The organism is Streptomyces sp. NPDC039430 (assembly GCF_055639435.1).
The window spans coordinates 1-57671 of record NZ_JBVKAK010000012.1; the positions used below are offsets into that span (position 1 = coordinate 1).

The window sequence follows — 57671 nt, forward strand, 5'->3', positions numbered from 1 at the left end:
TCGGTACGCAGCGGGTTGATCTCCGAGACGGCGCCGACGAACGTGGTCTTGCCCACGCCGAAGCCGCCCGCCACCACGATCTTCGCGCTGGTGGTCGACCGGGCCGCTCCGCCGCTAGAGCTTGCGAAGTCCACTGAGCACCCTTTCGAGCAGTGTCACATCCGGCGTGCCGCCGGCCTCTCCGTTACCCGGCTGGTGGATCGCGACCATGCCCGCTTCCGCCAGGTCGGCCACGAGAATGCGCGCGACGCCCAGCGGCATCGTCAGCAGCGCCGACACCTCGGCCACCGACTTGACCTCGCGGCACAGGTGGCAGATCCGCTGGTGCTCGGGGAGCAGGGTGGCGAGATGCGCCGGGTCTGCTGTCGTACTCACCAGCGCCTCGATGGCGAGCTGGTACCGCGGCCTGGTCCGGCCGCCGGTCATGGCGTACGGACGTACCAGCGGCTGATCGCCTTCAGGACCGTACGACGCGTCGACCGAGGCGCCGTACGGATCGTGAGAGGCGGGTGGCGGGGTCATGAATCCTCCGGGCGTGACAGCAGGGTGTCTGCGTGCCGTCTGACTTGGCCGGTGGGGGGCCGGTTGGGCGGCCTGACGGTGATGGGGCTTGGGACGGTCCTCGGGAGCCTCAGTGCAACAGACTTCCCTGGAGCTCGGCGCGCAGGTCCGGGGTGAGGACCGTACCGGCGCGATCGACCAGGAGGGCCATTTCGTACCCCACCAGGCCGATGTCGCACTCGGGATGCGCGAGCACGGCCAGGGAGGAACCGTCGGAGACGGACATGAGGAAGAGGAAGCCGCGCTCCATCTCCACCACGGTCTGGTTGACCGGGCCGCCTTCGAAGATCCGGGAAGCCCCCGCGGTGAGCGAGGTCAGACCGGACGCCACGGCCGCGAGCTGATCGGCGCGGTCGCGGGGGAAGCCCTCGGACATGGCCAGCAGAAGTCCGTCGGCGGAGACCACGACCGTGTGGGACACCCCAGGGGTGTTGTCCACGAAGTTGGTGATCAACCAGTTCAGATTCTGCGCAGCCTGACTCATCGGACTCAACTAACGCTCCTGCTGGTGAGAGGTGCCGAGGTTGAAGCCGCTGTTCGTCGGGCCGGTGTTGCCCGCCTGACGACCCTGCTGGATACCCCGACGGAGATTGGTCAGCCGGCCGCGTACGTCTGCCGGCGCACGCGAGACCTGCGGACCGGCCTGGTTGTTCTGTTCCTGCGCGGTCCCCGGCACCAGGTTGGCGCGCGGGACCCGGCGGGGCAGACCGGAGGTGGTGATGCCGCCGGCCTGGGGCTTTTTGACCCTCTCGGCCTGGCGCACCAGCTCGTCGTTGGGCGACGTACGCCAGGAGGAGGTGATGCCGGCGCCGTTGGCCCCGGATCCGTTCGCCCCCGGGGCGCCGAAACCGGAACCGTTCGTACCGGACGTCTGGAAACCGGAGCCGTTGGTGCCCTGGCCGCCCGGCCCCGAACCGTTGGCGGGCTCGCGCCGCGGCATCGGTTCACGCTGCTGCGCGGGCGGTACGGGAGACTGCGCGGCCGGACCCCGGTCCTGCGGCTGCTGGCCGCCGCCCTGCTGCGAACCGTGGAACCAGTTGGTCTCCAGGTTGTCGTACAGCGGGGTACGGCCGTCTCCGGGACCGGCCGGGGGCAGCGCCTCCGGCTGGTGCTGCGGCGGCAGGCTCGGCGGGCGGTAGCCGCCCTCGGAACCGGGTGCCGGAGCGGGCGCCGGAGGCCGCGGGGCGTTGAAGCCCTGCTGCGGAGCGCTGTAATCCGACGACGGGTACTCCGCCGGGCGGAAGCCGGACTGCGCGTTCTGGCCCTGCGGGACGCCGTACTCCCCGGAGCCGTAGCCCGCCGGGGCCGGCGCGTCGAAGTCGGGACGGGGGAACGCGGCCGTGGACGCCGCGTCCTGCGGGCCACCGCGCTGCGCCGGATTCTGGTCGGGCCGGGGCCCGTTGAAGTCCGGGCGCTGGAACTCCGCCGTGGCACCGGGGCCCTGCTGCTCGGCCGTGGGCCGGGCGAACTGGCCCGTGGACTCGTGCTCCTCGTGACCGCGCGGCGTGTCCAGCGAGGGACGCGGCGGGACGGCCTGCTGCTCGCTGCCCCAACCCGTCGTCTGCGGGCGCGGGGACGGGGGCTGCGGGGTGCCGCCGGGCAGTTCGGCGCGCGGTCCGCCGGGCGGCGGGAGCTGCCGGCCGCGGTCGGGGGCGCCACCCTGCTGGCCCTGGTGGAAGGCGTTCTGGGCGTGGCCGCTGAAGCCGTTCTGACCGCCCTGGCCGGCCCGGACGCCCTGGTCCTGCCCGCTGTGGGGTCCGCTCTGCGCGCCGGGACGGTCCGTACGGCCCTGGCCCTGGCCGTTCTGTCCCTGACCGCCCTGGCCGGGACCGTTCTGGCCCGGACCGTTCTGGCCCGGACCGTTCTGGGGCGGCGCGCCGAAGGCGTTCTGGCTGAAGACACTGGGCTGGCCGGAACCGGACCCCTGACGCTGCGGATCCCGCGACCCGCCGCCCTGGGGGCCGTCGCCGCGGGACGGCAGCGCGGCGCGCGGGCCCGTACCGGCGCCCACCTGGCCGCGCGGCGCACCCGCGCCGAGCAGACCGCCGCCGGTTCCGGCACCGAGGCCGGGACGGCTGCCGCCGGCCGCGCCGGGAGCACCGGTCAGCTGGCCGCCCGCACCGGCGGGAGCCTGGCCCGCGCCGGTGTGGGCACCGGGACCGGCGCCCGCGCCCGGCCGGCCCACCGGGCCCTTCTTGCCGCCGTGGGCGACATCGACCGGCAGCATGACCAGCGCGGTCGTACCGCCCGAGTCGGAGGGGCGCAGCTGGATCCGGATGCCGTGACGCAGCGAGAGCCGGCCGACCACGAACAGACCCATGCGGCGCGAGACCGAGACGTCCACGGTGGGCGGCGAGGCGAGCCGCTCGTTGATCGCCGCGAGGTCCTCGGGCGAGAGGCCGATACCGGTGTCGTGGATCTCGACGAGCACCCGTCCGTCGGGCAGCGCGTGACCGGTGACCCGGACCTTCGTCTGCGGCGAGGAGAACGACGTGGCGTTCTCCAGCAGCTCGGCGAGGAGGTGGACGAGGTCGTTGACGACCCGGCCCGCGACCTCGGTCGTGGGAACGGAGGCCAGTTCGATGCGCTCGTACTGCTCCACCTCGGAGGCGGCGGCACGGAGCACGTCGACCAGCGGGACGGGGCGCGTCCAGCGGCGGCCCGGCTCCTCGCCCGCGAGGACGAGGAGGTTCTCGCCGTTACGGCGCATACGGGTCGCGAGGTGGTCGAGCTTGAAGAGCGAGGAGAGCTGGTCCGGGTCGGCCTCGCGGGACTCCAGCTCGGAGATGAGGGACAGCTGGCGCTGGATGAGGCCCTGGCTGCGGCGCGAGAGGTTGGTGAACATCGCGTTGACGTTGCCTCGCAGGAGGGCCTGCTCGGCGGCGAGCCTGACCGCCTCGCGGTGCACGTCGTCGAAGGCCGCGGCGACCTTTCCGATCTCGTCCTTGGAGTGCACACCGACCGACTCGACGGAGGTGTCGACATCCTGCGGGTCCGAGTCGGAGAGCTGCTTGACCAGCTCGGGCAGCCGTTCCTGGGCGACCCGTGTCGCGGTGTCCTGGAGCCGGCGCAGCGAGCGGATCATGGAGCGGGCCACCACGAAGGCGCCGACCAGCGAGACCCCGAGGACGAGCAGGATGACGGCGGCGTTGATGAGCGCGTCCTGCTGCGAACTGGTGCGCAGCTCGCGGGCCTTGCCCTCCATCTCGCCCAGCAGCGTGGCCTCGATGGTCTTCATCGCGTCGATCCGCGTAGAAGCCTGGTCGGTCCAGTCCAGATACGAGCGGTTGGGCTGCGTCTGGAGCCCGTCGGTGGTGCCGAGGACGCGGTCCGCGTACTTCTCGGACGCCTGGATCTCCGGGTTGCCCTGGCCGTTGAGCGGAGCCATCAGCTCTTCGGCGTCGCCGCCCATCGACTCGTAGAGCCGGCTGAAGGAGGTGAGGGCGTTCTTCTCCTTGGTCGCCGCGGCCAGACCGTAGAGGCGGTCGTTCTCGGTGAGCTTGCCCTTGGTCTTCGGGTCGGCGGGCAGCGCGGCGGCGATGATCGCCCGCTGGATCGACGCGTACTCCTTGGCGGACGAGAACGCGGCCAGCGCGCGGGTCCGCTTGATCATGTCCGGGTTGCTGGTCGCCTGCGCCATGTCCTGGGAGAGGCTCAGCAGCGAGTCGATCAGTCCGCTGTACGCGTCGACCGTCAGCGAGTGCGCGTCGGACGAGTACGCGTCCTTGCGGATCTCGTTGATCTTGTTGACCTGGGTGGCGATCTGGTTGACGTTGGAGCGGATGCTCTCCAGCGCCTGGTCGCCGTCGGTGTTGCCGATGTCGACCGTGGCGTCGAGGAAGGCCCTCTTCGCGCGGTCGGTCGACGTACGGCGGTCCTGGACCTTGAAGTCCTTGGCGTTGACGCCGTTGTTGAGCGGACCTGCCGACTCGTCACGCTCCAGCTGGAGCGCGGCGGCCAGGCTGGTCGCCTCCTTGGTCATCTTGGTGAGCAGCTGCATGTGCTCCAGCTGCTGCATGTCGTTCAACGACTCGTTGATCCGGAGTCCACCCAGGGTGGTCGCCGCGACCACGGGGAGGGTGAGCAGCGCCACCAGGCGCGTGCTGATGCGCCAGTTGCGCAGCGCTATTCGTGACCCCGCGTCAGCCGGCGCCGCGGCCTTGGGCGCTGACTGGGGCGTGGCCTGGGCTCCCGCGCCGCCCGGAGCCGTCCCGGGGCGTCCCGCACGTCCGCCGGCCTCGCCGGACGATGCCGGGCCCGGGTTCTGGGTGTGCTGGGGCGAGGAGCCGCGGTCGGTTCCGCCACGGGACTCCTGCTCCGCCGCAGCGCTGCTATCCCTCTTGAAACGTCCCTGCACTAGCGTCGCAACCTCTGGACCAGGCGTCCCCCCGCGAACGGCGGGACGGTGTCGGCGTCGTGGGGTGCTGAGCGCTCCCCATGGCGGTCGTGAGTGACCGGCGCTTGCTCCCCTTCCCCACCGCCACTCGGCGCTGCGTCGCGCCCTTGCGCGCCGGTGCTTGAAACCCGCGGCGGTGGGGGGAATTCCAGCACAGTGCAGGATCTCCAACAAGGGCAGACGGGTGCCCTGTGACCTGAATGACACGGTGTGAGCGCCGCGTCACAAGCCGTAGAAAGGGTTCGCGGAGGAAAGGGACTTTTATTGACGAGCCACCTACGGGTGGGGGGTGTCCCAGTCCTGATGATCAGGAGCGGAATGTAACGTTCAGTAACGCATTGTCCGTTTCCTTGATCGATGAACCCTGCCCGTAATGCGGGAAATGCCGGGTGAGTCGTGAGCAAACTCACACGATGATCGCCGGTGGATGCCCGCCCCGGCGGGGAATTGGCTGTTTAGCCTGACGCTTTACAGGGATGGCATATCCGACAAGCGGCGCCCCGGCGCCCGTACACCGACAGGGTCTGACAGCAGAGATGAAGACGACGATGATCTTCCGCACGACCGCCAACCCCCGGCGCACCACGCTGGCGCATCTGAAGGACGCCGAGGAACTGGTCCCCGTGGAGCACCCGGAGCACGCCGTCGAGCTGCCGAACCGGACCGCCAACCCCCGCCGTACGACTCTCATGGACGCGCCCGTCGCCCAGTAGGTTCCCGCCGGGCCCGAATCCGGCTGATCCGCCTCCCCCCTCCTCTCGTCTAGCCTGGAGTGTCAGTCTCCAGACCAGCCAGCAAGAGTGAGGGGCGACAGCATCCCGTGCGCATCGCCAGATTCTCCATCGACGGCAATGTCGCCTTCGGCGCGGTCGAGGGCGACGGCAGCGGTGACCCCGCCGGCCTCGTCCTCGACATCATCAAGGGCATTCCGTACGCCGACTTCGAGCTCTCCGGCACCAAGGTCCCGCTGAGCAAGGTCCGGCTCCTGCCGCCCGTGATCGGCAACAAGATCCTGGGCATCGGCCGCAACTACGCCGATCACGCGGCCGAACTCGGCAACGCCGTACCGGAAGTCCCCGTCGTCTTCCTCAAGCCGACCACCGCGCTGATCGGCACCGGCGACGCCATCGAGTACCCCTCCTTCTCCACGGAGGTGCACTACGAGGCCGAACTCGCCGTCGTCATCGGCCGGATGTGCCGCGAGGTCCCGCGCGAGCGCGTGAAGGACGTCATCTTCGGCTACACCTGCGCCAACGACGTCACGGCGCGCGACGCCCAGCGCAGCGAGAACCAGTGGTCCCGCGCCAAGGGCTTCGACACCTCGTGCCCGCTCGGCCCCTGGGTGGAGACCGATCTCGACCCCTCCGACCTCACCCTCCAGTGCACGGTCAACGGCGAGCAGCGGCAGCTGGGCCGGACGAGCGAGATGATCCGCTCCATCGAGGACGTGATCGTCCACATCACCGAGGCCATGACGCTGCTCCCGGGCGACGTCATCCTCACGGGCACCCCCGCCGGGGTGGGCCCCCTCAGCGTCGGCGACGAGGTCGCCGTCACCATCGAAGGCATCGGCACTCTCACCAACAAGGTGATCAAGCGTGGCTAACGGACCCGTCCGTGTACGTTTCTGTCCCTCGCCGACCGGCAACCCCCATGTGGGACTGGTCCGCACCGCCCTGTTCAACTGGGCGTTCGCCCGTCACAGCGGCGGCACCATGGTCTTCCGCATCGAGGACACCGACGCGGCGCGCGACTCCGAGGAGTCGTACGAGCAGCTGCTCGACTCGATGCGCTGGCTGGGGCTCGACTGGGACGAGGGCCCCGAGATCGGCGGTCCGCACGCGCCGTACCGCCAGTCGCAGCGGATGGACCTCTACCGCGACACCGCCGAGAAGCTGCTCGCCGCGGGCCACGCGTACCACTGCTACTGCACCACCGAGGAACTGGACGCGCGCCGCGAGGCGGCCCGCGCGGCCGGCCGGCCCTCGGGGTACGACGGCCACTGCCGCGATCTGACCGCGGAGCGCAGGGCGGCGTACGAGGCGGAGGGCCGCACCTCCATCGTCCGCTTCCGGATGCCCGACGAGCCGGTCACCTTCACGGACCTGGTCCGCGGTGAGCTGACCTTCACCCCGGAGAACGTCCCGGACTACGGGATCGTGCGCGCCAACGGCGCCCCGCTCTACACGCTCGTCAACCCGGTCGACGACGCGCTGATGGAGATCACCCACGTCCTGCGCGGCGAGGACCTGCTCTCCTCCACCCCGCGCCAGGTCGCGCTCTACAAGGCGCTGATCGAGCTGGGCATCGCCAAGGAGATCCCGGCGTTCGGACACCTCCCGTACGTCATGGGCGAGGGCAACAAGAAGCTCTCCAAGCGCGACCCGCAGGCGTCCCTCAACCTCTACCGCGAGCGCGGCTTCCTGCCCGAGGGGCTGCTCAACTACCTCTCGCTGCTGGGCTGGTCGCTCGCCGCGGACCGCGACATCTTCTCGATGGAGGAGATGGTCGCCGCGTTCGACATCGCGGACGTCAACGCCAATCCGGCCCGCTTCGACCTGAAGAAGGCCGAGGCGATCAACGCCGACCACATCCGGCTGCTGGATGTGAAGACGTTCATCGAGGCGTGCGGACCCTGGCTGAAGGCCCCGCACGCGCCCTGGGCGCCGGAGTCCTTCGACGCCACGGCCTTCGAGGCGCTGGCGCCACTGGCCCAGACCCGGGTCACGGTCCTCTCGGACATCACCGCCAATGTCGACTTCCTCTTCCTCGACGCGCCGGTGGAGGACGAGGCGTCCTGGGCGAAGGCGATGAAGCCGGGCGCGGACGCCCTGCTGGCCACGGCCCGTACGAAGATCGCCGAGGCGGAGTGGAACGCCGAGGCGCTCAAGAACGCGGTACTCGCCGCGGGCGAGGAGCACGGCCTCAAACTGGGCAAGGCACAGGCCCCGGTCCGCGTCGCGGTCACGGGCCGCACGGTGGGTCTGCCGCTCTTCGAGTCCCTGGAGATCCTGGGCCGCGAGCGCACGCTGTCCCGCGTCGACGCGGCACTGGCGAAGCTGACCTCCTGAGACGGAGGCCGGGACGGGGGACCGGGGATCGCCCCCGATCCCCGGTCCGGTCGGGCGCCGGGAGGTACCGTCGATGGCATGCCGATCCGTGCCGTCCTCTGGGACATCGACGACACCCTCTTCGACTACACCAGCGCGGACCGCGCCGGCATGCAGGATCATCTCGCCGCCGAGGGCCTGGTCGACCGGTTTCCCACCGTCGACCGGGCCCTCGGGCGCTGGCGGGAGATCACCGATCTGAACTGGGACCGGTTCGCCGCGGGGGAGACGGACTTCCAGGGGCAGCGGCGCGACCGCGTACGGATGTTCCTCGGGACCGAGCTGAGCGACGCGGAGGCGGACGCCTGGTTCCAGCGGTACATCGTTCACTACGAGTCCGCCTGGTCGTTGTTTCCCGACAGCCTCGCCGTGCTGGACGTGCTGGCCGCCGACTACCGGCAGGCCGTCCTGTCGAACTCCAGCATCCACAACCAGGACCGCAAGCTGCGGGTCCTCGGGGTACGCGAGCACTTCGAGGCCGTGGTGTGCGCGGCCGAGCTGGGTGTCGCCAAGCCCCACGCCGCCGCCTTCCACGCCGCCTGCGACGCGCTGGCGCTGGACCCCGGGGAGGTGGCGTACGTGGGCAACGAGCCGGACATCGACGCCCGCGGGGCGGTGGCCGCGGGGCTCGCCGGCGTCTGGCTGGACCGGGGCGGGATCGGCGGGCGCCCCGAGCTGGTGCGGATCACCGATCTCGGCCAGCTTCCCGGTCTGCTGCGCGGCGATACCCGTTTTGGAGCGCTGTCCGCGATCGGGTAATGTTCTTCCTGCGCCGCCCAAGAAGACCGAAAGGTCCGCCCGGGAAGCGCAAGCCAGACAAACCCCCGTCCGGGGGTTCAGTTTTGGTGGGCTATGGTGTAATTGGCAGCACGACGGTTTCTGGTTCCGTTAGTCTAGGTTCGAGTCCTGGTAGCCCAGCGCAGATGTTTCTGCAACGCCCCCGTTGTGTAGCGGCCTAGCACGCTGCCCTCTCACGGCAGTAGCGCCGGTTCGAATCCGGTCGGGGGTACAGATCCTTCTCTCCGACGGCTTCGGGTCGCACCCGGACACGTCGATGCAGGATCGCTAGGGCCCCCGTTGTGTAGCGGCCTAGCACGCCGCCCTCTCAAGGCGGTAGCGCCGGTTCGAATCCGGTCGGGGGTACTGGTCTAAACCACCTATGGGCTATGGTGTAATTGGCAACACGACGGTTTCTGGTTCCGTTGTTCTAGGTTCGAGTCCTGGTAGCCCAGCTGGACTTCGGTCCATGCCCCCGTTGTGTAGCGGCCTAGCACGCTGCCCTCTCACGGCAGTAGCGCCGGTTCGAATCCGGTCGGGGGTACAACGAGCAGTACGAGAAGGCCCTTCCGTTCGCGGGAGGGCCTTTGCGCTGTCCACGCTTACCGCCACCGCGCCGTCAACCGCCGCCGCTCAGCGCCCTGTTGGGCTTCACCGCCCCGCCTGCACGGGATGCGCCGGAGTCCGGCCTCGGCCCGGCCGCTGCGGCGCTGGAGCGGCCTGCCGGTGGAGGAACGTACATAACGGAGAGTGCGACGGGCGCGTACGGAAAGGACAGGCCAAGGACGGGGTCCCGGGAGCGAGGGCGGGGGATCAGCCGCTGCGGCGCAGGGCCTCGCTCAGCCGGCCCGCCGCGTCGATCACGGCCTGGGCGTGCATCCGGCCCGGGTGCCGGGTGAGCCGCTCGATCGGTCCGGATACCGAGACCGCCGCGACCACGCGGTTGGACGGCCCCCGTACCGGCGCGGAGACCGAGGCCACGCCCGGCTCGCGCTCGCCGATCGACTGGGCCCAGCCCCTGCGCCGTACGCCCGAGAGCGCCGTCGCCGTGAACCTGGCTCCCTGGAGACCGCGGTGCAGCCGCTCGGGCTCCTCCCAGGCCATCAGGATCTGGGCCGAGGAGCCCGCTTTCATCGTGAGCGTGGAGCCGACCGGGACCGTGTCCCGCAGTCCGGAGAGCCGCTCGGCCGCCGCCACGCATATCCGCATGTCACCCTGGCGTCGGTAGAGCTGCGCGCTCTCGCCGGTCATGTCCCGCAGATGTGTGAGTACGGGTCCGGCCGTGGCCAGCAGGCGGTCCTCGCCGGCCGCGGCGGCCAGCTCGGCCAGCCGCGGGCCGAGAATGAACCGGCCCTGCATGTCCCTCGCCACCAGCCGGTGATGTTCCAGTGCCACGGCCAGTCTGTGTGCCGTGGGCCGTGCGAGCCCGGTCGCCGCGACCAGTCCGGCGAGGGTGGCCGGACCGGACTCCAGGGCGCTCAATACCAGAGCAGCCTTGTCGAGAACGCCGACGCCGCTAGAGTTGTCCATGAAACGATACTCGCGTCTCACTCTGTGAAACGCAAGTTCAATTTCCCAAGGAACTTGCGAACCTGTATGGACGGGCCCGCGGACCGACGGGTCTCCAGTCGACGTCCGGTGCGTGGGGAACGGACGTGGGCCCACATATCTCTAGGAGCGCCGGCTGTGAGAGCCGGTCGGAGGGAAAGCGATGGGTAGGACACTCGCGGAGAAGGTCTGGGACGATCATGTCGTCCGGCGCGCAGAGGGCGAGCCCGACCTCCTCTTCATCGATCTGCACCTGCTGCACGAGGTGACCAGCCCCCAGGCGTTCGACGGTCTCCGGATGAGCGACCGCAAGGTCCGGCGGCTCGACCTCACCATCGCGACCGAGGACCACAACACCCCCACCCTCGACATCGACAAGCCGATCGCGGACCCCGTCTCCCGTGTCCAGTTGGAGACGCTGCGCAAGAACTGCGCCGACTTCGGCGTACGGCTGCACCCGCTGGGCGATGTCGAGCAGGGCGTGGTCCATGTGGTGGGCCCGCAGCTGGGCCTGACCCAGCCCGGCACCACCGTGGTCTGCGGCGACAGCCACACCTCCACGCACGGGGCCTTCGGCGCGCTGGCGTTCGGCATCGGCACCAGCCAGGTCGAGCATGTCCTGGCCACCCAGACGCTGCCGCTCGCCCGCCCCAAGACCATGGCGATCACGGTCGAGGGCGAACTGCCCGCCGACGTCACCGCCAAGGACCTGATCCTCGCGATCATCGCCAGGATCGGCACCGGCGGCGGCCAGGGCTACATCCTCGAATACCGGGGCTCCGCCATCGAGAAGCTCTCGATGGAAGCGCGGATGACCATCTGCAACATGTCCATCGAAGCCGGGGCCAGGGCGGGCATGATCGCCCCCGACGCGACCACCTTCGACTATCTCAAGGGCCGTGACCACGCCCCCGAGGGCGCGGACTGGGACGCGGCGGTCGCCTACTGGCAGACCCTGCGCACCGACGACGACGCGGTCTTCGACGCCGAGGTCTTCATCGAGGCCGCGGAACTGGCCCCGTTCGTCACCTGGGGCACCAACCCCGGCCAGGGAGCGCCGCTCTCCTCGCACGTCCCCGACCCGGCTTCGTACGAGGACGCCTCGGAGCGCCACGCCGCCGAAAGGGCCCTGGAATACATGGGGTTGACCGCCGGGCAGGCGCTGCGCGACATCCGGGTCGACACCGTCTTCGTAGGTTCCTGCACCAACGGCCGTATCGAGGACCTGCGCTCGGCGGCCTCGCTGCTCGACGGCCGCAAAGTCGCCGACGGCGTACGGATGCTGGTGGTCCCCGGTTCGGTACGGGTCGCCCTCCAGGCCGTCGCGGAGGGCCTGGACAAGGTCTTCACCGCCGCGGGAGCGGAGTGGCGGCACGCGGGCTGCTCGATGTGTCTGGGCATGAACCCCGACCAACTCGCGCCCGGCGAGCGCTCGGCGTCCACCTCCAACCGCAACTTCGAGGGCCGGCAGGGCAAGGGCGGCCGTACCCACCTGGTCTCTCCCCAGGTCGCCGCCGCCACCGCCGTGCTGGGCCACCTGGCCTCGCCCGCCGATCTGTCCGACACCGATGCCGGCGCCCGTACGCCCGCTGGAGCGCGATAACCATGGAAGCCTTCACCACCCACACCGGCCGCGCCGTACCGCTGCGCCGCAGCAACGTGGACACCGACCAGATCATCCCGGCCCACTGGCTCAAGAAGGTCACCCGCGACGGCTTCGAGGACGGGCTCTTCGAGGCCTGGCGCAAGGACCCCGAGTTCGTCCTCAACCGCCCCGAGTACGCGGGGGCCACGGTGCTGGTCGCGGGACCGGACTTCGGCACGGGATCGTCGCGCGAACACGCCGTCTGGGCCCTGCAGAACTTCGGTTTCAAGGCCGTCATCTCCTCCCGGTTCGCCGATATCTTCCGCGGCAACTCGCTCAAGAACGGTCTGCTGACCGTGGTTCTGGAGCAGCCGGTCGTGGACGCCCTCTGGAAGATCACGGAGAGCGACCCCACGGCCGAGATCTCCGTGGACCTGGAGCAGCGCCAGGTGCGGGCGGCCTCCCCCGACGGAGCAACGTTGACGGCTGATTTCGAGCTTGACGAGAACGCCCGGTGGAGGTTGCTGAACGGGCTCGACGACATCAGCCTCACCCTTCAGAACGAAGCGGAGATCGCCGCGTACGAGGCCGCCAGGCCGTCCTTCAAACCGCGCACAATTACCGCCTGAGCAGCGCTTTTCCCCTACTGCACCCCCTGCCTCCCGGCAGGGGGTGCAGTTGCTTGTTGAGCCCCCGTCGGGCGACAACTCGCCCCAGATGGCACAATCGGTGCATGGAACGCGACAGCCAACTCAAGCTCTACGGGTTAGTCGCCGAACAACTCAAAGAAGCGCACGCGAAGGTGCGTGCACTGCAAGTCCCGGATGGCGTACGGATGGCGCTCTCCCGGAAGCTGCTGGTCATCACGGCCGCGGCGAAACATGATCTCCCGGAAGCGGCACGGCGTCTGGACCGCTTGATGAAGGACCTGGACGAGGGTCGATTTCCGGAAGGCGACTGACCTCCGCGGATCTCCGCCAGGTCGACTTCGTTGCGGCACTAGGGTGATTAGCCCGTTTCGTGTTTGATTTGCGGTATATATCTGCCTAACGTGCGAAAAAGCTTGAACACTTTCGTTCTGGCAATGTCTCCGAAGGGGAAGACGTGAACAAGGCGCAGCTCGTAGAAGCGATTGCGGACAAGGTCGGCGGACGTCAGCAGGCCGCGGACGCGGTCGACGCGGTACTCGACGCGATCGTCCGCGCGGTGGTCGCCGGCGACCGGGTCTCGGTCACCGGATTCGGCTCGTTCGAGAAGGTCGACCGCCCGGCCCGTTACGCGCGTAACCCGCAGACCGGTGAGCGCGTCCGGGTCAAGAAGACCTCGGTGCCGCGTTTCCGCGCGGGGCAGGGCTTCAAGGACCTGGTCAGCGGCTCGAAGAAGCTCCCCAAGAACGATGTGGCCGTCAAGAAGGCCCCCAAGGGCAGCCTCTCGGGCGGCGTTTCCGCCCGTACGACCGTGAAGGCCGCGGCCAAGAAGGCCACCGCCAAGACCGCGGCGGCCCGCAAGACGGCGGCCAAGAAGGCCACCGCCACCAAGAAGACCGCGGCCAAGAAGACCTCCGCCGCGAAGAAGGCCACCGCGAAGAAGGCCGCGCCGGCGAAGAAGACCGCCAAGACGGCCGCGGCCAAGAAGGCCACCGCGAAGAAGACCGCGCCGGCCAAGAAGGCGACCGCCAAGAAGGCCCCCGCGCGAAAGGCCACCGCGCGCACCACCACCGCGAAGAAGACCGCCGCCAGGAAGAAGTAGGCAGAAGCGGCACAGGGCCACACGCGCCGGGCCGGGCTCCCCTCGGGGAGCCCGGCCCGCGGCGTTGTAGCGGGAACGGAAGGCCCTGGACGCGACGCGTCAGAGCGTCTGGAGCGTCACCAGTGTGATCCGGAGGGACGCGCCCGCGCCCTCGGTCTCGATCCGGACGCGCTGTCCCGGCCTGAGCAGCCGCAGTCCGCCGGCGTCGAAGGCCGCCGCGTCGAACTCCACCGGGGTGCCGTCGTCCAGCAGCACACTCCCGGCGCGGGTCTCGGAATCGTAGGTGTACGAGGTCGCCTGCATCACCGCAGCGTAGCGGTCCTCCGCCGGCCCGCGGAGGCCGCCGGTGCCCGTCGTACGGCCCGCCGGCCACGCGGCGGGCAGGGGGCCGCGCGGCGCGTACCGGCGGGCCGTGTACGGGCCCAGACCCAGCGCCGCCGCCGCCCGCAGATCATCACCCGTGTCCACGTCCCGCCGTACGGAATCGACCCCGGTCAGGAGTATTTCCACCGCGCCCGAGGACAAATGCCGATGCCGGGAGGGACCGCCGAAAGCCGGATTCAATTCGGCACCGGGCGCGGCCGTCAGCAATGTCGTGCCGATTTCGGCGGCGTCCGCGAGAAAGGCGCGCGGAAATGCGTCCGCGGCGGAGAGCACCCGGGTCAGTTCGGCGGGCCGCAGCGCCGGCAGATCCGCGTTGAGCGCGGCCACGGCCGCCCGCGGCCGCACCGCCCTGACGGCCCGGGCGCCGTGCGCCAGCGCCGCGTTGAGACCGCCCGCCGGGGAGTCGGGCACGATACGGGCCCCCAGACCGGCCAGTTCCGCGCCCGCCGTCGGGTCGTCCGTGACGACCACCACATCCCGGACCGCGGGGCTGGCCAGCGCGGCCGCCACGGTGTCCTGCGCGAACGCGAGGGCGAGCCGCGGGCGCAGGGCGTCGCCCGTCGCCCCGGCGAGCCTGCTCTTGGCCAGCCGGAGCGGTTTGAGGGGGACGACCAGAGACCAGCGGGCGGTCGGGTCGGTGTTCGTGGCGGACTCTCCGTCCATGCTGTGGCGGCCCAGGTGTATCCGCCCTCTATTGTGGCCCGGCACCGTCCCGGCCCACACAGGCGGTCCCGGAAGCGAGGCGTACGGTGTTCTCGACAGAGCAGGGGCCCGGGGCCACACTTGACCCCCGGCAGCCGGGCATGAGCCGGGTGAGAAAGAGGAAGGTGTCCGAGTGTCCCGCCGCAGAATCGGCTTCTGGTACCGCCTGGCGGCGGCCATCGCGAAACCGCCGCTGATCGTGCTGCTCAAGCGGGACTGGAAGGGTGCGGAGCACATTCCGGCCGACGGCGGATTCATCACCGCGGTGAACCACAATTCGCACCTCGACCCGTTCGCGTACGCGCACTTCCAGTACAACACAGGCCGTGTTCCGCGCTTCCTCGCCAAGCACGGCCTATTCACCAGGGGATTCATCGGGGCCGTGATGCGCGGCACCGGCCAGATTCCCGTCTACCGCGAGACCAGCGACGCGCTGAGCGCCTTCCGCGCCGCCATCGACGCCGTCGAGCGCGGCGAGTGCGTGGCCTTCTACCCCGAGGGCACCCTCACCCGCGACCCCGGCCTGTGGCCCATGACCGCCAAGACCGGTGTCGCCAGGGTCGCCCTCCAGACCAAGTGCCCGGTCATCCCCATCGCGCAGTGGGGCGCCAACCTGCTGCTGCCGCCGTACGCGAAGAAGCCGGACCTCTTCCCGCGCAAGACGCACCGGGTGCTGGTCGGACCGCCCGTGGACCTGGCGCGCTACTACGGCAGGGACATCACCCCCGAATTGCTGCGCGAGGTCACCGAGGTCATCATGGCCGCGATCACGGAACTGCTCTCCGAGCTGCGCGGAGAGCCGGTGCCCACGGCCGCGTACGACCATCGCAAGGCCAGGGCGGAACAGCGGCGCAAGGCCGCGGAAGAGGGGTCGAAGTGACGCGGGTCGCCGTCTTCGGAGCGGGTTCGTGGGGTACGGCGTTCGCCATGGTCCTCGCCGACGCGGGGTGCGACGTGACGGTCTGGGGCCGCCGCGAGGAGGTCGTCGAGGCGATCAACACCTCACGCACCAACCCGGACTATCTGCCCGGCTTCGAACTGCCCGCCGGCGTACGGGCCACCACCGATCCCGCGGCGGCCGCCCGCGGCGCCGAGTTCACGGTGCTCACCGTGCCCTCGCAGACGCTGCGCGGCAATCTCGCCGAGTGGGCGCCCGTACTGCCCGCCGACACCGTGCTCGTCTCGCTGATGAAGGGCGTCGAACTCGGCACCGCGAAGCGGATGAGCGAGGTGATCGAGGAGGTCGCCAAGGCACCGGCCGAGCGGGTCGCCGTCATCACCGGCCCCAACCTCGCCAAGGAGATCGCCGGACGGATGCCCGCCGCCGCCGTCGTCGCGTGCCGGGACGAGGCCGTCGCACGACGGCTCCAGTCCGCCTGCCACACCCCGTACTTCCGCCCGTACACCAACACCGACGTCGTCGGCTGCGAACTCGGCGGCGCGGTCAAGAACGTCATCGGTCTCGCCGTCGGCATCGCCGACGGCATGGGCCTCGGCGACAACACCAAGGCGTCCCTGATGACCCGCGGCCTCGCGGAGACCACCCGGCTCGGCCTCGCCATGGGCGCCGACCCGCACACCTTCTCCGGCCTCGCCGGCATGGGCGATCTGATCGCCACCTGCTCCTCGCCGCTCTCCCGCAACCACACCTTCGGCACCAACCTCGGCCGCGGAATGACCCTCCAGGAGACCATCGCGGTCACCAAGCAGACCGCCGAGGGCGTCAAATCCTGTGAGTCCGTGCTCGATCTCGCCCGCCGCCACGGCGTCGACATGCCGCTCACGGAGACAGTCGTGGAGATCGTGCACAACGGCAAGCCGCCGCTCGTCGCGCTCAAGGAACTGATGTCGCGCAGCGCCAAGTCCGAGCGCGGCTGACTTCGGGCGATGGTCGCCGACCCGGCCGCGACCAACGCTGACTCGGGCGCTACCACCAGGTACCCTCATCGCGATATGAGCAGCGAGAACTCCCCCCAGAGCCCTGAGCAGCAGCTCCGCAAGCCGCGCGTGGCCGTCGTCTTCGGCGGCCGGAGCTCCGAGCACGCCATTTCCGTCGTCACGGCCGGGGCCGTGCTGCGGTCCATCGACCGGACGAAGTACGACGTCCTGCCCATCGGCATCACCACCGACGGCCGCTGGGCGCTCACCGCCGACGACCCGGAGCGGATGGCCATCGCCGACCGCGCGCTGCCGAGCGTCGACCAGATCGCCGAGTCCACCGACGGCGCCGTCGTCCTCTCCATCGACCCGGGCAACCGCGAGGTCGTCTACAGCGAGCCGGGTTCCGTACCCAAGGCGCTGGGCGAGGTCGACGTCGTCTTCCCCGTACTGCACGGCCCGTACGGAGAGGACGGCACCCTCCAGGGCCTGCTGGAACTCTCCGGTGTGCCGTACGTCGGCGCGGGCGTCCTCGCCTCCGCCGTCGGGCAGGACAAGGAGTACATGAAGCGGGTGTTCACCTCCTTCGGGCTGCCCGTCGGCCCGTATCTGGTGATCCGCCCCCGCGAATGGGAGCAGGGCCCCGAAGGAGCCAAGGGCGCCGCCGCCCGCGCGAAGATCACCGACTTCGCCGCCGAGCACGGCTGGCCGCTCTTCGTGAAGCCCGCCCGCGCCGGATCCTCCATGGGGATCACCAAGGTCGAGGACGCCTCGGGGCTCGACGAGGCGATCACCGAGGCCCAGCGCCACGACCCCAAGATCCTGGTGGAGTCGCTGCTGCGGGGCCGCGAGATCGAGTGCGGAGTGCTGGAGTTCGAGGACGGCCCCCGGGCCAGCGTGCCCGCCGAGATCCCGCCGGTCACGGCGCACGACTTCTACGACTTCGAGGCCAAGTACATCGACTCGGCCACCGGCCTGGTGCCCGCGCCCCTCACCGAGGAGCAGACGGCCGAGGTGCAGCGGCTCGCCGTCGAGGCGTTCGAGGCCGCCTCCTGCGAGGGCCTGGTCCGCGCGGACTTCTTCCTCACCGAGGACGGCGAGTTCGTCATCAACGAGATCAATACGCTGCCGGGCTTCACACCGATCTCGATGTTCCCGCGGATGTGGCAGGAGAGCGGGGTCGGTTACCCGGAGCTGATCGACCGGCTGATCCAGGCGGCGCTGCGCCGGCCCACCGGGCTGCGCTGACCCCCGTATGCGGCCCTGGTGATAGGGCCCGCCGGACGTGTCCGGTCACCGTCGGTCGCGTCCGGTCACAGACTGGACGGGATCGTCTTCCTGACCGGCTCGGCCAGCTCGGCGAGCGGGGTGGAGTCATGCCTGAACCGCTCGTCCATGGTGACCTCGACGTACGTCTTGCGGTACGTGGTGGTGAAGCGGGGCCCCGAGTCCCGTTCCTCCAGCATCCAGTTGACGCCGTTCGCCTCCACCGCGTCCGACTGGGCATCACTCATCCCCGCGGGCCGGGGGACACCGCAGCGCAGTACGATCGCGGCGTCCCCCCACCCGGCGGTCAGTTCGGACGACGGCTCGGGATCGGCCCGGCCGAGGCCGGAGACGGTCTTCGGCAGCTCCTTGTGGAGAGCCCGGCACAGCGTCGCCTCGTCCGCGGGCGGACGGGGAACCGCGACCGACACCGACGCGTCGGGGGAGGAACAGCCCGCCACCGCCGCCAGCAGAACGACGGCGGACAGGCGGACGAGCGGACGGCCGGATAGCCTGCGGCGGAACGGCGGGCGACAGGAAATGGTCACCGGCCAAGGGTAGACGGGGGCTACAAGTGCACGACCGGGCAGGTCAGGGTGCGGGTGATGCCTTCCACTTGCTGGATTTTCGCGACCACCATGCGGCCCAGCTCATCGACGGTGTCCGCCTGAGCGCGCACGATCACGTCATAGGGACCGGTGACGTCCTCGGCCTGGATAACTCCCGGAATCTTGGCGATGGTCTCGGCGACGGTCGTCGCCTTTCCCACCTCGGTCTGGATAAGGATGTACGCCTGTACCACGGAACCTCCAGGGCGGCCACGAGGATCATGTGGGGGAAAGAGACGCCACGGTATCGCGTCGCCGAGTGCGGCGGGGAGACCCGGGTCCCGGGTGGCGCCCGCAGGGTGGCGTACGGAAGACGAAGTTGACGCGACTCATGACGGTACCGACAGCAGTGAAGGACCGCGACCGCGTGTGCGGCCCGGTGATGAGAGGGGAGACTCGGTGAAGGGAACCGTGGGCGAGTTGGGGGAGTTCGGTCTCATCAGAGAACTCACCTCCCGGCTCACCACCACCCCGGCGGTCCGGCTCGGGCCGGGCGACGACGCCGCGGTCGTGGCCGCGCCCGACCGCAGGGTCGTGGCGAGTACGGACCTGTTGCTGGAGGGGCGGCACTTCCGCCGTGACTGGTCGACGGCGTACGACGTCGGCCGGAAGGCGGCCGCGCAGAACCTCGCCGACATCGCGGCGATGGGCGCGGTCCCCACCGCGCTGCTCCTCGGCCTGGTCGTTCCGGCCGAACTCCCGGTCACCTGGCCCACCGAGCTGATGGACGGCATCCGCGACGAGTGCCAGGTCGCGGGCGCGGCCGTGGTCGGCGGTGATGTCGTACGCGGCGACACGATCACCATCGCCATCACGGCGCTCGGTGATCTCCGCAACCACGAGCCGGTCACCCGGTCCGGCGCGCGGCCGGGCGATGTCATCGCGTACACCGGCTGGTTGGGCTGGTCGGCGGCCGGGCACGCGGTGCTCTCGCGCGGCTTCCGCTCGCCCCGCGCCTTCGTGGAGGCGCACCGCAGGCCGGAGCCGCCGTACCACGCGGGCCCCGCGGCGGCCGGGCTCGGCGCCACCGCCATGACCGACGTCAGTGACGGACTCGTCGCGGACATCGGCCATATCGCCGAGGCCAGCAAGGTCCGTATCGACCTGCGCTCCGGTCTGATCGACATCCCCTCGCAGATGAACGACATCGGCCAGGCGGTCGGGATCGACCCGCTCCAGTGGGTGCTGACGGGCGGCGAGGACCACGCGATCGTCGCCACGTTCCCGCCGGACGTGAAGCTGCCGGCCCGCTGGAAGGTGATCGGGGAGGTCCTCAACCCGTCCGCGCTGCCGCAGGTGACCGTCGACGGGGCGCCCTGGACCAGCAAGGGCGGCTGGGACCACTTCGGAGACATCGAGGACGCCCGGTAGATTCGGCACCATGCCGATATCTGAACGTGTGACGCCACCGTCCGTACCACCGCGCGTGCTCACCGTCGCCGGATCGGACTCCGGCGGCGGTGCGGGCATCCAGGCGGATCTGAAGACCATGCTGGCGTTCGGAACGCACGGCATGAGCGTGCTCACGGCGGTGACGGCACAGAACTCCCTGGGTGTGCACGGCGCCTGGGAGCTGCCGGTGGAGGCCGTACGGGCCCAGTACCGAGCCGTCGTCGACGACATCGGCGTCCAGGCCGTGAAGACCGGCATGCTCTCCTCCGCCGAACTGGTCGCGGCCGTCGCGGAACTGCTCGCCGGGACCGACGCCCCCGTGGTCGTCGACCCCGTCGGCGTCTCCAAGCACGGTGATCCGCTGCTGGCCGCCTCGGCGCTGGACGGCGTACGGACGAAGCTGCTGCCGGTCGCGGACGTCGCCACCCCCAACCTGGACGAGGTGGCCCAGCTCACCGGCGTACGGGTGGAGGACGAGACGGGGCTGCGGCGCGCGGCCCGCGCCGTCCTCGAATTCGGGCCGCGCTGGGCGCTGATCAAGGGCGGGCATCTGCCGGGGGACGCGGTGGACCTGCTGACCGACGGCACCGAGGAGCACTGGCTGCGGGCACCACGCCACGACAGCCGGCACACGCACGGGACGGGCTGCACCTACGCGTCGGCGATCGCCTCGGGCCTGGCCAGGGGGCAGGGCGTCGTGGCGGCCGTCCGGGCGGCCAAGGAGTATGTGACGGGCGCGATCACGCACGGCTTTCCGCTGGGCGCGGGGATCGGCCCGGTGGATCACCTGTGGCGTCTGCGCTGACGGTGACGCCTGGCGGCGCCGTCCGGGAAGGCCCGCCCGAGCATGGCGTCGGAGTACGGCGTCCCGAGCACGGGTCCGAGCACGGCAAAAAGCCGGCCCACCGAGGTGGACCGGCTTTTCAAGGCAACCGCAGGGGCTGCGCTACGACGCAGGCGTCAGCGCGAGACCTTGCCGGCCTTGATGCACGATGTGCAGACGTTGAGCCGCTTCGGCGTCCGACCGACCACGGCACGCACGCGCTGGATGTTCGGGTTCCAGCGACGGGACGTACGGCGGTGCGAGTGCGAAATGTTGTTGCCGAAGCCCGGCCCCTTGCCGCAGACGTCGCAGTTGGCAGCCACGGGTCACTCCAAAGACTTCAGATGCTCGTACAGAGAAATCCGGCGTGCCGGGAATCAGTGACTGATGTGGCGTTGCCGGGGGATTGGCCCGACTCTCATCGGGCAACCGCAGCAGCATACAACGCCTGCCTCGGTACAAGAAAACTACCATGACGCGCAGCGGCTCCGTTCCTCCAGGTTGGCCCGCTGTTCGCCTCCCGTCCCCGGGCTACCCTGCGTGCAGCCCGCATCCAGGCCGCTCAAGGAGGACCCTCAGGTGCCGCAGACCCTCGACGCAGCAGCGGTACGGAGCTGGTGCTCGCTGGCGCTGGAGGCCCTCGGCCGGGAGCGCGAGGAGATCGACGCGATCAATGTCTATCCGGTCGCCGACGGTGACACGGGCACCAATCTGTATCTGACCGTGGAGTCCGCGGCGCAGGCGGTCGAGGCCGTCTTCGCGGCCCATGAGACCGGCTCCTCGGAGCCCGCGCCGGCCGATGCCGTGCGGGCCATGGCGCATGGCGCGCTGATCGGTGCCCGGGGGAATTCCGGGACGATCCTGGCGCAGCTGCTGCGCGGGATGGCGGAGGTGCTGGCGGACGCGGCGCCCGCGGATCCCGGGGGGGCCGGCGGGGAGCGGCTCGCCCCGGCGCTGCGACGGGCCGCCGGGCTGGCCCGTGAGGCCGTCGCGCACCCCGTCGAGGGCACGATCCTGAGCGTGGCCTCCGCCGCCGCGGAGGCGGCGGAACGCAGCGGGTCGGCGGACGCGGGAGTGACCGTACGCGCGGCGTACGCCGGAGCGCGCGCCGCGCTCGCCGCCACTCCGGGCCAGCTGCCCGTGCTCGGGCGCGCCGGGGTCGTCGACGCCGGGGGGCGCGGGCTGCTCACCGTCCTGGGCGCGCTGCTGCGGTCGCTCACGGGGGAGACCCCGGCCGCCTTCCCGATGGGCCGGCGCCGGTACGAGGACCCGGCCGCGGTCGAGCCGGCGGTCGGGCACTGCGCCCCCGGGGGCGGCCCCGCCTTCGAGGTGATCTATCTGCTGGAGGCGGACGACCGCGCCGTGGCCCGGCTCAGGACCCGGCTCGACGGGCTGGGCGACTCCCTGGTCGTCGTCGGCGGCGACGGGCTGTGGAACGTACACATCCACGCCGACGACGCGGGCGCCGCCGTGGAGGCGGGGGTCGAGGCGGGACGCCCGTACCGCATCCGCGTCACCCACTTCGGCGCCGCCGCCGAGGAGCCGCCCGAGCGGGTCCAGCGGGCCGTCGTGGCGGTGGTCCCCGGCGAGGGGCTCGCGGGGGTGTGCGCCGAGGCCGGCGCGACGACCGTCCTCGCGCGCCCCGGGGAACCGCCCGCCAGCGGCGAGCTGGTCGAGGCGATCCGGCGGGCCCACGCGCGCGAGGTGGTGCTCCTGCCGAACGACGCCGCGCTGCGGCACACCGCCGCCGCGGCCGCCGAACAAGCCCGTACCGAGGGCGTACGGGTCGCCCTCATCCCCACCCGGGCCGCCGTCCAGGGCATCGCCGCGCTCGCCGTGCACCAGCCCGACCGCCGTTTCGACGAGGACGTGGTCGCCATGACCACCGCGGCCGGCGCCACCCGCTACGCCGAACTGGCCGTCGCCGAACGGCAGTCCTGGACCACGGCGGGAATCTGCCAGGCCGGGGACGTCCTCGGGCTGATCGACGGCGATGTGGCGGTGATCGGCGCCGATCTCGCCGCCACCGCCGAGGCGGTGCTCTCCCGGATGCTGGCGGCCGGCGGCGAACTGGTGACGCTGGTGCTCGGCGACGAGGCGCCGGACGCGCTGGCCGACCGCCTGGAGAGCTACGTACGGGACGGCCATCTGGCCGTCGACACCGTGGTGTACCGGGGCGGCAGGCAGTCCGTTCCGCTGCTCATCGGCGTGGAGTAGCCGCCTGTCAGTGGCGTGGTGTGCAATGGATCGCGTGCCCGCGCTGGATGAATCCCTCAAGAAGACGCTCGGCCCCGCCACCGCGAAGGTGATGGCCGAACACCTCGGCCTGCACACGGTCGGCGATCTGCTGCACCACTACCCGAGGCGGTACGAGGAGCGCGGCCAGCTCACCAAACTGGCCGATCTGCCGCTGGACGAGGACGTCACGGTGGTCGCGCAGGTCGCCGACTCCCGGATCATGACGTTCAACCAGGGCCGGGGCCAGCGGCTGGAGATCACCCTCACCGACGGCAGCGGCCGGCTCCAACTGGTCTTCTTCGGCAGGGGCATCCACAAGCCGCACAAGGAGCTGCCACCGGGCAGCCGCGGGATGTTCGCGGGCAAGGTGTCCGTCTTCAACCGCAAGCTCCAGCTCGCGCACCCCACCTATGTGCCGCTCGGCAGGGCCACCGGCGACGACGGGTCCACGGAGGACACCGCGGAGGCCGTGGACGCCTTCGCGGGCAAGCTGATCCCGATCTATCCGGCCTGCAAGGGGCTGGAGTCCTGGAAGATCACCAAAGCGGTCGACGCGGTGCTGCCCAGAGCCGCGGAAGCCGTCGATCCGCTGCCGCCCGCGCTGCGCGACGGGCGGGGGTTCTCCTCGCTGCCCGAGGCGCTGCTGAAGGTCCACCGGCCCGAGAGCCGGGCGGACATCGAGTCCGCCAGACAGCGGCTGAAGTGGGACGAGGCGTTCGTCCTCCAGGTGGCGCTGGCAAGGCGGCGGTACGCGGACACGCAGCTGCCCGCCGTGGCCCGCGAGCCGGTGCCGGACGGACTGCTTGACGCCTTCGACGCCGACCTGCCTTTCACACTCACCGACGGCCAGCGGAAGGTCACCGGCGAGATCTTCGCGGACCTCGCCACCGAACACCCGATGCACCGGCTGCTCCAGGGCGAGGTCGGCTCGGGCAAGACGCTGGTCGCGCTCCGGGCGATGCTCGCGGTCGTCGACGCGGGCGGGCAGGCCGCCATGCTGGCGCCCACGGAGGTGCTCGCCCAGCAGCACCACCGTTCGATCACGGACATGATGGGCGAGCTGGCGCAGGGAGGGATGCTCGGCGGCGCCGAGCACGGCACCAAGGTCGTGCTGCTCACCGGCTCCATGGGCATGGCCGCGCGGCGTCAGGCGCTGCTCGATCTGGTCACCGGCGAGGCCGGGATCGTGATCGGTACGCACGCGCTGATCGAGGACAAGGTGCGCTTCCACGACCTCGGACTGGTCGTGGTGGACGAACAGCACCGCTTCGGCGTGGAGCAGCGGGACGCGCTCCGCTCCAAGGGCAAGCAGCCCCCGCATCTGCTGGTCATGACGGCCACCCCCATTCCCCGTACGGTCGCGATGACCGTCTTCGGCGATCTGGAGACCTCCGTCCTGGACCAGCTCCCGGCGGGCCGCTCGCCGATCGCCAGCCATGTGGTCCCGGCCCAGGACAAGCCGCACTTCCTCGCCCGCGCCTGGGAGCGGGTGCGGGAGGAGGTCGGCAAGGGACATCAGGCGTATGTCGTCTGCCCCCGGATCGGTGACGACGAGGAGGACGACACGGCGGGCCGGAAATCCCAGCAGTCCAAGCCGGCCGGCGCCTCCAAGCCGTCCAAGCCGTCCAAGCCGTCCAAGGAGGACGAGGCGGAGAAGCGGCCCCCGCTCGCGGTCGTGGAGGTCGCCGGGCAGCTCGCCGGGGGACCGCTCCAGGGGCTGCGCGTCGAGATCCTGCACGGACGGATGCAGCCCGACGACAAGGACGCCGTGATGCGCCGCTTCGCCGCGGGCGAGGTGGACGTGCTCGTCGCGACCACGGTCATCGAGGTCGGGGTGAACGTCCCGAACGCCACCGCCATGGTGATCATGGACGCGGACCGGTTCGGCGTCTCCCAACTGCACCAGCTGCGCGGACGCGTCGGCCGCGGCTCGGCCCCCGGCCTCTGTCTGCTGGTCACGGACATGCCCGAGGCCAGTCCCGCCAGGGCCCGGCTCGGGGCCGTCGCCGCCACGCTCGACGGCTTCGAGCTGTCCCGTATCGACCTCGAACAGCGCCGCGAGGGCGATGTCCTCGGCCAGGCCCAGTCCGGGGTGCGCTCCTCGCTGCGGATGCTCGCGGTCATCGAGGACGAGGAGATCATCGCCGCCGCCCGCGAGGAGGCCGCCGCGGTGGTCGCGGAGGATCCCGAGCTGACGGGCTCCCCGGAGCTGCGTACGGCGCTGGACGCCCTGCTGGACACCGAACGCGAGCAGTACCTCGACAAGGGCTGACCGGGTTCGGGCACCGGGCCGGGCCCGCTCGGGGCATACGCCATATCGTGGGGTCAGAGCCACTGCCCGAGCCCCGCGCGGGCCCGGACACGACCCGTCGGGCAGCAGACCCGTACACGACCCCATCGAACCGAGGACCCGACTCCCATGACCCGCGTGATCGCCGGTGCCGCCGGCGGACGCCGTCTCGCCGTACCGCCCGGCACCGGCACCCGCCCCACCTCCGACCGGGCGCGTGAGGGCCTCTTCTCCAGCTGGGAGTCGCTCCTCGGCACCCTCGACGGCGTCCGGATCGCCGATCTGTACGCGGGATCCGGCGCCGTGGGCCTGGAGGCGCTCTCCCGCGGCGCCGCGCACGCGCTGCTCGTCGAGGCCGACAGCCGCGCCGCCCGTACCGTCCGCGCCAACGTCACGACGCTCGGACTGCCCGGCGCGGAGGTCCGTACCGGCAAGGCCGAGCAGATCATCACGGGACCGGTCCCGGACACCCCCTACGACGTGGTCTTCCTCGATCCGCCGTACGCCGTCACCGACGACGATCTTCGGGAGATACTCCTCACACTCCGCACAAGGGGGTGGCTCAGCGGCGATGCCGTCGCCACCGTGGAACGCAGCACCAGGGGTGGGGAATTCGACTGGCCGGAGGGTTTCGAGCCCTTGCGGTCCCGTCGCTACGGCGAGGGGACGCTTTGGTACGGTCGCGCCGCCTCTACGAGTGAAGACGCACCATGACCGGACCGGAGAGCGAGGGAATCAAGTTGCGCCGCGCCGTCTGTCCGGGGTCCTTCGACCCCATCACCAATGGACATCTCGACATCATCGCCCGTGCCTCCAAGCTGTACGACGTCGTCCATGTCGCAGTGATGATCAATCAGTCCAAGAAGGGGCTGTTCACGATCGAGGAGCGGATCGGGCTGATCCGCGAGGTCACCGCCGAATTCGGCAACGTGGAGGTCGAGGCGTTCCACGGACTGCTCGTCGACTTCTGCAAGCAGCGCGACATCCCGGCCATCGTCAAGGGCCTGCGCGCCGTCAGCGACTTCGACTACGAGCTGCAGATGGCCCAGATGAACAACGGGCTCTCGGGGGTGGAGACCCTGTTCGTCCCCACCAACCCCACCTACAGCTTCCTCTCCTCCTCCCTGGTCAAAGAGGTCGCGACCTGGGGCGGGGACGTTTCCCACCTGCTGCCCGCGGCCGTCCACTCGGCCCTGTTGGCGCGTCTCGGCGAGCGCTGAGGAACTGACGGCCCGTCATCCGGTGTCGGACGGGCTCGAACTGGCCGTACAGTCGTTGCGTCCGTCTCCAAACCAGCTGAGAGAGTGGCGAGCACACGGTGGACGTACAGAAGAAGCTCGACGAGATCGTCGACGCGGTCGGCAGTGCCCGCTCCATGCCCATGTCGGCGTCCTGCGTGGTGAACCGCGCCGAGCTGCTCGCGATGCTGGAAGAGGTACGGGAAGCGCTCCCGGGCTCGCTGGCCCAGGCCCAGGAGCTGATCGGCGGCCGGGAGCAGCTCGCCGAGCAGGCCCGCCAGGAGGCCGAGCGCATCATCGAGGCGGCGCACGCCCAGCGCTCCGGGCTGATCTCCGACACCGCGGTCGCCCGGCAGTCCCAGGAGGAGGCCGACCGCATCCTCGCGGAGGCGCGCAGGGACGCCGAGGAGATCCGCGCCGAGGCCGACGACTACGTCGACTCCAAGCTCGCCAACTTCGAGGTCGTCCTCACCAAGACCATCGGCTCCGTCGACCGGGGCCGCGAGAAACTGCTCGGCCGCGCCACCGGCGGTGACGACGATGACGCCCCCGAGTACAGCGACGACCCCGGCACCCTGATCCGGCGGGCCGACGAGTACATCGACGCCAAGTTCGGCGCCTTCGAGGCCGTCCTGTCCAAGACCCTCGAAGCCGTCGGCCGCGGCAGGCAGAAACTCCACGGCCGCACCGACTCGGACGACCTCGGGGCGCACATGGCCGCCCAGGACGCGGCGGGCCCGCAGGGGCGCACCAGCGACGCGGACTATCTGGCGGATCTCGCGGGGAGCCCCCGGGAAGGCGTCCAGGAGCCCGTGGCGGAGCAGCGGCCCCCGGTGCCGGTCCAGCAGCCCTACGCCGAGCCCGCGTACCCGCAGACCCCGCCCCAGGCCCCGGCGCAGCCCCAGTACGCCGAGGCCGGCTACCAGGACCCCGCGTACGCCACGCAGGCCGGCTACGGCGGGTACCAGCAGCAGGACGCGTACGGCTACCAGCAGGACCCATACGCGTACCAGCAGCAGGGATACGGCCAGGACCAGGGCCACGGCCAGGCGCAGGGGTACGACCCGAACTACGGCTGGCAGCAGCAGCCCGAGGTCCAGCCCCAGCAGCACGCGCTGCCCCCGGCCCACGAGCCGCGGAGCGCCCTCGACGAGACCAGCCTCTTCGACACCAGCATGATCGACCTCGAACAGCTGCGCCGGTACGAGCAAGGGCACTGAGACCGCGCGGCCGGTACACCGGGGCCGCGCGGGGACGGGGCGCCGGGACCGCGCGCCCCGCCCGGTCTCCCCGAGGGGCCGGATTGGGCCTACGGCGGCCTGTCCAGTACCCTGGCTCTTCGGCCGCGTGTATGTCCGCGACTCATGCCGCCCGCTCGCCTCCGCGACGGTGGCGGCCCCCCTCACGATCCGAAAGCGGGAAAAGCCCTGAACGCGCGCCTCGACCACCGCGACCCCCTCGTGTTCGACACACACGAGCTGGGGCGGCGTCCTGGTGCGCTCCAGAAGCTGACCCGCTCGGTGCCCGCCCCCAAGGACTTCGGTATCGCGGGGGTGATCGGGACGCCCGAGGACGCGCCCGTGGAGCTGACCCTCCGCCTCGAATCCGTCATGGAGGGCGTGCTCGTCACGGGCACCGCCCGTGCGGCGGCCGAGGGGGAGTGCGTAAGGTGTCTGGAGCCGCTCAGCCAGGAAGTGGCGGCGGACTTCCAGGAGATGTTCTCGTACCACGACGCCGACGACCGGGGCCGCACCCGTGCGGAGCCGGCAGCCGACGCCGAGTACAGCGAGGACGACGACAGACTCTTCATCGAAGATGGCCTGTTCGACCTCGAACCGGTGCTGCGTGATGCGGTGGTGCTCGCACTGCCGATGCAGCCGGTGTGCCGGGAGACCTGCGCCGGCCTGTGTTCCACATGTGGGATCAGGCTGGACGAGAACCCGGACCACCACCACGACGCCGTCGACATCCGTTGGGCGGCACTGCAGGGACTCGCCGAGACCGTCAAGGACGGCGAGAAGGACAACATGGGCGGCGCCGAAGCGGGCGTCGACGAGAAGCAGGAGAAGTAGCCGTGGCTGTTCCGAAGCGGAAGATGTCGCGCAGCAACACGCGCCACCGCCGGTCGCAGTGGAAGGCTGCGGTCCCCACCCTGGTTTCGTGCGAGCGTTGCCAGGAGCCGAAGCTGCAGCACATCGCGTGCCCGAGCTGCGGCACCTATAACAAGCGCCAGGTCCTCGAGGTCTGAGCGGCTGGTGAGAGGCGCGATGTCTGAACTGTCCCATGCCAAGAAGCAGACAGACAATGTCAGCACAGCCTCGTCCCACACGCTTCTGGAAGGGCGGCTCGGGTATCAGCTCGAGACCGCCCTTCTGGTGCGTGCGCTGACCCATCGTTCGTACGCGTACGAGAACGGCGGTCTGCCCACCAACGAGCGGCTCGAATTCCTCGGGGATTCGGTGCTGGGCCTGGTGGTCACGGACACGCTGTACCGCACCCACCCCGATCTGCCCGAAGGCCAGCTGGCCAAATTGCGGGCCGCGGTGGTCAACTCGCGTGCGCTTGCGGAAGTGGGCCGCGGCCTGGAACTCGGCTCCTTCATCCGGCTCGGCCGGGGCGAAGAGGGCACGGGCGGCCGGGACAAGGCGTCCATCCTCGCCGACACCCTCGAAGCGGTGATCGGCGCTGTCTATCTCGACCAGGGCCTCGACGCGGCGTCCGAGCTGGTGCACCGGCTCTTCGACCCGTTGATCGAGAAGTCCTCGAATCTCGGGGCCGGCCTGGACTGGAAGACCAGTCTCCAGGAGCTGACCGCGGCGGAGAGCCTCGGTGTACCCGAGTATCTCGTCACGGAAACGGGTCCGGACCACGAGAAGACCTTCACTGCTGCCGCCCGCGTCGGTGGTGTCTCGTACGGCACCGGCACCGGCCGCAGCAAGAAGGAAGCGGAGCAGCAGGCGGCGGAGTCCGCCTGGCGGTCCATCCGGACCGCGGCGGACGAACGGGAGGCGGCGGGGAAGACCGACGCCGACGGCGACGTTGACGCGGACGACAGCGTCGACGCCACGGCAGGAGAGGCCGCCGACACCTCTTCGGCCCCGTCGGAGCCGACTCCCGCGGACGCGGCCAACGCCTGAGCGTCCCTGCTCTCTCCTTCCGGGTGCCGCCCCTCGCGTCGTCGTACGGCGTGAGGGGCGGCACCCGTTCCGGCCCTTTCACCCCCAGGAGCGTCCCGTGCCCGAGCTGCCCGAGGTCGAAGTCGTCCGGCGTGGACTCGAACGCTGGGTCGGCGGCCGGACCATCGCCGAGACCGAGGTGCTGCATCCGCGCGCGGTACGGCGGCACACCGCGGGCGGCGAGGACTTCGCGGCCCAGCTCAAAGGGCACACCATCGGTACGGCGCGGCGGCGCGGCAAGTACCTGTGGCTGCCCCTCGCCGACACGGACGCCTCGATCCTCGGCCATCTCGGCATGAGCGGCCAGCTGCTGGTGCAGCCCGAGAGCGCGCCCGACGAGAAGCATCTGCGTATCCGGATCCGCTTCGCCGACAGCCTCGCGACCGAGCTGCGCTTCGTCGACCAGCGGACCTTCGGCGGGCTCTCCCTCCACGAGAACACCCCCGAAGGACTGCCCGACGTCATCGCGCACATCGCCAGGGATCCGCTGGACCCGGCCTTCGACGACGCCGCCTTCCTCACCGCGCTGAAGCTGCGCCGTACGACGGTCAAGCGCGCCCTGCTCGACCAGTCGCTGATCAGCGGCGTCGGCAATATCTACGCGGACGAGGCGCTCTGGCGCGGCCGGCTCCATTACGAACGCCCCACGGCCACGCTGCCCCGGCCCCGCGCCGTGGAGCTGCTCGGTCATGTACGGGACGTGATGAACGCGGCCCTCGACGCCGGCGGCACCAGCTTCGACAGCCTGTACGTCAATGTGAACGGCGAATCGGGGTACTTCGACCGGTCGCTCGACGCGTACGGACGCGAGGACGAGCCGTGCCGCCGCTGCGGCACACCGATCCGCCGACGGCCCTGGATGAACCGGTCCAGCTACTTCTGCCCGCGCTGTCAGCGGGCTCCGCGCGTCGCGTCGTAACGCTCGCGCGCCGAGATCACCTCGGGCATCCGCCCCTCCACCAGCTGGATCAGCCCGAGCAGCCGCTCGGCGACCTCCCGGCCCAGCGGCGTCAGCTCGTAATCCACCCACGGCGGATTGACCGGCCGCGCCTCGCGCAGCACCAGACCGTCACGCTCCAGCGCGTGCAGGGTCTGGGAGAGCATTTTCTCGCTCACGCCGTCCACGCGCCGCCGCAGTTCGTTGAAGCGGAGGCGGCTCTCGTGGAGGGCGCCGATCGTCAGGCTGCCCCAGCGGCCCGTCACATGCTCCAGCGTGGTGCGCGAGGGGCACTGCCGGGAGAAGACATCGAAGGCGTCCATGGCGGTGACTTTACAACCGAAAGCGCCATCCGAAAGGTGGCGCTTTCATCTGGTAAGTCAAGCTCTCAGCAGACGGGCGACAGGCAGCGGAACGTGTAGTGCACGGAGCTGCTGATCGGCTCGTACCGCCGGTCCAGGGTGAACAGGCCCCCGGCCCGAGTGCCGGCGAAGGGATCCGCGCCGGGGTTCGGGAGGTGGAAGGGCATGTACGCGTATCCCTGGCCGCCGCTGCCGTTGACGGTGTAGGTGACGTAGCCCTCGATGTACTGGGGGCCGCAGTTGACGAACCACGTCACTCGCCCGCCGGGCGGAATCCGCTGAGGAGGAGGGGGATCGAAGCAGCCCGGACTGGCGTGCGAGCCGGCCAGGGTCAGCGTGCGCGTGGTCTCGTTGGTGAACCACGGCTGCAACACCACCGATCTGACCGACGGGTCGGGGGAGGCGGCGGAGGCTACGGGGGCCGACAGCCCCGTCCAGGCCAGTAAGAGGGTCAGAGCGGCACAGAACAGTTTGATTCTTCGCATGCGGGTTGCTGTCCCGCGGTGACGGTCCGCATGCGGCCGTCAGTGGCGATTACTCCGAACGAGTGACGTCCGGTCCTCGCCGGCCCGGAGGACGTACTTCAGAACCCGAAGTCCTGCGTCCACCACGGGCCGCCGGAGCCGGTGTGGACACCGACACCCAGCCGGGTGTAGTCGCAGTTCAATATGTTCGCGCGATGACCCTCGCTGTTCATCCACGAATCCATCACGGACTGGGCGGTGGCCTGCCCCCTGGCTATGTTCTCGCCGCCCAGATTCTTGACGCCCGCGGTGTCGGCGCGGTCCCAGGGCGTCTTGCCGTCCGGGTCCGTGTGGTCGAAGAACCCGCGCTCCGCCATGTCGTCACTGAAGTTCTGCGCCAGCCTGCCGAGCGAGGCATCGGCCCGCAGCGGGCTGCACCCCACCTTCGCGCGCTCCTTGTTGACCAGGGAGAGCACGGCCGCCTCGGAGGAACTGGAGCTGGAACCGGGAGCCGCGGGTGCCTCCACGGCGCGCTCGGTGGTCTGCTCGGGCGCCGGAGCCTCGCTGGAGCGCGACGGTATCCCGGTCTTCGGCTTCGGCGGGGCCGCGGCGGGCTTCGTCTTCTTCTCCGGCCGCGCGGCCGTCGACTCGGTCGATTCCTTCGAAGGAGTGACGGACGGCTTCCGCGGAGCGGGCGAGGCGGACGCCGACGGCGGCTGAGTCCGCTCGGCGCCACGGCTCGGCGAGGCCGGGCTCTCCCGCGTCGGACCGGCGGACGAGCCGCCCTGCTGCTGAAGCTCCGGAGCACCCTCGGTACGTATCTGCCCGCCATTGGCGCTGCCGCCGACCGTGAAGTGGTCACCGCCGCCGGGCAGCAGGCCCGAGGCGACGGCTACGGCTCCGACGGCCATGGCGGCGGAGGCCCCCAGCAGACCGGTGCGTACAGGGGTGGCTATCCGCCTCTTCCGGCGCGCACCGTCCACGTGGTCCTCGACGGGCGGGGCGGCGGCTGAGCGGCGGTGGCGTCCCATGTGCCTTCCTCATGCTCTCGACGGCAACGTGTCCAGGTCTCACCCGTACGAGTGAGACTATTGCGACGGGACTGTACGGCATGGTCTGCGGGGGCGCCGGTTACGCGAAGCAATTGGCCGGTTAGCTTGCGTGCATGAAAGATGACGTGCGACTTACGGCCTGGGTACGCGGCAGAGTGCAGGGAGTGGGCTTTCGCTGGTTCACCAGGGCAAACGCTCTGGAGATCGGCGGTCTCACCGGATTCGCCCTCAATCTGGACGACGGCAGGGTGCAGGTCGTCGCGGAGGGGCCGCGTGAGAATTGCCACCGTCTGCTGGAATGGCTGCGCTCGGCCGACACACCCGGGCGTGTGGACGGAGTCACTGAGATCTGGGACACCCCGCGCGGCGGCTACGAGACCTTCGCGATCCGCTGAGACCGCGCCGTCCGGGGCGGCACGAGAGGCCCCGGGAATGGCCGATGGCACATGCGCGGGTCGGCGGTGACCTGGTGGTTGCCAAGAACCGCCAGTCGTGCCAGGCTGCCCGGACAGGGATGATCTCCACGCCCCGGGGACCCCGTGGAAGAGCCGGCGCCGCACCCTTCGCGGGCGCCCGCCGCCGGGCCGCTCGCCCCTGCGGGCTGTGATCGTGTTGACCGTCAAACTTTTTGGTGAGACTCTGGAATCCCCGCGCACCTTAGCTGTTTGGCAGTAAGAACCGCAGTGAAGTACAAGCACTGCCAGGCACCGCGGGTGCGATTTCCCTCACGACCCACACCGCATCCGGTCGGTCACTCAGTGTGGAGGACCATTCATCATGGCAAAGGCGCTTCTCGGTTATGTCGGCGGTTCCGACCCGCGACTCCTCGCCGAGATGCGACGGCTCCAGCAGCGCGTCCAGGACCTCGAATCCGAACTCGTACGGATCCAGTCCGAGAACGACGTGCTGAACGCCGCCGTCGCACAGCACCCCGGAGAGTCGCTGCTCAATGGCATCGACATTGATGTACCCCAGGCGGAGCCCGCGCTCACCTGACAACAGCCCCCCTCGGGGTCGGGTGAGAAACACTCTCGCAAGATATGCAAGGGACGCTTCGGCGTCCCTTCTTTCTTTCCATCTTCCGCTGTACGAAGCATTGTTGGCGCTGCCACGCCTTTCTTAACGTCTGATGTGCCCTGCGCGTTCGGCGGTGAAACCGGCGAGGGACGATCGGAGCCGGGTAGAGTCCGGCGGCGTGCATCTCAAGGCCATGACCCTGCGCGGGTTCAAATCCTTCGCCTCCGCCACGACGCTGCGCTTCGAGCCGGGGATCACCTGCGTGGTGGGCCCGAACGGCTCGGGCAAGTCCAATGTCGTGGACGCGCTCTCCTGGGTCATGGGCGAGCAGGGGGCGAAATCGCTGCGCGGCGGCAAGATGGAAGACGTGATCTTCGCCGGGACGACCGGACGGCCGCCGCTCGGCCGCGCGGAGGTCTCGCTGACCATCGACAACTCCGACGGTGCGCTGCCCATCGACTACGCGGAAGTCACCATTACGCGGATCATGTTCCGCAACGGCGGCAGCGAATACCAGCTCAACGGCGATACCTGCCGCCTGCTCGATATCCAGGAACTGCTGTCCGACAGCGGTATCGGCCGCGAGATGCATGTCATCGTCGGCCAGGGCCAGCTCGACTCCGTACTGCACGCCGACCCGATGGGACGCCGGGCGTTCATCGAAGAAGCCGCCGGAGTTCTCAAACACCGCAAGCGCAAGGAGAAAGCGCTGCGGAAGCTGGACTCGATGCAGGCGAACCTGGCGCGCGTCCAGGACCTCACCGACGAGCTGCGCCGCCAGCTCAAACCCCTCGGACGGCAGGCGGCGGTCGCCCGGCGGGCCGCCGTCATACAGGCGGATCTGCGCGACGCGCGGCTCCGGCTGCTCGCCGACGATCTGGTCAGGCTGCGCGACGCGCTCCGTACGGAGATCGCCGACGAGGCGGAGCTGAAGCAGCGCAAGGAGGACGCCGAGGGCCGGCTCAAGACCGCCCTGACCCGGGAAGCCGAGCTGGAGGACGAGGTGCGCCGGCTGGCGCCGCGCCTCCAGCGGGCCCAGCAGACCTGGTACGAGCTGTCCCAGCTCGCCGAGCGGGTACGGGGCACGGTCTCGCTGGCCGACGCGCGGGTGAAGAGCGCCACCGCGGCCCCCACGGACGAGCGGCGCGGCCGCGACCCCGAGGACATGGAGCGCGAGGCCGCCCGCATCCGGGAGCAGGAGGCGGAACTGGAAGCCGCGCTGGAGGCGGCCGAGCACGCCCGCGAGGACACCGTCGCGCACCGCGCCGAGCTGGAACGGCAACTGGCCGCGGAGGAACGCCGGCTCAAGGACGCCGCACGGGCGATCGCCGACCGCCGCGAGGGCCTCGCCCGGCTGCACGGCCAGGTGAACGCCGCCCGCGGCCGGGCGGCTTCGGCCCAGGCCGAGATCGGCCGCCTCGCCGCGTCCCGTGACGAGGCGCGCGAGCGCGCGGTCGCAGCCCAGGAGGAGTACGAGCAGCTCAAGGCCGAGGTGGACGGCCTGGACGCCGAGGACCACGAACTGGGCGAGCGGTACGACAGCGCCCGCGAAGCACTGTCCGCGGCGGAGGCCGCCCTGACGGCGGCGCGCGAGGCCGCCACCACGGCCGAACGCGAACGCGCGGCACTCGCGGCCCGCCACGACGCGCTCGCCCTGGGCCTGCGCCGCAAGGACGGCACCGGCGCGCTGCTCGCCGCCCGTGACAGCCTCTCCGGTCTGCTCGGCCCCGCCGCCGAACTGCTCACCGTCACCCCCGGATACGAGATCCCGGTGGCCGCCGCCCTCGGCGCCGCCGCGGACGCGATCGCCGTCGCCGGTCCGACGGCGGCGGCCGAGGCCATCCGGCTGCTGCGCGCACGGGACGCGGGCCGCGCGGCCCTGCTGCTGGCCGGCCCTCCCGGGGAGGAAGAGCCCGGCCCCCCGGTCCGCTCGGGGCCGGCCCCCGGCGTGCCGGGCCAGGCGGCGGCGGAGGGACGCGGTACGGACGCCACCGCCGACCGTTCCGTACGTACCGCGACCGCCGTCGGCGCCGTGCCGCACGTCTCCGACCTGGTGAGCGGACCCGCCGAGCTGCTGGGCGCCGTACGCCGGCTCGTACGCGACACGGTGGTCGTCGGGACGCTGGAGGACGCCGAGGACCTCATCGCCACGCGGCCCGCGCTCACCGCCGTGACCGCCGAGGGCGATGTGCTCGGAGCGCACTTCGCGCACGGCGGCTCGGCGGGCGCGCCGAGCCTGCTGGAGGTGCGGGCCTCCGTCGACGAGGCCGCCGCCGACCTGGCGGAGCTGGCCGTACGGTGCGAGGAACTGGCGGGCGCGCAGCGCCTGGCCACCGCGCGGCGCGCCGAGTGCGCGGCGCTGGTGGAGGAGCTGGGGGAGCGGCGCAGGGCCGCAGACCGGGAGAAGTCCGCGGTGTCCGGACGGCTGGGACGGCTCTCCGGGCAGGCCCGCGCGGCGGCCGGCGAGGCCGAGCGCACGACCGCGGCCGCCGCCAAGGCCCAGGAGGCGCTGGAGCGCGCCACCGAGGAGGCGGAGGAACTCGCGGAACGGCTGCTGGTCGCCGAGGAGGCCCCGGTCCAGGAGGAACCGGACACCTCCGTACGGGACCGGCTCGCGGCCGACGGCGCCAACGCCCGGCAGACCGAGATGGAGGCCCGGCTCCAGGTCCGCACCCACGAGGAGCGGGTGAAGGGGCTCGCGGGCCGGGCCGACGCGCTCGACCGTGGCGCACGCGCCGAACGCGAGGCGCGGGCCCGCGCGGAACAGCGGCGCGCCCGGCTGCGCCACGAGGCCCACGTGGCCGGGGCCGTGGCGGCCGGCGCCCGGCAGCTGCTGGCGCATGTGGAGGTGTCGGTCGTACGGGCCGGGGCCGAGCGCGTCGCCGCCGAAGCCGCCAAGGCCGAACGCGAACGCGAACTGGCCGCCGAGCGCGGCCAGGGCCGCGACCTCAAGGCCGAACTGGACAAGCTCACCGACTCCGTGCACCGGGGCGAGGTGCTCGGCGCCGAGAAGCGGATGCGGATCGAGCAGCTGGAGGCCAAGGCCCTGGAGGAGCTGGGGGTGGAGCCGGCCGGGCTGATCGCGGAGTACGGCCCCGGTCAGCTCGTACCGCCGTCCCCGCCCGCCGAGGGCGAACAGCTGCCCGAGGACCCGGCGGATCCGCGCAACCAGCCCAGGCCGTATGTACGAGCCGAGCAGGAGAAGCGGCTCAAGGCGGCCGAACGGGCGCATCAGCAGCTCGGAAAGGTGAATCCGCTCGCCCTGGAGGAGTTCGCGGCGCTGGAGGAACGCCACAAGTTCCTCTCCGAGCAGCTCGAAGACCTGAAGAAGACCCGGGCGGATCTGCTGCTCGTGGTGAAGGAGGTCGACGAACGCGTCGAGCAGGTCTTCACGGAGGCGTACCGGGACACGGCGGAGCAGTTCGAGGGGGTCTTCTCGCGGCTCTTCCCCGGCGGCGAGGGGCGGCTCATCCTCACCGACCCCGAGAACATGCTCACCACCGGGGTGGACGTGGAGGCCAGGCCGCCGGGCAAGAAGGTCAAGCGGCTGTCGCTGCTCTCCGGCGGCGAACGGTCCCTGACGGCCGTGGCGTTGCTGGTGTCGATCTTCAAGGCGCGGCCGAGCCCGTTCTATGTGATGGACGAGGTCGAGGCGGCGCTCGACGACACCAACCTCCAGCGGCTCATCCGCATCATGCAGGAGCTCCAGGAGAGCTCCCAGCTGATCGTGATCACGCATCAGAAGCGGACGATGGAGGTCGCGGACGCGCTGTACGGGGTCTCCATGCAGGGCGACGGGGTCTCCAAGGTCATCAGCCAGCGGCTGCGCTGACCCCGTATCACCTGCGGATCCGCGCCGGGCAGGCGTACAAGTGGTGGCCGGGGGCAAGGTGTGACCCACTGGAAAGGCTCGCCCACCCCACGCCCGGCGACGGCAGCCGGGCGGCACCAGGAGTACACGTGACCGACACCGCGCAGGTACCGCCGTCCGGAGGCCGTACGGCCGCGCCGGAACACCTCGGCCATGTCATCTTCATCACGGCCGCCGCCGCGATGGGGGGCTTCCTCTTCGGCTACGACAGCTCGGTGATCAACGGCGCCGTCGAAGCCATCAGGAGCAGATACGACATCGGCTCGGCGGCACTCGCGCAGGTCATCGCCATCGCCCTGATCGGCTGCGCGATCGGCGCCGCCACGGCGGGCCGGATCGCCGACCGGATCGGCCGTATCCGCTGTATGCAGATCTCGGCGGGCCTCTTCACCGTCAGCGCCGTCGGCTCCGCGCTGCCGTTCGACATCTACGACCTGGCGGCGTGGCGGATCATCGGCGGCTTCGCGATCGGTATGGCGTCGGTGATCGGCCCCGCGTACATCGCCGAGGTCTCCCCGGCCGCCTACCGGGGCCGGCTCGGCTCCTTCCAGCAGGCCGCGATCGTGATCGGTATCGCCGTCTCCCAGCTGGTCAACTTCGGCATCCTCCAGCTCGCCGACGGCGACCAGCGCGGCAAGCTGCTGGGCCTGGAGGCCTGGCAGTGGATGCTCGGCGTGATGGTCGTGCCGGCGCTCCTGTACGGCCTGCTCTCCCTCGCGATCCCCGAGTCGCCGCGCTATCTGATCTCCGTGGGCAAGGTGGACCGCGCCAGGAAGGTGCTCGCCGAGGTCGAGAACAAGGGCGTCGATCTGGACGCCCGGATCGCCGAGATCGACCACGCCATGCGCCGCGAGCACAAGTCGACCTTCAAGGACTTGAAGGGCAGCCGCTTCTACTTCCTGCCCATCGTGTGGGTCGGCATCGGACTGTCGATGTTCCAGCAGCTCGTCGGCATCAACGTCGCCTTCTACTACTCGGCGACGCTCTGGCAGTCGGTCGGCATCAACCCGTCCAGCTCGTTCTTCTACTCGTTCACCACGTCGATCGTGAACATCATCGGCACCGTGATCGCGATGGTCCTGGTGGACAGGGTCGGCCGGAAGCCCCTCGCGCTCGTCGGCTCCTCGGGTATGGCCGTCGCGCTCGCCTTCGAGGCATGGGCGTTCTCCGCGCCGCTGGTGAACGGCAAGCTGCCGGCCACGGAGGGGACCGTCGCCCTGATCGCGGCCCATGTGTTCGTACTCTTCTTCGCGCTGTCCTGGGGCGTCGTCGTCTGGGTCTTCCTCGGCGAGATGTTCCCGAACAGGATCCGCGCCGCCGCGCTCGGCGTGGCGGCCTCGGCGCAGTGGATCGCCAACTGGGCCATCACCGCGAGCTTCCCGAGCCTCGCCGACTGGAACCTCTCGGGCACGTACGTCATCTACGCCTGCTTCGCCGTGCTCTCGATCCCGTTCGTGCTGCTGTTCGTGAAGGAGACGAAGGGCAAGACGCTCGAAGAGATGGGCTGAGGGCTGTCCGGTGGTTCCGCGCCCGCCAGGGACGACGGGACGGGCGGCTCAGACGGGCAGCCTCTCCTCCTCGGGCCGCGGGCGGGCCGCCGGGGCCGTGGTCCGGTCGCGCGGCAGGACGGCGTAGAGAGCCGCCGCCACGACGGTCGTGATCACCCAGCCCAGCCCGTTCTCACCGGGCCAGGTCCCGGCGAGCGGGCCCGAGAACCAGTCCACGCCGGTGAACAGCAGCCCCACCACCAGCGCCGTACCCCAGGCGGCCGTCGCCGACCACGCGAAGCCGCCCCGGTACCAGTAGGCGCTGCTCCGCGTGGTGTCCATCAGCGCCGCGCCGTCGTACGTACGGCGCCGCAGCATGTCCACCCCGAAGACGCCGATCCACGCCGAGAACGCCACCGCGAGCAGCGTCAGGAACGAGATGAACGAGCCGATGAAGCTGGTGGCCACCACCATCAGCAGGAAGCCGAGGACCAGACTGATCACCGCGTTCACGCCGACCGCCCAGGCGCGCGGCACCTTGATGCCCAGGGTCTGCGCGGTGAAGCCCGCCGAATACATCGACATCGAGTTGATCAGCAACATACCGACCAGCGCGATCAGCAGATACGGCACCGCGATCCAGGCGGGCAGCAGCTCCCCGATGAACGACACCGGGTCCTGCGCCTCGGCGAGCCCCGGGGTGCCGACCGCCATCACCGCGCCCATCAGCACCATCGGGAGCACCACGATCCCCGCGCCGCCGATGGTCGAGCCGACCACCGCCCGGCCCGAGGCGGACCGGGGCAGATACCGCGTGAAGTCCGGGCCCGAGGGCACCCAGCTGATCCCGCCCGCCGCGACGGTCCCGAGGCCCGCGACCATCATCGCCGTCGACCCCGCCGGCCGGCCGAAGACCGCGGACCAGTCCGTATGGACCACCAGATACACCAGCACCAGCACGCTGAAGGCACCGAAGAGATACGTCGACCAGGTGCTGCAGACCCGCAGCGCGCCGATGCCGAGCCCCGAGACCAGGAAGGTGCAGGCCACGAAGAGCAGCAAGGTGATCACGATCAGCGGAGTGTCGCGCTTGACGCCGAAGAGCAAGTCGAGAACCGTCAGCACGGCATAGGCGCCGGTGACCGCGTTGATCGTCTCCCAGCCCCAGCGGGCGACCCAGATCAGCGTGCCGGGGAAGAGGTTCCCCCGCTGGCCGAAGACAGCCCGGGAGAGCGCCAAACCCGGGGAGCCGCCGCGCTTCCCGGCGAGGGAGACCAGCCCCACGATGCCGTACGACACGACGGGCGCCGCGACGGCGACGGTCAGCACCTGCCAGAAGTTCAGACCGTTGAAGACGATCAGACCGGCGCCCATCGTGAGCAGCAGCACGCTGATGTTCGCGGCCACCCAGGTGGGGAAGAGTTGGCGGACATGGCCGGTGCGCTCGTCATCGGGGACGGGTTCCAGACCGCGGGTCTCTATCGCGCCTTCGGGGGCGTGGGGCATGAAGAGGCTCCGTACAGAGGTGGGGGCTCCAGAGAGGGGAGTCCGGGCGAACCCAGAACCCCCAGCATCGTACGTTCAGTGCAAAAGGTCCAAATCGTAACGAGGGTCTTCGTGTGATCCTCTGAAGCCAGGGCCGGTCCCGGCCGTGGCTGATACTGGGAGCGTTATGGAAATCGTCATCCTTGTTGTAGTGATCGCCCTGGTCGCGGTCGGCCTGATCAGCGGGCTCGTGGTCGGCAGCCGCAAGAAGAAGAAGCTGCCGCCCGAGGCGCCGTCGAGCACGCCGACCCTCACAGCTCCCCCCGCCGAGCCACATGTCGGCGACGAGGCGGAGGCACCGCACGACGAACCGCGCCGCACGATCGAGGAGGTCGGCCTCCCGGGCGCCACGGAGACGCCGGTCGCCGTCGAGGATCCGGTCGTCGCCGAGCCGCCCGCGCCCGCGATCGAGATCCCCGAGCCGTCCGCCGGCCGGCTGATCCGGCTGCGCGCCCGGCTCGCCCGGTCGCAGAACTCCCTCGGCAAGGGACTGCTCACGCTGCTCTCGCGCGAGCACCTCGACGAGGAGACCTGGGAGGAGATCGAGGAGACCCTCCTCATCGCGGACGTCGGTGTCGCGCCGACCCAGGAGCTGGTCGAGCGGCTGCGCGAGCGGGTGCGGGTACTCGGCACGCGGACGCCGGAGGAACTGCGCACGCTCCTCAAGGAGGAGCTCGTCACCCTCCTCGGCACGGACTTCGACCGCGCGGTGAAGACCGAGAGCGGCCTGGACACCCCGGCCGTCGTGATGGTCGTCGGCGTCAACGGCACCGGCAAGACCACGACCACCGGCAAGCTGGCACGCGTACTGATCGCGGACGGCCGCTCGGTCGTACTGGGCGCGGCGGACACGTTCCGCGCAGCCGCCGCCGACCAGCTCCAGACATGGGGCGAGCGCGTCGGCGCGCGTACGGTACGGGGCCCCGAGGGCGGCGACCCCGCGTCGATCGCCTTCGACGCGGTCAAGGAGGGCATCGCGGAGGGCGCGGACGTCGTCCTCATCGACACGGCGGGCCGGCTGCACACCAAGACCGGGCTGATGGACGAGCTGGGCAAGGTCAAGCGGGTCGTGGAGAAGCATGGTCCGCTGGACGAGGTGCTGCTGGTCCTGGACGCCACGACGGGCCAGAACGGGCTGGTGCAGGCGCGGGTGTTCGCGGAGGTCGTGGACATCACGGGCATCGTCCTCACCAAGCTGGACGGCACGGCCAAGGGGGGCATCGTGATCGCGGTCCAGCGGGAGCTGGGGGTGCCGGTGAAGCTGGTGGGCCTGGGCGAGGGGGCGGACGACCTGGCCCCGTTCGAACCCGAGGCGTTCGTGAACGCGCTGATCGGGGACTAGACGAGTAAGTCCGAAGTCCCGTCTGCCCGGGAACGCCTGGCACGCACGCTCGCCGCGTTGCCGAAATATCCTAGTAGCTCCGCTACGAGGACACCCCAGCGCCTTGCGATCGCACACACCAGACGCCCCCGGGCCCGCCCCCCGGGCGGACGACGCTCCTTCGGACTTACTCGTCCAGGCCCGGTCCGTTTCGGCGGGGGCCGGGTGCGGGTGGCCGGGTGCGGGTCCGCGTGGTGCCGGCGGCGCCGGGGCCGGACGGGGCGAGCGACCCGCACCCCCGCCGGACGGCGACCCCGTCAGGCCAGGCGGTGGCAGATATACGCCAGCGTGCCCAGCAGCAGCCGCGCCGGCGGCGGCTCCGCCGCCGTGTCCAGGCAGGGCGGGCGCAGCCACCGCACCGGTCCCAGGCCCGCCACCTCCGACGGCGGCGCCATCACATACGCCCCCGGCCCCAGGCCGTGCAGGTCGAGGTCCGCGTCGTCCCAGCCCATCCGGTACAGCAGCTCCGGCAGTTCCGCCGCGGCTCCCGGTGCCACGAAGAAGTGGGCGCGGCCCGCGGGCGTGGCCAGGACCGGGCCCAGCGGGAGCCCCATCCGTTCGAGCCGCACCAGGGCCCGGCTCCCCGCCGGTTCCGCCACGTCGATGATGTCGAAGCCGCGGCCCACCGGCAGCAGCACCGCCGCGCCGGGCACCTCGGACCATGCCTTGGTGACGTCGTCGAGGGTGGCGCCCGCCGACACCTCGGGGCTGAACGCCAGGGGATGGGCGCCGGGCGACGCGCAGTCGGGCTCGCCGCAGGAGCACCGGTCGCCCGAGGCCCGCGCCGCGGGAACCGCCTCGGGAACGCCGGGAATCACGTCCCAGCCCCACAGGCCCGTGTACTCCGCCACCGCGGTGCACTCAGTGGTGCGGCCGCGGCGGCGCGAGCCGGGCCGCATCTCCCGGATGCCGCCGATCGTGAAGCCCATGCCCCCTCCAACGGGTCGAACTCGCCGGTGGTTACGTCTCGCAGTGTGCCCGTGACACTCCGTCGCCATCGGGGCGGTCGAGGCGGCGCGAAGTGGCATTGGGGGTAGTGGGACCGGATTCGCGCGCCCCGGCGTACAGCGCTTCGGTCCGCTCCGGTCGCCGTGCGTCAAGTCAATCGCGCCCCGCCGTGGGCGAGTTCATTCGAAGGGGTGGCGAATGGTGGCGATTGTGGAATCACCCTCGCTGGGGCAGTGATCGTAGGATTACTTTCAGTACACGGACCCGGGGTAAGGCACTCCCGCGGGTATGCCAAGGGCAACTCGGTTTCCTGTTCGAAGGGGCGCAACCGGCGGACAGGCACCCCGTGCTCGCGGCATTCTGATACCGGTTCGCGTGACAAGTGGCTTCAGCGGATGGGGGCGTTCCAGTGGGCGGCAGCGGCGCAGGCGGTACGCATACCGGCAAGCGCCCGAATGGGCAGCTCGGCTCGTGGTTCCTGCGCAGTGGCTGGTCGAAGGGCGAGCTGGCCCGTCAGGTCAACCGCAGAGCACGTCAGATGGGCGCGCACCACATCAGCACGGACACCTCGCGCGTGCGCCGCTGGCTCGACGGCGAGCAGCCGCGCGAGCCGATCCCGCGCATCCTCGCCGAGCTGTTCTCCGAGCGCTTCGGCGCCGTCGTCGCCGTCGAGGAGCTCGGGCTGCGCTCCGCGCATCAGTCGCCCTCGGTGTCCGGGGTCGATCTGCCCTGGGCGGGCCCGCAGACCGTCGCGCTGATCAGTGAGTTCTCCCGCAGCGATCTGATGCTGGCGCGGCGCGGCTTCCTCGGCACCTCACTGGCGCTGGCCGCGGGACCCGCGCTGGTGGAGCCCATGCAGCGGTGGCTGGTGCCCACCTCGGCGGGCGGCCAGGAGCAGCCCGACGAGCCCGTCGCCGCCCCGTCCCACGCCGGCCGGCTCTCCGGGCCCGAGCTGGATCTGCTGGAGTCGACCACCGCGATGTTCCGGCTCTGGGACGCGCAGTGCGGCGGCGGACTCCGGCGCAAGGCGGTCGTCGGTCAGCTCCACGAGGTCACCGACCTGCTCCAGGAGCCCCAGCCCGAGGCCACCTCGCGACGGCTCTTCCGGTGCGCGGCCGAACTGGCCGAGCTGGCGGGGTGGATGAGTTACGACGTCGGCCTCCAGCCCAACGCCCAGAAGTACTTCGTCCTCGCCCTGCACGCCGCGAAGGAGGCCGGGGACAAGCCGCTCGGCTCGTACATCCTCTCGTCCATGAGCCGCCAGATGATCCACCTCGGCCGGCCCGACGACGCGCTGGAGCTGATCCATCTCGCGCAGTACGGCAGCCGCGACTGCGCCACCCCGCGGACCCAGGCCATGCTGTATGCGATGGAGGCGCGCGCGTACGCCAATATGGGGCAGCCGAGCAAGACGAAGCGGGCTGTCAGGATGGCCGAGGACACCTTCTCCGACGCCGGGGTCGACGGCGAGGCGGAGCCCGACTGGATCCGCTTCTTCTCCGAGGCCGAACTCAACGGCGAGAACGCCCACTCGTACCGCGACCTCGCCTATGTCGCCGGCCGCAGCCCCACCTACGCCTCCCTCTCCGAACCCGTCATGCGGCGCGCGGTCGACCTGTTCGCCCAGGACGCCGACCACCAGCGGTCGTACGCGCTGAATCTGATCGGCCTGGCCACCGTCCATCTCCTCAAGAGGGAGCCCGAGCAGTCCACGGCCCTTGCGGAGAAAGCCCTCAAGGTGGCGGAGAGCGTGCGTTCCGAGCGGGTCAACACCCGGCTCCGCAAGACGCTCGACACCGCCGCCAGGGAGTTCGGCGACGTCGCCGGTGTCGTCGATCTCACCGAGCGGCTCACCGCCCAGCTGCCCGAGTCCGCGGAGGCCGTCTGAGCGGCGCGCGCGCCCCGGCCGCCGGCCGGACCCGCACGCCGCCCCGCCGAAAGCCCCGGCCGCGGCAGTCACCCCGTACAGCCCGACACGGCTCCCCCGCCGCCAGGACACAGGGTGACCGCCGCGGCCGGTTTCCGATGTCCGCAGAGGGTACCCAGCCCGGCGGCCGAGATCCGCCGGTTCATCGGCACGTAACACGCGGGACGTCTTCGTCACTGCCGCGAAACATCGAGCGGCATTGGCCGAAACCGCGCTGCGCCAATCTCCTCAGCACAGTCGGCCCACACCTAGTTTGAGCATCCGCACGGGCCGTTCCGACCACGAGGAGACGCTGGCCTTGAATGGCGCAGATACCGCATTCGTATTGATCAGTGCCGCGCTCGTCATGCTGATGACGCCCGGCCTGGCATTCTTCTACGGCGGCATGGTGCGGGTGAAGAGCGCCCTCAACATGCTCATGATGTCCTTGATCTCACTCGGCATCGTCAGCGTGCTGTGGGTGCTCTACGGGTACTCGCTGACCTTCGGTGACGACATCGGCGCCGGTCTCCTGGGCAACTTCGACCACATCGGCCTCAAGGGCATCACGGTCGACACTCTGACCGGGGGCACGGAAGGCATCCCGGTCTTCGCCTTCGCCCTCTTCCAGCTGATGTTCGCCGTCCTCACCCCCGCGCTGATGAGCGGCGCGCTCGCGGACCGTGTGAAGTTCAGCGCCTGGGCGCTGTTCATCGCGCTCTGGGTCTCCGTCGTGTACTTCCCGATCGCGCACTGGGTCTGGCAGTCCGACGGCTGGCTCTTCAAGCTCGGGGTGATCGACTTCGCCGGTGGTACGGCGGTCCACATCAACGCGGGTGTCGGAGCCCTCGCCGCGGTCCTCGTCGTCGGCAAGCGGATCGGATTCAAGAAGGACCCGATGCGGCCGCACAACCTGCCGCTCGTCGTCCTCGGCGCCGGACTGCTCTGGTTCGGCTGGTTCGGCTTCAACGCCGGATCGGCGCTGGCCGCCAACGGCACCGCCGCCCTCATGGCCTTCAACACGCAGATCGCCACCGGCGCCGCGATGCTCGGCTGGCTGATCTACGAGCGCATCCGGCACGGCGCGTTCACCACGCTGGGCGCCGCCTCCGGCGCGGTCGCGGGCCTCGTCGCGATCACCCCGTCCGGCGCGGCCGTCAACCCCTTCGGCGCCCTGCTCATCGGTGTCGTCGCCGGCGCGGTCTGCTCCTGGGCCGTCAGCCTCAAGTTCAAGCTGGGCTATGACGACTCCCTCGACGTGGTCGGCGTCCACCTCGTCGGCGGTGTCATCGGCACCCTCCTCGTGGGTGTCCTCGCCACCGGCGGGGTCGGCGGACTCTCGCAGCTGGGCAAGCAGGCCGTCGGTGCCTTCGCGGTGATGGCCTACTCCTTCGTGGTCTCCTGGATCCTCGCCAAGATCGTCGACGCCACGATCGGCTTCCGGGCCTCCGAGGACGACGAGACGAGCGGCGTCGACATGGCGTACCACGCCGAGTCCGCCTACGACTTCAGCGCGGTCGGGGGTTCGCCGTCGGGCCGTAGTAGCGTCGCCGCCGCCAGCCAGGACGAGAACGCCGCCGTCGCGGCGAAGACCAAGAAGGTGGACGCATGAAGCTCATCACCGCAGTCGTGAAGCCACACCGGCTGGACGAGATCAAGGAGGCCCTGCAGGCCTTCGGCGTCCAGGGGCTCACGGTCACGGAGGCCAGTGGCTACGGCCGTCAGCGCGGCCACACCGAGGTCTACCGCGGTGCCGAGTACACCGTCGACCTCGTACCGAAGATCCGCGTCGAGGTGCTGGTCGAGGACGGCGACGCCGAACAGCTCATCGACGTGGTGGTCAAGGCCGCCCGCACCGGCAAGATCGGTGACGGGAAGGTATGGAGCGTGCCGGTCGACACGGCGGTCCGGGTACGGACCGGCGAGCGCGGCCCGGACGCACTCTAGAGATGGGAACGACTGGGTGACGAGCCTCGAAGAGACGACCGAACAGGCAGACTCGGGACCCAGCGGTTACGCGGCGGCCCGGCTGCGCCTCCTCCAGGAGAAGGCGCGGTCCGGGCCGCCGCGCCGTGCCGCCCTGGCCGGACTGACCGACGACTGGCTGAACGCGCTGTTCACCACCGCCGCCAGGGAAGCCGGGGTACGGGGCGCCGCGCTCGTCGCCGTCGGCGGCTACGGCCGCGGCGAACTGTCGCCGCGCAGCGACCTCGACCTGCTGCTCCTGCACGACGGCACGTCCGGACCCGCCGCGATCGCCGCACTCGCCGACCGCGTCTGGTACCCGGTGTGGGACCTCGGGCTCGCCCTCGACCACTCCGTACGCACCCCCGCCGAGGCGCGCAGGACCGCGGGCGAGGACCTCAAGGCACAGCTCGGGCTCCTCGACGCCCGGCCTGTCGCCGGAGACCTCGGCCTGGCCGGCGGCGTACGCACCGCGATCCTCGCCGACTGGCGCAACAGCGCCCCCAAACGCCTCCCCGAGCTGGACGAACTCTGCCGTGAGCGCGCCGAGCGCCAGGGCGAGCTCCAGTTCCTGCTGGAACCCGACCTCAAGGAGGCCAGAGGCGGACTGCGCGACGCCACCGCGCTGCGCGCCGTCGCCGCCTCCTGGCTCGCCGACGCGCCACGCGAAGGGCTCTACGAGGCCCGGCGCCGGCTCCTCGACGCCCGCGACGCCCTGCATCTGACCACCGGCCGCGCCACCGACCGGCTCGCCCTCCAGGAACAGGACCCGGTCGCCGCGGAACTCGGCCTGCTCGACGCCGACGCGCTGCTGCGGCAGGTGTACGAGGCGGCGCGCACCGTCTCGTACGCCTCCGACGTCACCTGGCGCGAGGTCAACCGCGTACTGCGCTCCCGGGCCGTACGCCCCCGGCTGCGGGCCATGCTCGGCGCCAAGCCCGCCCCGGACCGCAGCCCGCTCGCCGAAGGCGTCGTCGAGCAGGACGGCGAGGTCGTCCTCGCCCGGACCGCCCGCCCGGAGCGCGACCTCGTGCTGCCCCTGCGGGCGGCGGCCGCCGCCGCCCAGGCAGGTCTGCCGATCTCGCTGCACGCCGTGCGGCGGCTGGCCGCCGCCGCGAAGCCGCTGCCCGTGCCCTGGCCCGCCGAGGCGCGCCAGGAACTGATCACCCTGCTCGGCGCCGGCGAGTCGACCGTCCCCGTCTGGGAGGCGCTGGAGGCCGAGGGCCTGATCAGCCAGTTCCTTCCCGACTGGGAGCGGGTCCGCTGCCGGCCGCAGCGCAACCCCGTACACACCTGGACCGTCGACCGCCATCTCGTGGAGACCGCCGTCCAGGCGTCCTCGCTGACCCGCCGCGTGGGCCGTCCCGACCTGCTGCTGATCTGCGCCCTGCTGCACGACATCGGCAAGGGCTGGCCCGGCGACCACTCCGTGGCCGGCGAGGTCATCGCCCGCGACGTCGCCTCCCGGATCGGCTTCGACCGTGAGGACATGGGCGTCGTCGCCACGGTCGTACGCCACCACCTGCTGCTCATCGACACCGCGACCCGGCGCGACCTGGACGACCCCGCGACCGTCGACGCGGTCGCCACCCGGGTCGGTTCGCTCGCCACCCTGGAGCTGCTGCACGCCCTCACCGAGGCCGACGCGCTCGCCACCGGCCCCGCGGCCTGGTCGTCCTGGCGCGCCTCGCTCGTCGACGACCTCGTCGCCCGCGTGGCCGCCGTCCTCACGGGCGACGCCGTCACCGAGCCGGAACCCGCCGCGCCCAGCGCCGAGCAGGAACGGCTGGCGGTCGAGGCACTGCGCACCGGCGGTCCCGTACTGGCGCTGCACGCCCAGACCGAGCCCCCGCAGGACGACGGCGAACCCGAACCCGTCGGCGTCGAGCTGCTCATCGCCCTGCCCGACCAGCCGGGCGTCCTGCCCGCCGCGGCCGGAGTACTGGCCCTGCACCGGCTGACCGTACGGGCGGCCGATCTGCGCGCCGTCGAGCTGCCCGCCGAACTGGGCAAGGACGCGGGGCAGCGGGGGACCACCGAGGTCCTGCTGCTGAGCTGGCGGGTGGCCGCCGAATACGGCTCCCTGCCGCAGGCCGCCCGGCTCCGCGCCGATCTCGTACGGGCCCTCGACGGCTCGCTCGACATCCCGTCCAGGCTCGCCGAGCGTGAGGCCGCGTATCCGCGCCGCCGGGGAGTCACGGCCCCACCGCCCCGTGTGACCGTCGCGCCGACCGCCTCCCAGCTCGCGACGGTCATCGAGGTACGCGCCCAGGACGCGCCGGGGCTGCTGCACCGCATCGGCCGCGCCCTGGAGGCGGCGAGGGTACGGGTGCGCAGCGCGCATGTGTCGACGCTGGGCGCCAACGCGGTCGACGCGTTCTACGTCACGAACGAGCGGGGCCGGCCGCTGCCCGAGAAGGCCGCCGCCGAGCTGGCCGGGGCGGTGGAGGCCGCGCTGCGCTGACGACGGCGCCGGGGGCTCGGCCGAACGGCCGAGCCTCCACAGGGCAGACCGCACCGCGCGCGGCCGGATACCCTGGGGAACGGTCTGTCCTTCATAGCGCGATGCTGTACGCGAAGCTGTATGGGACAGCCCCCTCATCCGCCCCCGACCTGAGGATCCGCGACCGCCGTGTTCGACACTCTCTCCGACCGCCTCGCAGCCACGTTCAAGAGCCTCCGGGGCAAAGGGCGCCTCAGCCCGGAGGACATCGACGCCACGGCCCGCGAGATCCGTATCGCCCTGCTCGAAGCCGACGTCGCGCTGCCCGTGGTCCGCGCCTTCATCGCCAAGGTCAAGGAGCGCGCGGCCGGCGCCGAGGTCTCCCAGGCGCTGAACCCGGCGCAGCAGGTCATCAAGATCGTCAACGAGGAGCTCATCGGCATCCTCGGCGGCGAGACCCGCGTCCTGCGCTTCGCCAAGCAGCCGCCCACCGTGATCATGCTCGCGGGTCTCCAGGGCGCCGGTAAGACCACCCTCGCCGGAAAGCTCGGCCTCTGGCTCAAGGGCCAGGGCCACACCCCGCTGCTCGTCGCCTGTGACCTCCAGCGTCCCAACGCCGTCACCCAGCTCTCCGTGGTCGCCGACCGCGCGGGCGTCGCGGTGTACGCGCCCGAGCCGGGCAACGGGGTCGGCGACCCGGTCAAGGTCGCCAAGGACTCCGTCGAGTACGCGAGGACCAAGCAGCACGACGTCGTGATCGTCGACACCGCGGGCCGCCTCGGTATCGACGAGGAGCTGATGAAGCAGGCCGCGGACATCCGCGACGCCGTCAGCCCGGACGAGGTCCTCTTCGTCGTCGACGCGATGATCGGCCAGGACGCGGTCAACACCGCGGAAGCCTTCCGCGACGGTGTCGGCTTCGACGGCGTGGTCCTCTCCAAGCTCGACGGCGACGCCCGCGGCGGCGCCGCCCTCTCCATCGCGCACGTCACCGGCAAGCAGATCATGTTCGCCTCGAACGGCGAGAAGCTGGACGAGTTCGACGCGTTCCACCCGGACCGCATGGCGTCCCGCATCCTCGACATGGGTGACCTGCTCACCCTCATCGAGCAGGCGGAGAAGACGTTCAGCCAGGCCGAGGCCGAGAAGATGGCCTCCAAGCTGGCGAGCAGCAAGGGCAAGGACTTCACGCTCGACGACTTCCTGGCGCAGATGGAACAGGTCAGGAAGATGGGCAGCATCAGCAAGCTGCTCGGCATGCTCCCGGGCATGGGGCAGATCAAGGACCAGATCAACAACATCGACGAGAAGGACGTGGACCGCACCGCCGCGATCATCAAGTCGATGACGCCGGGGGAGCGCCAGGACCCGGTCATCATCAACGGCTCACGCAGGGCCCGGATCGCGCGGGGTTCCGGTGTCGAGGTCAGCGCCGTGAAGAACCTGGTGGAGCGGTTCTTCGACGCCCGCAAGATGATGTCGAAGATGGCGCAGGGCGGCGGGATGCCGGGGATGCCGGGCATTCCGGGGATGGGCGGCGGGCCCGGCCGTGCGAAGAAGAAGACGAAGCAGGCGAAGGGCAAGCAGCGGTCGGGCAACCCGATGAAGCGCAAGGCGGAGGAACAGGCGGCGCTGGCGCGCCGGGAGGAAGCGGCGAATGGCCTGCCGGCCGGGGGGCAGGACAAGTCGTTCGAACTTCCGGACGAGTTCAAGAAGTTCATGAGCTAGTCCGCGGGTGCCGGTGGGTCCGGTGGCTGGTGGGCCGGTCCCGCCGCCGCGCACGGCCGGCGGGCTCAGCCCGAGACCACCCGGCCCCCGCGCACACCGTGGCGAAGCCATGCCCACGCGTCCGCTCCCACCGACGCCAGGGACCGCGCGTCCGGCCGTCGTTCCGGGCCCGTGCCGTCCGGGCTGTACGTCAGCACCGGGACGTATTCGCGCGTGTGGTACGCGTGGCCGATCGTCGGGTCGTTGCCGTGGTCGCCCGTCACCGTCAGCCGGTCGCCCGCCCCGGACAGCAGACCGAGCAGTGCCGACAGCCCCGCGTCGGTCTGTTCCAGGATCCGGCCGTAGCGGTCGGTGTCCTGCTGGTGGCCGGCGAGGTCCGTCTCCTGGACGTTGGCGACGATGAGCCCGTCGCCGGGGGCGCGTACCGCCTCCAGCGTGTGGGCCAGGACCTCCGCCGTCCCGACAGCCGGCCGCCGTACGGCGGCCTCGCACGCCAGGATGTCCGCCGCCTTGCCGACGAGCGTCACCGGGATGCCCGCGCGGGCCGCCAGGTCCGGGAGTTGGCGGGTGTGGTCGATGTCCGCGCCCAGGTGCTGGACTTCGAGTCCGCCGTTGCGGTAGAAGCCGCTCGCCGGGGTGTCCAGGCCGACCGTGCCGCCGTCCCCGTCGCGTACGTAGGTGCTGAGGGGTCCGTCCGCGTGGCCGCCGACCGCGATGACGCGGGCGACGGGCGCCACGCTCCGTACCGTACGGGCGATCGCCAGGATGTGGTCGAAGGGCAGGTCGTCCAGGCGGCCGGAGGCGTTCCAGTTGATGCCCGGGTCGGCCTCCAGGTTGTCGTGGACCAGGACCGCGCCGTCGACCAGGAGCAGCGGCCGGCCGCCGAGCGGTTCGGCCCGGTGGCCGGCCGCGGCCAGGGCCGAGATCACCTCGGGGAGGTGGTCGGCCAGCCGGGCCACCGTGACGCGGCTGAAGTCCGCGCCCATCATGGTCTGGTGGCCCGCGTACGTGTCCGCTCCCGGGTAGCCGAGCGCGGCGCGGCCCGCCGTCACCGGCAGCCGGGTGGACCGGGCCAGGTCGGGGTGCGGATGGACGAGGCCGAGGCCCAGTTGTCCCAGCGCGGGCAGCCGCAGCGGGCGGCCCAGGGACGCGCGGCAGTGGTCCAGTACGTGCCCGCAGGTGTCGGCCGCGGCATCGCCCGGCCGCAGGGCCCCCGCGTCCGGCATCGCGCCGATCCCGAATCCGTCGATGACGAGGATGACGGTCTTGCTCACGGTGGCTCCTTACAGGGCCCGGCCCCGCGCGTCGTACAGGCCGGTCAGCCGGGGTTTTCCGGTGGAGAGGCCGGCGACGACCGCGACGGTCGAGCGGGTGACGAAGATCTGTGTACGGAAGGCGAGTACGGCGGTGTCCCCGGCCCGCACCTCGCCGGCGGGGGGCGCGTCCAGCAGCCGGTAGTAGTCGATGTTCTCGGCGGGGGCGTCCTGGACCGGGAGGCGCAGTCCGGTGCGCGGCAGCAGGGCGGTGCGGATGCCGGCGCGGCTGTAGAAGCCGCCGCCGTAGAGCGCGGGCCTGCCGTCCGCGAGGGTGTGGGCGACCTCGCTGACGTAGACGTAGGCGGGCTGTTCCGGCTGGTGCGGGTCGATCGCGTGGAGCGGGGTGGTGCCGGTGAGGGAGTGGCCCGGCTCGCCGTGGGTGGCGCCCCGTTCGGCCAGCAGGGGCAGCGTCGCCATGGAGGTGGCGCTGGGGGCGCTGAGCGCGACCGGGTGGTGGCCGCGGGCGGTGAGCAGTTCCCTCGCCTTGACGGCGAGTTCGAAGTTGGGGGTGGCGGCGGGCAGGCCGGTGGCCGGGTCGCACAGCACACAGGGGAACGCGGTGACCCCCGCGATACGGATCGACGGCAGCTGTTCGGCGGCGGACGCGAACTCGTCCAGCGCGTCCAGGGGTACGCCGCCTTCCTGGCCCGGGTAGACGGAGCCGGGGACGCCTTCGAGGCGTACGAACACGTCCTGGACGAAGCCCTGTTCACCGGCGGCCGCCGAGACGGCCCGCGCGTTGGCGAGATCGAAGACGGTCACCGCCTCGGGCCGCCACGCGAGCAGTTCGGGCAGGTCGCGGCGCGGGATCTGCACGAGATGGCCGAGGTTGCCGGCCGCCGCTCCGGTGGCGTGCAGGGTACGGGCCTCGGCGGGGTCGATCGCGGCGAACCGCGGGATGTGCCGGGCGACCGCCCGGATCAGCTCGGGGTTGCGGCCGAACTGCTTGACCACGAACCACAGCGAGAGCCCGAGCCGTTCGGCCTCGGCCGCCAGCAGCGCGGCGTTGCCCTCGACGGCGTCCGCGTCCATCACGTACGTGTCGGGCGGGATGGCACCGGAGCGGTGCAGCGCGGTCGCCGTGTCGACGAGCGCGGGGTTGCGGGTGAGGACGGTGTCCAGGAACACGATCAGCCCTTCAGGTCGCGCAGCGAACGGCGGAGGATCCCCAGCACGAGGTCGGCTCCGGCCCGCATGGGGTTGATCCGTACGGTCCAGTCGGCCAGCTCGGGGGCGTCGTCCAGCGACGAGCTGGACATCCGGTAGACGAGCGGGGCGATCTCGTAGCGGGAGTTGGAGCCCACGGGATAGGGCGCGGCGCCGTACCGCGCGGCGACGGCGGGCAGCTCCCGGGCGACCGGGCGGTCGAGGCGTACCAGCAGACAGCGGTCCTGGGCGTTGGCGATCCGTACCTCCGCGACGCCCGGCACCTCACCGGCGGTGAGCCGCTCCGCGATCTCCGCGCCGACCCGGGACTGGAGCGCCCACAGGACGGGGACGTGGGTGAGGGCGCGCAGCGCGTCGAGGGCCTGGTGGCCCTGGACCTGGCCACCGCCCGAGTAGTTGTCGGCGCGGACGTGTCCGATCAGCTCGCGGGTGCCGACGACCGCGCCGACGCCTTCGGGGCCGTGCAGTTTGAAGAGGGAGAAGCAGGAGGCGTCCGCGCCCAGCTCCACCCCGGAGGCGGGGACGCGCATCACCGCGTAGTTGTCGTCGACGATCGTGCGGACCCCGGCGGCGCGGCAGGCCGCGAGGACCTCGCCCGGATCGTAGGAGTCGGCGAGCCGCTGCCGGCTGTGCTGGACGTAGGCCCAGGAGAAAGCGCCGGACTCCAGGGCCCGCCGGAGCGCCGTGCGGTCGTTGAAGTCGGCCTCGGTGGTACGGACCCCGAGGCCGCGCAGGGTGACGGCGGTCGTCCGGTAGACCGGGGCCCGGTGGATCAGCAGCGGGTCGCCGGGGGAGACGGCGGCGGCGAGCGCGGCGCGGATCGCGCCCGTACCGGCGCCCTGCACGAGCGCCGCGTCCTCGGCGCCGAAGTAGTCGGCGAGTACGGCCTCGACGCGCGCGGTCGTACGGGGGCGGCCGAGACCCGGTACGACCCCGGCGTCCGCCTCGAAGAGCTGGGGTCCCTCGAAGTGCGCGGCGGTGCACTCCAGGAGCCGGAACTGCCGCTGGGCCGCGTCCTCCGGGGTGACGGTCGCCAGCGGGAAGGTCCGTGGGAGCGCGGGCATCTCAGATCTCCTCGGTGTCGGTGTCGGTGTCGGCGCCGGTGCCGGTGCCGGTGCCGGTGGCCGGGGTGTCGTCCGTGTCGGCGCCGGTCAGGAAGCGCAGCGGATTGCGCCGGGTCATCAGGTCGATCAGCTCGTCGTCCACGCCCGCCGCGCGCGCTTTCGGCAGGAAGGACCGGAAGAGATGCCCGTACCCCTGGCCGCCCTCCGACTCCAGATAGCCGTGGCGCGAGATGTCGCAGCTGAGCAGGGCGCGGTCGGCGTGACCGGCCTCCAGCAGGGCGAGCAGCAGCCGCAGCCGGGTGTCGTCGCTCTGGTAGGACTCCTTGCCGACGGTGTCGAAGGCGACGTACGCGCCGCTCGCCGCCAGTTCGCGGTGGACGGCGGGATCGTCCAGCAGGTCCTGGTGGCCGAGACAGATCCGGTGCGGGGCCAGGCCCGTACCGGTGAGCAGTTCGAGCTGGGCGAGTCCGCCGCGGCCGAGCTGCGCATGGGTGGCGACCGACAGACCGGTGGCGACGGCGGCGTGCCCCGAGGCGAGCAGCACGCGGCTCTCCGGCTCGCTGGGCCGGTCGCCGTGGCTGCCGATCTCGCCGAGCACGCCCGGCCGGATCCCGGTGGAGTCGAGCCCGTCGGTGATCTCCTGGACCAGGGTCGCGGTGAGCCGGCCGACGGACGTGCCGCCGATCTCGTCCGGGTGGAACGGCTCGTAGTACCAGCCGGCGGCCGCGACCACCGCGACCCCGGACTCCTCGGCGGCACGGGCCAGGGCGCGCGGGTCGCGGCCCATGCCGCGGCAGGTCAGCTCGATGACCAGGGAGAGCCCGAACTCGGCGCGCAGTGTGGTCAGTTCGGAGGTGACGGCGTCCAGATGGCGTCCGGCGTCGAGGACGGCGGCGCCGTCGCCCGTACGGTCGAGATCGAGGACGAGGTGTTCGTGGGAGAGCGCCGGGCCGCGCACGGCGGAGACGGGCAGCGGCCCGGCGACGGTGGTGAGATGAGGCATGAGTGGGGGTGCCTTCCTGGCGGGCCCGTCCGGCCGTCGCGGGGTCAGCCCTTGACGGGGGTGAACAGGTCCAGCCAGTAGAGGAGGTTGAGGAGAACGCCGCCGACGATGACCGCCGCGGGCGCCGCCGCCATCCGCACCACGGGCCTGCCCATCGCCTCGTTGAGGAGATAGAGCCCGCCGACGATGAGGATCGCGAGCCCGCCGCCCATGACATTGGCCGCGAGCAGTGAGCCGAAGAGGATCGCCAGTTGCAGGGTGTCGGTGATCGCGCTCCGCAGATGCTCGGAGGAGTCCCGCACGCTCGGCAGTTTGCCCAGGACCTTGCCGATGGAGGACAGGGCCAGCACTTCGAGGGCGAAGACCACGGCGCCGACGACGGCCGCCAGGATCGGGTTCGGCAGCAGATAGCCGATGGGGTAGACGAGCGTGAAACCGGCGATGCCGTACGCGCCGGAGGCGAGCGCGGTCGTCGCGATCAGCGGGATGAAGCCGAAGACCCGGTAGAAGTCGACCTGGGCGGCCTCGCTGTACTGGCCCTTGGCGATCAGGAAGCTGGTCGCCTCGCCGCCGCCGAAGATATGCATCTGCGCCAGCACGCAGACTCCGGCGCCCAGCACCATGAACAGCGGCAGATACCGGCGCAGCCGCAGCGCGCTGGCGCTGAAGAGCGAGGCCATCGGATCGTCTCCGGCCTCCGCCTGCCGCCCCGTACCCGAGGTCTCCTCGCCCGCCGCCAGTGCGGCGGCCCGGTCCGCCGAGCGCTGGAGCAGGTCCTTCCGGACGGCGAAGCCGATGAGCAGCAGCACACCGGCCGCCATCGCCAGTGAGCCGGCGAAGACGTTGGGCCAGAGCTTCATCGTCATGATCACGAGCGCCAGCTCCAGCACGGCCGCCAGGCCGCCGCGCAGCCGCCCGAACTGCTTGGTGATGGCGAGCACCGGGAAGAGCGTGAAGAGGAAGAGGATCGGCGTCGACATCTGCTGCATCGCCGTCAGGAAGTCGACGGGCAGATCGTGCGCGACGTCATTGGCCCCGTTGAGACCGAAGACGACCACGGCGCCCCAGGCGCCGCCGAGCAGCGGCGCGAGCCACTTCCGCGGCGCGAGGATGCCCAGGATGTCGGTGGGGAGGAAGAGCAGCCAGGGGTTGAGTACACCGCTGGACAGCGCCATCGGGGCGCCGAGGCCGAAGATGAAGCCCGCCGAGAGACCGAAGGAGACCGCGGTGGTGGCGGTCCGCTTGGAGCGTCCCTGGATGAAGTCGAGCATGAAGGGGCGTACGCCGTCGTTGAACACGGCCAGCGCCATGTGCGCGATGAAGGCGGTCAGCGCGCACAGGGCTATGACGAAAAGCTTCTGCGTCAGCGAGAAGTCCAGACTGGTACTCGCTGCGAGGACGGTGCTGCTCACGGGGTCTCTCCTCCGGTCCTGGCAGGTCTTCGGTCAGCCGCGCGCGGCGATCGCGCGGGCCATGATCGGGGCGAGCACGTCGATCTGGTCGATGGCGAAGCCGAAGACCTTCTTCCCGTCCGCCAGCAGGGCGGCGACCTCGTCCTCGGTGGGGACGTGGCGGCCGAAGGTGTGGCAGAGCGGCTGGCCCAGGAGGCCGACCAGGATGCCGAGAGAGGCGCCGGCGCCGGTGTGACAGGTGCCGAGGTAGTAATCGGCCTGCCCGGCGCGGAGCTTCATCGCGGCGTCCATGTCGTTGGAGACCGTGATCTCCAGGCCGTCGAGGGCGAGTGCGGAGACGGTGTTCGCGACCTCGGTCTTGCCGACGCCGCCGGTGAGGATCTTCGTCATGGCTGGGTCCTTCGCGCTGCGAATGAGGTGGGTCCTATGGGCGAGGTGGGATCTGTGGGTGGGGTGAGACCTACGGGTGGGGTGAGGCGGGGGAGTTCTGCGCCAGTACGGCGAGATGCAGGCCCAGGAAGTTGATCTCGGAGCCGGGGAGCGGAGCGCCCAACTCCCGTTCGGCGCGTGCGGAGACCGCGCGGGCGCGGGCCACGGCCTCGGGGTGGGCGGCGAGTTCGGCCGCCACCTGCTCGTCGGTCCTGAACTCCTCGATCGGCGCGCCGTCGAGCAGCCGGTCGAGGGCCATCATCAGATGGCTGGTGAGCATGCCGGCCGTGGCCTCGGTGACGGTATGGCCCTCGGCGGCCAGGGAGTCCAGCTCCTCGGTCACGAACGCGGCGACCTCGGGCCTGACCTGGCCGCTCTCGCGGAACAGCTGGACGCGGAGGGCGAGCTGGTCGTCCATGGGTTCGGTCTTCCTTTCCTTCGATCCCGTTCCGT

51 protein-coding genes, 5 tRNA genes and 2 pseudogenes are annotated in these 57671 nt (G+C 71.1%); 37 read left to right on the top strand and 21 right to left on the bottom strand.

The window, feature by feature from the left end:
* From ACZ7LS_RS26710 to ACZ7LS_RS26725, 4 genes and pseudogenes are all read right to left on the bottom strand, one after another.
* A pseudogene (locus ACZ7LS_RS26710) lies at positions 1-134 on the bottom strand (ATP-binding protein); the annotation flags it as partial.
* Complete coding sequence (locus tag ACZ7LS_RS26715) at positions 115-522, bottom strand: DUF742 domain-containing protein (RefSeq protein WP_030351795.1); 408 nt, start codon at positions 520-522, stop codon at positions 115-117. The pseudogene ACZ7LS_RS26710 and the gene ACZ7LS_RS26715, both read right to left, overlap by 20 nt.
* A gap of 109 nt (positions 523-631) precedes the next feature.
* Positions 632-1045 carry a roadblock/LC7 domain-containing protein gene (locus ACZ7LS_RS26720; RefSeq protein WP_030351794.1) on the bottom strand — a complete coding sequence of 138 codons (414 nt, stop codon included), beginning with the start codon at positions 1043-1045 and terminating at the stop codon, positions 632-634.
* 9 nt (positions 1046-1054) lie between these two features.
* Positions 1055-4918, bottom strand: coding sequence for a sensor histidine kinase (locus tag ACZ7LS_RS26725; protein ID WP_382664694.1), 3864 nt, complete (start codon positions 4916-4918; stop codon positions 1055-1057).
* A gap of 515 nt (positions 4919-5433) precedes the next feature.
* Here ACZ7LS_RS26725 and ACZ7LS_RS26730 point away from each other — a divergent pair.
* From ACZ7LS_RS26730 to ACZ7LS_RS26770, 9 genes are all read left to right on the top strand, one after another.
* On the top strand, positions 5434-5670 hold the full coding sequence (locus ACZ7LS_RS26730) for a hypothetical protein (RefSeq protein ID WP_193564126.1): 237 nt from the start codon (positions 5434-5436) through the stop codon (positions 5668-5670).
* 107 nt (positions 5671-5777) lie between these two features.
* Entirely contained in the window at positions 5778-6563 is a 786-nt protein-coding gene (locus tag ACZ7LS_RS26735) for a fumarylacetoacetate hydrolase family protein (protein WP_356511337.1), read from the top strand.
* On the top strand, positions 6556-8028 hold the full coding sequence (gene gltX / locus ACZ7LS_RS26740; RefSeq protein ID WP_382517262.1) for a glutamate--tRNA ligase: 1473 nt from the start codon (positions 6556-6558) through the stop codon (positions 8026-8028). Before ACZ7LS_RS26735 ends, gltX begins: the two co-directional genes overlap by 8 nt.
* Positions 8029-8106: 78 nt before the next feature.
* Complete coding sequence (locus ACZ7LS_RS26745) at positions 8107-8826, top strand: HAD family hydrolase (protein ID WP_385133358.1); 720 nt, start codon at positions 8107-8109, stop codon at positions 8824-8826.
* 87 nt (positions 8827-8913) lie between these two features.
* Positions 8914-8985: transfer RNA gene (locus tag ACZ7LS_RS26750), tRNA-Gln, on the top strand.
* Positions 8986-9003: 18 nt separating this feature from the next.
* A tRNA-Glu gene (locus ACZ7LS_RS26755) sits at positions 9004-9076 on the top strand.
* 61 nt (positions 9077-9137) lie between these two features.
* Positions 9138-9210, top strand: a tRNA-Glu gene (locus ACZ7LS_RS26760).
* Positions 9211-9227: 17 nt separating this feature from the next.
* Positions 9228-9299 (top strand) — tRNA-Gln (locus ACZ7LS_RS26765).
* 16 nt (positions 9300-9315) lie between these two features.
* Positions 9316-9388 (top strand) — tRNA-Glu (locus ACZ7LS_RS26770).
* Positions 9389-9657: 269 nt separating this feature from the next.
* On the opposite strand, the gene ndgR is transcribed toward ACZ7LS_RS26770, so the two are convergent.
* Entirely contained in the window at positions 9658-10374 is a 717-nt protein-coding gene (gene ndgR, locus ACZ7LS_RS26775) for an IclR family transcriptional regulator NdgR (protein ID WP_030351789.1), read from the bottom strand.
* A gap of 181 nt (positions 10375-10555) precedes the next feature.
* Between ndgR and leuC the strand changes: the two genes are divergently transcribed.
* The 4 genes from leuC to ACZ7LS_RS26795 all read left to right on the top strand — a co-directional run bounded on the left by leuC (position 10556) and on the right by ACZ7LS_RS26795 (position 13726).
* Entirely contained in the window at positions 10556-11995 is a 1440-nt protein-coding gene (leuC, locus tag ACZ7LS_RS26780) for a 3-isopropylmalate dehydratase large subunit (RefSeq protein WP_382664690.1), read from the top strand.
* Positions 11996-11997: 2 nt separating this feature from the next.
* Positions 11998-12606, top strand: coding sequence for a 3-isopropylmalate dehydratase small subunit (leuD, locus tag ACZ7LS_RS26785; RefSeq protein ID WP_382664689.1), 609 nt, complete (start codon positions 11998-12000; stop codon positions 12604-12606).
* 104 nt (positions 12607-12710) lie between these two features.
* Positions 12711-12938, top strand: a complete 228-nt coding sequence (locus ACZ7LS_RS26790; protein ID WP_129772239.1) for an SCO5555 family protein — start codon at positions 12711-12713, stop codon at positions 12936-12938.
* A gap of 143 nt (positions 12939-13081) precedes the next feature.
* Positions 13082-13726 (top strand): HU family DNA-binding protein, encoded by a 645-nt coding sequence (locus ACZ7LS_RS26795; protein ID WP_382664687.1) that lies wholly within the window; start codon positions 13082-13084, stop codon positions 13724-13726.
* 396 nt (positions 13727-14122) lie between these two features.
* On the opposite strand, the pseudogene cofC reads toward ACZ7LS_RS26795, so the two are convergent.
* Positions 14123-14773 (bottom strand): annotated as a pseudogene (cofC, locus tag ACZ7LS_RS26800) (2-phospho-L-lactate guanylyltransferase); the annotation flags it as partial.
* 172 nt (positions 14774-14945) lie between these two features.
* On the opposite strand from cofC, the gene ACZ7LS_RS26805 reads away from it, so the two are divergent.
* The 3 genes from ACZ7LS_RS26805 to ACZ7LS_RS26815 all read left to right on the top strand — a co-directional run bounded on the left by ACZ7LS_RS26805 (position 14946) and on the right by ACZ7LS_RS26815 (position 17938).
* Complete coding sequence (locus tag ACZ7LS_RS26805; protein WP_382517245.1) at positions 14946-15692, top strand: lysophospholipid acyltransferase family protein; 747 nt, start codon at positions 14946-14948, stop codon at positions 15690-15692.
* Positions 15689-16690, top strand: coding sequence for an NAD(P)H-dependent glycerol-3-phosphate dehydrogenase (locus tag ACZ7LS_RS26810; protein ID WP_382517242.1), 1002 nt, complete (start codon positions 15689-15691; stop codon positions 16688-16690). Before ACZ7LS_RS26805 ends, ACZ7LS_RS26810 begins: the two co-directional genes overlap by 4 nt.
* A gap of 75 nt (positions 16691-16765) precedes the next feature.
* A complete protein-coding gene (locus ACZ7LS_RS26815) occupies positions 16766-17938 on the top strand; it encodes a D-alanine--D-alanine ligase family protein (protein WP_382517239.1) in 1173 nt (390 codons plus the stop codon).
* Between the two features lie 65 nt (positions 17939-18003).
* Here the strand turns inward: ACZ7LS_RS26815 and ACZ7LS_RS26820 are convergent, their stop codons facing one another.
* Positions 18004-18498, bottom strand: coding sequence for a DUF3515 domain-containing protein (locus ACZ7LS_RS26820; protein WP_382665033.1), 495 nt, complete (start codon positions 18496-18498; stop codon positions 18004-18006).
* Between the two features lie 26 nt (positions 18499-18524).
* Positions 18525-18758 (bottom strand): Lrp/AsnC family transcriptional regulator, encoded by a 234-nt coding sequence (locus ACZ7LS_RS26825; protein WP_030351778.1) that lies wholly within the window; start codon positions 18756-18758, stop codon positions 18525-18527.
* A 205-nt stretch (positions 18759-18963) separates the two neighbouring features.
* Here ACZ7LS_RS26825 and ACZ7LS_RS26830 point away from each other — a divergent pair, with 205 nt between their 5' ends.
* Positions 18964-19935 (top strand): thiamine-phosphate kinase, encoded by a 972-nt coding sequence (locus ACZ7LS_RS26830; protein WP_382517235.1) that lies wholly within the window; start codon positions 18964-18966, stop codon positions 19933-19935.
* Between the two features lie 10 nt (positions 19936-19945).
* Entirely contained in the window at positions 19946-20761 is an 816-nt protein-coding gene (gene thiD / locus ACZ7LS_RS26835; RefSeq protein WP_382664681.1) for a bifunctional hydroxymethylpyrimidine kinase/phosphomethylpyrimidine kinase, read from the top strand.
* 155 nt (positions 20762-20916) lie between these two features.
* On the opposite strand, the gene rpmB is transcribed toward thiD, so the two are convergent.
* Positions 20917-21102: a 50S ribosomal protein L28 gene (gene rpmB, locus ACZ7LS_RS26840; protein ID WP_003957616.1), complete on the bottom strand. Its 186-nt coding sequence runs from the start codon at positions 21100-21102 to the stop codon at positions 20917-20919.
* A 256-nt stretch (positions 21103-21358) separates the two neighbouring features.
* Between rpmB and ACZ7LS_RS26845 the strand changes: the two genes are divergently transcribed.
* The 9 genes from ACZ7LS_RS26845 to mutM all read left to right on the top strand — a co-directional run bounded on the left by ACZ7LS_RS26845 (position 21359) and on the right by mutM (position 30640).
* On the top strand, positions 21359-22996 hold the full coding sequence (locus ACZ7LS_RS26845; RefSeq protein WP_385133365.1) for a DAK2 domain-containing protein: 1638 nt from the start codon (positions 21359-21361) through the stop codon (positions 22994-22996).
* A 25-nt stretch (positions 22997-23021) separates the two neighbouring features.
* The gene (recG, locus tag ACZ7LS_RS26850) at positions 23022-25289 is read left to right on the top strand and encodes an ATP-dependent DNA helicase RecG (RefSeq protein WP_385133368.1); all 2268 of its coding nucleotides are present in this window, start codon (positions 23022-23024) and stop codon (positions 25287-25289) included.
* A 147-nt stretch (positions 25290-25436) separates the two neighbouring features.
* On the top strand, positions 25437-26021 hold the full coding sequence (gene rsmD, locus ACZ7LS_RS26855; protein WP_382517223.1) for a 16S rRNA (guanine(966)-N(2))-methyltransferase RsmD: 585 nt from the start codon (positions 25437-25439) through the stop codon (positions 26019-26021).
* Positions 26022-26047: 26 nt separating this feature from the next.
* Positions 26048-26527: a pantetheine-phosphate adenylyltransferase gene (gene coaD, locus ACZ7LS_RS26860; protein ID WP_193564124.1), complete on the top strand. Its 480-nt coding sequence runs from the start codon at positions 26048-26050 to the stop codon at positions 26525-26527.
* Between the two features lie 98 nt (positions 26528-26625).
* Entirely contained in the window at positions 26626-27765 is a 1140-nt protein-coding gene (locus tag ACZ7LS_RS26865) for an ATP synthase F0 subunit B (RefSeq protein ID WP_382517221.1), read from the top strand.
* A 144-nt stretch (positions 27766-27909) separates the two neighbouring features.
* On the top strand, positions 27910-28617 hold the full coding sequence (locus ACZ7LS_RS26870) for a YceD family protein (protein ID WP_382517219.1): 708 nt from the start codon (positions 27910-27912) through the stop codon (positions 28615-28617).
* A gap of 2 nt (positions 28618-28619) precedes the next feature.
* The gene (gene rpmF / locus ACZ7LS_RS26875; RefSeq protein WP_003965982.1) at positions 28620-28793 is read left to right on the top strand and encodes a 50S ribosomal protein L32; all 174 of its coding nucleotides are present in this window, start codon (positions 28620-28622) and stop codon (positions 28791-28793) included.
* Positions 28794-28812: 19 nt separating this feature from the next.
* Complete coding sequence (gene rnc, locus ACZ7LS_RS26880; protein WP_382517215.1) at positions 28813-29682, top strand: ribonuclease III; 870 nt, start codon at positions 28813-28815, stop codon at positions 29680-29682.
* Between the two features lie 97 nt (positions 29683-29779).
* Positions 29780-30640 (top strand): bifunctional DNA-formamidopyrimidine glycosylase/DNA-(apurinic or apyrimidinic site) lyase, encoded by an 861-nt coding sequence (gene mutM / locus ACZ7LS_RS26885; RefSeq protein WP_382664675.1) that lies wholly within the window; start codon positions 29780-29782, stop codon positions 30638-30640.
* Here the strand turns inward: mutM and ACZ7LS_RS26890 are convergent.
* The 3 genes from ACZ7LS_RS26890 to ACZ7LS_RS26900 form a co-directional block, all read right to left on the bottom strand.
* Positions 30613-30981, bottom strand: a complete 369-nt coding sequence (locus tag ACZ7LS_RS26890) for a winged helix-turn-helix transcriptional regulator (RefSeq protein WP_382517210.1) — start codon at positions 30979-30981, stop codon at positions 30613-30615. The two genes, mutM and ACZ7LS_RS26890, sit on opposite strands and share 28 nt — an antisense overlap.
* Before the next feature lie 65 nt (positions 30982-31046).
* Positions 31047-31505 carry a hypothetical protein gene (locus tag ACZ7LS_RS26895; RefSeq protein WP_382517207.1) on the bottom strand — a complete coding sequence of 153 codons (459 nt, stop codon included), beginning with the start codon at positions 31503-31505 and terminating at the stop codon, positions 31047-31049.
* Between the two features lie 98 nt (positions 31506-31603).
* Positions 31604-32515 carry a CAP domain-containing protein gene (locus tag ACZ7LS_RS26900; protein WP_385133373.1) on the bottom strand — a complete coding sequence of 304 codons (912 nt, stop codon included), beginning with the start codon at positions 32513-32515 and terminating at the stop codon, positions 31604-31606.
* A gap of 134 nt (positions 32516-32649) precedes the next feature.
* On the opposite strand from ACZ7LS_RS26900, the gene ACZ7LS_RS26905 reads away from it, so the two are divergent.
* From ACZ7LS_RS26905 to ACZ7LS_RS26920, 4 genes are all read left to right on the top strand, one after another.
* Entirely contained in the window at positions 32650-32931 is a 282-nt protein-coding gene (locus tag ACZ7LS_RS26905) for an acylphosphatase (protein ID WP_129772221.1), read from the top strand.
* Between the two features lie 382 nt (positions 32932-33313).
* Complete coding sequence (locus tag ACZ7LS_RS26910) at positions 33314-33532, top strand: hypothetical protein (protein ID WP_030351764.1); 219 nt, start codon at positions 33314-33316, stop codon at positions 33530-33532.
* Positions 33533-33731: 199 nt separating this feature from the next.
* Positions 33732-37385, top strand: coding sequence for an AAA family ATPase (locus tag ACZ7LS_RS26915; protein ID WP_382517200.1), 3654 nt, complete (start codon positions 33732-33734; stop codon positions 37383-37385).
* Between the two features lie 128 nt (positions 37386-37513).
* A complete protein-coding gene (locus tag ACZ7LS_RS26920; protein WP_382664668.1) occupies positions 37514-38932 on the top strand; it encodes a sugar porter family MFS transporter in 1419 nt (472 codons plus the stop codon).
* A 48-nt stretch (positions 38933-38980) separates the two neighbouring features.
* Here ACZ7LS_RS26920 and ACZ7LS_RS26925 read toward each other — a convergent pair whose 3' ends face one another.
* Positions 38981-40417, bottom strand: coding sequence for a cytosine permease (locus ACZ7LS_RS26925; RefSeq protein ID WP_385133378.1), 1437 nt, complete (start codon positions 40415-40417; stop codon positions 38981-38983).
* Between the two features lie 166 nt (positions 40418-40583).
* On the opposite strand from ACZ7LS_RS26925, the gene ftsY reads away from it, so the two are divergent.
* Complete coding sequence (gene ftsY, locus ACZ7LS_RS26930) at positions 40584-41798, top strand: signal recognition particle-docking protein FtsY (RefSeq protein WP_382517192.1); 1215 nt, start codon at positions 40584-40586, stop codon at positions 41796-41798.
* A gap of 296 nt (positions 41799-42094) precedes the next feature.
* Here ftsY and ACZ7LS_RS26935 read toward each other — a convergent pair whose 3' ends face one another.
* On the bottom strand, positions 42095-42766 hold the full coding sequence (locus ACZ7LS_RS26935) for a bifunctional DNA primase/polymerase (RefSeq protein WP_382664664.1): 672 nt from the start codon (positions 42764-42766) through the stop codon (positions 42095-42097).
* Between the two features lie 428 nt (positions 42767-43194).
* Between ACZ7LS_RS26935 and nsdA the strand changes: the two genes are divergently transcribed.
* The 5 genes from nsdA to ffh all read left to right on the top strand — a co-directional run bounded on the left by nsdA (position 43195) and on the right by ffh (position 50827).
* Positions 43195-44673 (top strand): transcriptional repressor NsdA, encoded by a 1479-nt coding sequence (gene nsdA, locus ACZ7LS_RS26940; protein ID WP_382517188.1) that lies wholly within the window; start codon positions 43195-43197, stop codon positions 44671-44673.
* A gap of 337 nt (positions 44674-45010) precedes the next feature.
* Positions 45011-46303 (top strand): ammonium transporter, encoded by a 1293-nt coding sequence (locus ACZ7LS_RS26945; protein ID WP_382517185.1) that lies wholly within the window; start codon positions 45011-45013, stop codon positions 46301-46303.
* Positions 46300-46638, top strand: coding sequence for a P-II family nitrogen regulator (locus ACZ7LS_RS26950; protein WP_351393689.1), 339 nt, complete (start codon positions 46300-46302; stop codon positions 46636-46638). The genes ACZ7LS_RS26945 and ACZ7LS_RS26950 overlap by 4 nt, the downstream gene beginning before the upstream one ends.
* 16 nt (positions 46639-46654) lie before the next feature.
* Positions 46655-49120: a [protein-PII] uridylyltransferase gene (locus ACZ7LS_RS26955; RefSeq protein WP_382664661.1), complete on the top strand. Its 2466-nt coding sequence runs from the start codon at positions 46655-46657 to the stop codon at positions 49118-49120.
* 168 nt (positions 49121-49288) lie between these two features.
* A complete protein-coding gene (ffh, locus tag ACZ7LS_RS26960) occupies positions 49289-50827 on the top strand; it encodes a signal recognition particle protein (protein WP_382517179.1) in 1539 nt (512 codons plus the stop codon).
* Positions 50828-50892: 65 nt separating this feature from the next.
* Here the strand turns inward: ffh and ACZ7LS_RS26965 are convergent, their stop codons facing one another.
* The 7 genes from ACZ7LS_RS26965 to ACZ7LS_RS26995 form a co-directional block, all read right to left on the bottom strand.
* Entirely contained in the window at positions 50893-52101 is a 1209-nt protein-coding gene (locus ACZ7LS_RS26965; RefSeq protein ID WP_382517176.1) for a phosphopentomutase, read from the bottom strand.
* A gap of 9 nt (positions 52102-52110) precedes the next feature.
* A complete protein-coding gene (locus ACZ7LS_RS26970; RefSeq protein WP_385133386.1) occupies positions 52111-53271 on the bottom strand; it encodes an alanine racemase in 1161 nt (386 codons plus the stop codon).
* A 2-nt stretch (positions 53272-53273) separates the two neighbouring features.
* Positions 53274-54374 (bottom strand): aminotransferase class V-fold PLP-dependent enzyme, encoded by a 1101-nt coding sequence (locus ACZ7LS_RS26975; protein WP_382517170.1) that lies wholly within the window; start codon positions 54372-54374, stop codon positions 53274-53276.
* A gap of 1 nt (position 54375) precedes the next feature.
* Positions 54376-55377: a phosphotriesterase family protein gene (locus ACZ7LS_RS26980; RefSeq protein WP_385133389.1), complete on the bottom strand. Its 1002-nt coding sequence runs from the start codon at positions 55375-55377 to the stop codon at positions 54376-54378.
* A gap of 44 nt (positions 55378-55421) precedes the next feature.
* Positions 55422-56789: a YhfT family protein gene (locus ACZ7LS_RS26985; RefSeq protein ID WP_382517165.1), complete on the bottom strand. Its 1368-nt coding sequence runs from the start codon at positions 56787-56789 to the stop codon at positions 55422-55424.
* Between the two features lie 33 nt (positions 56790-56822).
* Positions 56823-57179, bottom strand: a complete 357-nt coding sequence (locus ACZ7LS_RS26990) for a DUF2620 domain-containing protein (protein ID WP_382517162.1) — start codon at positions 57177-57179, stop codon at positions 56823-56825.
* 70 nt (positions 57180-57249) lie between these two features.
* On the bottom strand, positions 57250-57636 hold the full coding sequence (locus ACZ7LS_RS26995; RefSeq protein WP_382517159.1) for a transcriptional antiterminator: 387 nt from the start codon (positions 57634-57636) through the stop codon (positions 57250-57252).
* Positions 57637-57671: the final 35 nt, after the last annotated feature.

Excerpts from the sequence above, each read along its gene's own strand:
- ACZ7LS_RS26715 (WP_030351795.1), bottom strand. The coding sequence starts at position 522 with ATGACCCCGCCACCCGCCTCTCACGATCCGTACGGCGCCTCGGTCGAC.
- ACZ7LS_RS26720 (WP_030351794.1), bottom strand. The coding sequence starts at position 1,045 with ATGAGTCAGGCTGCGCAGAATCTGAACTGGTTGATCACCAACTTCGTG.
- ACZ7LS_RS26730 (WP_193564126.1), top strand. The coding sequence starts at position 5,434 with ATGGCATATCCGACAAGCGGCGCCCCGGCGCCCGTACACCGACAGGGT.
- ACZ7LS_RS26745 (WP_385133358.1), top strand. The coding sequence starts at position 8,107 with ATGCCGATCCGTGCCGTCCTCTGGGACATCGACGACACCCTCTTCGAC.
- ndgR (WP_030351789.1), bottom strand. The coding sequence starts at position 10,374 with ATGGACAACTCTAGCGGCGTCGGCGTTCTCGACAAGGCTGCTCTGGTA.
- leuC (WP_382664690.1), top strand. The coding sequence starts at position 10,556 with ATGGGTAGGACACTCGCGGAGAAGGTCTGGGACGATCATGTCGTCCGG.
- leuD (WP_382664689.1), top strand. The coding sequence starts at position 11,998 with ATGGAAGCCTTCACCACCCACACCGGCCGCGCCGTACCGCTGCGCCGC.
- ACZ7LS_RS26790 (WP_129772239.1), top strand. The coding sequence starts at position 12,711 with ATGGAACGCGACAGCCAACTCAAGCTCTACGGGTTAGTCGCCGAACAA.
- ACZ7LS_RS26815 (WP_382517239.1), top strand. The coding sequence starts at position 16,766 with ATGAGCAGCGAGAACTCCCCCCAGAGCCCTGAGCAGCAGCTCCGCAAG.
- thiD (WP_382664681.1), top strand. The coding sequence starts at position 19,946 with ATGCCGATATCTGAACGTGTGACGCCACCGTCCGTACCACCGCGCGTG.
- recG (WP_385133368.1), top strand. The coding sequence starts at position 23,022 with ATGGATCGCGTGCCCGCGCTGGATGAATCCCTCAAGAAGACGCTCGGC.
- rsmD (WP_382517223.1), top strand. The coding sequence starts at position 25,437 with ATGACCCGCGTGATCGCCGGTGCCGCCGGCGGACGCCGTCTCGCCGTA.
- ACZ7LS_RS26870 (WP_382517219.1), top strand. The coding sequence starts at position 27,910 with ATGCCGCCCGCTCGCCTCCGCGACGGTGGCGGCCCCCCTCACGATCCG.
- rnc (WP_382517215.1), top strand. The coding sequence starts at position 28,813 with ATGTCTGAACTGTCCCATGCCAAGAAGCAGACAGACAATGTCAGCACA.
- ACZ7LS_RS26890 (WP_382517210.1), bottom strand. The coding sequence starts at position 30,981 with ATGGACGCCTTCGATGTCTTCTCCCGGCAGTGCCCCTCGCGCACCACG.
- ACZ7LS_RS26895 (WP_382517207.1), bottom strand. The coding sequence starts at position 31,505 with ATGCGAAGAATCAAACTGTTCTGTGCCGCTCTGACCCTCTTACTGGCC.
- ACZ7LS_RS26900 (WP_385133373.1), bottom strand. The coding sequence starts at position 32,515 with ATGGGACGCCACCGCCGCTCAGCCGCCGCCCCGCCCGTCGAGGACCAC.
- ACZ7LS_RS26905 (WP_129772221.1), top strand. The coding sequence starts at position 32,650 with ATGAAAGATGACGTGCGACTTACGGCCTGGGTACGCGGCAGAGTGCAG.
- ACZ7LS_RS26910 (WP_030351764.1), top strand. The coding sequence starts at position 33,314 with ATGGCAAAGGCGCTTCTCGGTTATGTCGGCGGTTCCGACCCGCGACTC.
- ACZ7LS_RS26925 (WP_385133378.1), bottom strand. The coding sequence starts at position 40,417 with ATGCCCCACGCCCCCGAAGGCGCGATAGAGACCCGCGGTCTGGAACCC.
- ftsY (WP_382517192.1), top strand. The coding sequence starts at position 40,584 with ATGGAAATCGTCATCCTTGTTGTAGTGATCGCCCTGGTCGCGGTCGGC.
- ACZ7LS_RS26935 (WP_382664664.1), bottom strand. The coding sequence starts at position 42,766 with ATGGGCTTCACGATCGGCGGCATCCGGGAGATGCGGCCCGGCTCGCGC.
- ACZ7LS_RS26950 (WP_351393689.1), top strand. The coding sequence starts at position 46,300 with ATGAAGCTCATCACCGCAGTCGTGAAGCCACACCGGCTGGACGAGATC.
- ACZ7LS_RS26975 (WP_382517170.1), bottom strand. The coding sequence starts at position 54,374 with ATGCCCGCGCTCCCACGGACCTTCCCGCTGGCGACCGTCACCCCGGAG.
- ACZ7LS_RS26980 (WP_385133389.1), bottom strand. The coding sequence starts at position 55,377 with ATGCCTCATCTCACCACCGTCGCCGGGCCGCTGCCCGTCTCCGCCGTG.
- ACZ7LS_RS26990 (WP_382517162.1), bottom strand. The coding sequence starts at position 57,179 with ATGACGAAGATCCTCACCGGCGGCGTCGGCAAGACCGAGGTCGCGAAC.
- ACZ7LS_RS26995 (WP_382517159.1), bottom strand. The coding sequence starts at position 57,636 with ATGGACGACCAGCTCGCCCTCCGCGTCCAGCTGTTCCGCGAGAGCGGC.